Origin of the sequence: Pyramidobacter piscolens W5455, assembly GCF_000177335.1 — a bacterium.
Classification (GTDB): domain Bacteria; phylum Synergistota; class Synergistia; order Synergistales; family Dethiosulfovibrionaceae; genus Pyramidobacter; species Pyramidobacter piscolens.
The window spans coordinates 1-42940 of record NZ_ADFP01000024.1; the positions used below are offsets into that span (position 1 = coordinate 1).

General features: G+C 61.6%; 46 protein-coding genes and 1 riboswitch. Of the genes, 20 read left to right on the top strand and 26 right to left on the bottom strand.

Annotation, left to right across the window (positions count from 1 at the left end; translation table 11 throughout):
• From HMPREF7215_RS01780 to HMPREF7215_RS01795, 4 genes are all read left to right on the top strand, one after another.
• Window positions 1-421, top strand: a 421-nt coding sequence (locus tag HMPREF7215_RS01780) for a metal ABC transporter substrate-binding protein (protein WP_009163871.1), incomplete at its 5' end; no start/stop codon positions are given.
• 1 nt (window position 422) lies between these two features.
• Window positions 423-1178, top strand: a complete 756-nt coding sequence (locus HMPREF7215_RS01785; protein ID WP_009163872.1) for a metal ABC transporter ATP-binding protein — start codon at window positions 423-425, stop codon at window positions 1176-1178.
• On the top strand, window positions 1172-2002 hold the full coding sequence (locus HMPREF7215_RS01790; protein ID WP_009163873.1) for a metal ABC transporter permease: 831 nt from the start codon (window positions 1172-1174) through the stop codon (window positions 2000-2002). Before HMPREF7215_RS01785 ends, HMPREF7215_RS01790 begins: the two co-directional genes overlap by 7 nt.
• A 31-nt stretch (window positions 2003-2033) precedes the next feature.
• A complete protein-coding gene (locus HMPREF7215_RS01795) occupies window positions 2034-2636 on the top strand; it encodes a hypothetical protein (RefSeq protein ID WP_156797390.1) in 603 nt (200 codons plus the stop codon).
• 91 nt (window positions 2637-2727) lie between these two features.
• Here the strand turns inward: HMPREF7215_RS01795 and HMPREF7215_RS01800 are convergent, their stop codons facing one another.
• The 12 genes from HMPREF7215_RS01800 to HMPREF7215_RS01855 all read right to left on the bottom strand — a co-directional run bounded on the left by HMPREF7215_RS01800 (window position 2728) and on the right by HMPREF7215_RS01855 (window position 12907).
• Window positions 2728-3573, bottom strand: a complete 846-nt coding sequence (locus tag HMPREF7215_RS01800) for a DUF6282 family protein (protein WP_009163875.1) — start codon at window positions 3571-3573, stop codon at window positions 2728-2730.
• Window positions 3574-3661: 88 nt separating this feature from the next.
• Complete coding sequence (locus HMPREF7215_RS01805; RefSeq protein ID WP_009163876.1) at window positions 3662-4915, bottom strand: SLC13 family permease; 1254 nt, start codon at window positions 4913-4915, stop codon at window positions 3662-3664.
• 32 nt (window positions 4916-4947) lie between these two features.
• Entirely contained in the window at window positions 4948-5646 is a 699-nt protein-coding gene (locus HMPREF7215_RS01810; protein WP_009163877.1) for an RraA family protein, read from the bottom strand.
• Window positions 5647-5715: 69 nt separating this feature from the next.
• Complete coding sequence (locus HMPREF7215_RS01815; RefSeq protein ID WP_009163878.1) at window positions 5716-7236, bottom strand: tripartite tricarboxylate transporter permease; 1521 nt, start codon at window positions 7234-7236, stop codon at window positions 5716-5718.
• 15 nt (window positions 7237-7251) lie between these two features.
• On the bottom strand, window positions 7252-7686 hold the full coding sequence (locus HMPREF7215_RS12240) for a tripartite tricarboxylate transporter TctB family protein (RefSeq protein WP_009163879.1): 435 nt from the start codon (window positions 7684-7686) through the stop codon (window positions 7252-7254).
• A gap of 75 nt (window positions 7687-7761) precedes the next feature.
• Window positions 7762-8730 carry a Bug family tripartite tricarboxylate transporter substrate binding protein gene (locus HMPREF7215_RS01825; RefSeq protein WP_009163880.1) on the bottom strand — a complete coding sequence of 323 codons (969 nt, stop codon included), beginning with the start codon at window positions 8728-8730 and terminating at the stop codon, window positions 7762-7764.
• A gap of 75 nt (window positions 8731-8805) precedes the next feature.
• Window positions 8806-9705 (bottom strand): NAD(P)-binding domain-containing protein, encoded by a 900-nt coding sequence (locus HMPREF7215_RS01830; RefSeq protein WP_009163881.1) that lies wholly within the window; start codon window positions 9703-9705, stop codon window positions 8806-8808.
• A gap of 252 nt (window positions 9706-9957) precedes the next feature.
• Window positions 9958-10251 (bottom strand): DUF4491 family protein, encoded by a 294-nt coding sequence (locus HMPREF7215_RS13475; protein ID WP_009163883.1) that lies wholly within the window; start codon window positions 10249-10251, stop codon window positions 9958-9960.
• Window positions 10248-10943, bottom strand: coding sequence for a DUF4405 domain-containing protein (locus HMPREF7215_RS01840; protein ID WP_009163884.1), 696 nt, complete (start codon window positions 10941-10943; stop codon window positions 10248-10250). The genes HMPREF7215_RS13475 and HMPREF7215_RS01840 overlap by 4 nt, the downstream gene beginning before the upstream one ends.
• 39 nt (window positions 10944-10982) lie before the next feature.
• Window positions 10983-11513 (bottom strand): Gx transporter family protein, encoded by a 531-nt coding sequence (locus tag HMPREF7215_RS01845; RefSeq protein ID WP_009163885.1) that lies wholly within the window; start codon window positions 11511-11513, stop codon window positions 10983-10985.
• 9 nt (window positions 11514-11522) lie between these two features.
• Complete coding sequence (locus tag HMPREF7215_RS12245; RefSeq protein ID WP_009163886.1) at window positions 11523-11882, bottom strand: NusG domain II-containing protein; 360 nt, start codon at window positions 11880-11882, stop codon at window positions 11523-11525.
• Window positions 11879-12907: an FAD:protein FMN transferase gene (locus tag HMPREF7215_RS01855; RefSeq protein WP_009163887.1), complete on the bottom strand. Its 1029-nt coding sequence runs from the start codon at window positions 12905-12907 to the stop codon at window positions 11879-11881. Before HMPREF7215_RS01855 ends, HMPREF7215_RS12245 begins: the two co-directional genes overlap by 4 nt.
• A gap of 144 nt (window positions 12908-13051) precedes the next feature.
• A riboswitch (THF riboswitch) is annotated at window positions 13052-13153 on the top strand.
• A 66-nt stretch (window positions 13154-13219) separates the two neighbouring features.
• On the opposite strand from HMPREF7215_RS01855, the gene HMPREF7215_RS01860 reads away from it, so the two are divergent.
• Together HMPREF7215_RS01860 and HMPREF7215_RS01865 are read left to right on the top strand one after the other, a co-directional pair.
• Window positions 13220-13816 (top strand): folate family ECF transporter S component, encoded by a 597-nt coding sequence (locus HMPREF7215_RS01860; protein WP_009163888.1) that lies wholly within the window; start codon window positions 13220-13222, stop codon window positions 13814-13816.
• Window positions 13817-14190: 374 nt separating this feature from the next.
• Window positions 14191-15654: a sodium-dependent transporter gene (locus HMPREF7215_RS01865; RefSeq protein ID WP_040550132.1), complete on the top strand. Its 1464-nt coding sequence runs from the start codon at window positions 14191-14193 to the stop codon at window positions 15652-15654.
• Window positions 15655-15754: 100 nt separating this feature from the next.
• Here HMPREF7215_RS01865 and HMPREF7215_RS01870 read toward each other — a convergent pair whose 3' ends face one another.
• On the bottom strand, window positions 15755-16048 hold the full coding sequence (locus HMPREF7215_RS01870) for a DUF4491 family protein (RefSeq protein WP_009163890.1): 294 nt from the start codon (window positions 16046-16048) through the stop codon (window positions 15755-15757).
• Between the two features lie 103 nt (window positions 16049-16151).
• Here HMPREF7215_RS01870 and HMPREF7215_RS01875 point away from each other — a divergent pair, with 103 nt between their 5' ends.
• Entirely contained in the window at window positions 16152-17261 is a 1110-nt protein-coding gene (locus HMPREF7215_RS01875) for an alanine racemase (RefSeq protein WP_009163891.1), read from the top strand.
• 202 nt (window positions 17262-17463) lie between these two features.
• Here HMPREF7215_RS01875 and HMPREF7215_RS01880 read toward each other — a convergent pair whose 3' ends face one another.
• Together HMPREF7215_RS01880 and feoB are read right to left on the bottom strand one after the other, a co-directional pair.
• A complete protein-coding gene (locus HMPREF7215_RS01880; RefSeq protein WP_009163892.1) occupies window positions 17464-18156 on the bottom strand; it encodes a dihydrofolate reductase family protein in 693 nt (230 codons plus the stop codon).
• Window positions 18157-18383: 227 nt separating this feature from the next.
• Window positions 18384-20741: a ferrous iron transport protein B gene (feoB, locus tag HMPREF7215_RS01885; protein ID WP_009163894.1), complete on the bottom strand. Its 2358-nt coding sequence runs from the start codon at window positions 20739-20741 to the stop codon at window positions 18384-18386.
• 300 nt (window positions 20742-21041) lie between these two features.
• On the opposite strand from feoB, the gene HMPREF7215_RS01890 reads away from it, so the two are divergent.
• Complete coding sequence (locus HMPREF7215_RS01890) at window positions 21042-21836, top strand: M15 family metallopeptidase (RefSeq protein WP_009163897.1); 795 nt, start codon at window positions 21042-21044, stop codon at window positions 21834-21836.
• Window positions 21837-22018: 182 nt separating this feature from the next.
• Here the strand turns inward: HMPREF7215_RS01890 and HMPREF7215_RS01895 are convergent, their stop codons facing one another.
• The 3 genes from HMPREF7215_RS01895 to HMPREF7215_RS01910 form a co-directional block, all read right to left on the bottom strand.
• Window positions 22019-23524, bottom strand: coding sequence for an IMP dehydrogenase (locus HMPREF7215_RS01895; RefSeq protein ID WP_009163898.1), 1506 nt, complete (start codon window positions 23522-23524; stop codon window positions 22019-22021).
• 427 nt (window positions 23525-23951) lie between these two features.
• Window positions 23952-24899 (bottom strand): SIR2 family NAD-dependent protein deacylase, encoded by a 948-nt coding sequence (locus HMPREF7215_RS01905; RefSeq protein ID WP_232205501.1) that lies wholly within the window; start codon window positions 24897-24899, stop codon window positions 23952-23954.
• Window positions 24844-25623 (bottom strand): protein-ADP-ribose hydrolase, encoded by a 780-nt coding sequence (locus HMPREF7215_RS01910; RefSeq protein ID WP_040550136.1) that lies wholly within the window; start codon window positions 25621-25623, stop codon window positions 24844-24846. Before HMPREF7215_RS01910 ends, HMPREF7215_RS01905 begins: the two co-directional genes overlap by 56 nt.
• A gap of 434 nt (window positions 25624-26057) precedes the next feature.
• Between HMPREF7215_RS01910 and HMPREF7215_RS01915 the strand changes: the two genes are divergently transcribed.
• From HMPREF7215_RS01915 to HMPREF7215_RS01935, 5 genes are all read left to right on the top strand, one after another.
• Window positions 26058-27149 (top strand): dipeptide epimerase, encoded by a 1092-nt coding sequence (locus HMPREF7215_RS01915; protein WP_009163903.1) that lies wholly within the window; start codon window positions 26058-26060, stop codon window positions 27147-27149.
• Between the two features lie 32 nt (window positions 27150-27181).
• Window positions 27182-27856 (top strand): class I SAM-dependent methyltransferase, encoded by a 675-nt coding sequence (locus tag HMPREF7215_RS01920; protein ID WP_009163904.1) that lies wholly within the window; start codon window positions 27182-27184, stop codon window positions 27854-27856.
• A gap of 74 nt (window positions 27857-27930) precedes the next feature.
• Window positions 27931-29109, top strand: a complete 1179-nt coding sequence (locus HMPREF7215_RS01925; protein WP_009163905.1) for a DUF819 family protein — start codon at window positions 27931-27933, stop codon at window positions 29107-29109.
• 67 nt (window positions 29110-29176) lie between these two features.
• On the top strand, window positions 29177-30568 hold the full coding sequence (locus HMPREF7215_RS01930; protein ID WP_009163906.1) for a transglutaminase-like domain-containing protein: 1392 nt from the start codon (window positions 29177-29179) through the stop codon (window positions 30566-30568).
• 297 nt (window positions 30569-30865) lie between these two features.
• Window positions 30866-32269 carry an SH3 domain-containing C40 family peptidase gene (locus HMPREF7215_RS01935; RefSeq protein ID WP_050768848.1) on the top strand — a complete coding sequence of 468 codons (1404 nt, stop codon included), beginning with the start codon at window positions 30866-30868 and terminating at the stop codon, window positions 32267-32269.
• 151 nt (window positions 32270-32420) lie between these two features.
• Here HMPREF7215_RS01935 and HMPREF7215_RS01940 read toward each other — a convergent pair whose 3' ends face one another.
• From HMPREF7215_RS01940 to HMPREF7215_RS01950, 4 genes are all read right to left on the bottom strand, one after another.
• Window positions 32421-32867 carry a GNAT family N-acetyltransferase gene (locus tag HMPREF7215_RS01940; protein ID WP_009163908.1) on the bottom strand — a complete coding sequence of 149 codons (447 nt, stop codon included), beginning with the start codon at window positions 32865-32867 and terminating at the stop codon, window positions 32421-32423.
• 120 nt (window positions 32868-32987) lie between these two features.
• Entirely contained in the window at window positions 32988-33467 is a 480-nt protein-coding gene (locus HMPREF7215_RS01945) for a flavodoxin (RefSeq protein ID WP_009163909.1), read from the bottom strand.
• A gap of 138 nt (window positions 33468-33605) precedes the next feature.
• Complete coding sequence (locus HMPREF7215_RS13055; protein WP_009163910.1) at window positions 33606-33773, bottom strand: hypothetical protein; 168 nt, start codon at window positions 33771-33773, stop codon at window positions 33606-33608.
• Between the two features lie 64 nt (window positions 33774-33837).
• Window positions 33838-34083 (bottom strand): hypothetical protein, encoded by a 246-nt coding sequence (locus HMPREF7215_RS01950; RefSeq protein ID WP_050768849.1) that lies wholly within the window; start codon window positions 34081-34083, stop codon window positions 33838-33840.
• Window positions 34084-34200: 117 nt separating this feature from the next.
• On the opposite strand from HMPREF7215_RS01950, the gene HMPREF7215_RS01955 reads away from it, so the two are divergent.
• The 3 genes from HMPREF7215_RS01955 (at window position 34201) to HMPREF7215_RS01960 (ending at window position 35804) form a co-directional block, all read left to right on the top strand.
• On the top strand, window positions 34201-35088 hold the full coding sequence (locus tag HMPREF7215_RS01955) for a LysR family transcriptional regulator (RefSeq protein WP_009163912.1): 888 nt from the start codon (window positions 34201-34203) through the stop codon (window positions 35086-35088).
• Window positions 35089-35114: 26 nt separating this feature from the next.
• Entirely contained in the window at window positions 35115-35246 is a 132-nt protein-coding gene (locus HMPREF7215_RS13885) for a hypothetical protein (protein WP_009163913.1), read from the top strand.
• Between the two features lie 270 nt (window positions 35247-35516).
• A complete protein-coding gene (locus tag HMPREF7215_RS01960) occupies window positions 35517-35804 on the top strand; it encodes a helix-turn-helix domain-containing protein (protein ID WP_009163915.1) in 288 nt (95 codons plus the stop codon).
• A gap of 86 nt (window positions 35805-35890) precedes the next feature.
• Here the strand turns inward: HMPREF7215_RS01960 and HMPREF7215_RS01965 are convergent, their stop codons facing one another.
• From HMPREF7215_RS01965 to HMPREF7215_RS01975, 3 genes are read right to left on the bottom strand one after another with little or no spacing between them, the layout of a single operon-like run.
• Window positions 35891-36685, bottom strand: coding sequence for an ABC transporter ATP-binding protein (locus tag HMPREF7215_RS01965; protein WP_009163916.1), 795 nt, complete (start codon window positions 36683-36685; stop codon window positions 35891-35893).
• Window positions 36685-37593, bottom strand: a complete 909-nt coding sequence (locus tag HMPREF7215_RS01970) for an ABC transporter permease (protein WP_009163917.1) — start codon at window positions 37591-37593, stop codon at window positions 36685-36687. The genes HMPREF7215_RS01965 and HMPREF7215_RS01970 overlap by 1 nt, the downstream gene beginning before the upstream one ends.
• Window positions 37594-37615: 22 nt before the next feature.
• Entirely contained in the window at window positions 37616-38551 is a 936-nt protein-coding gene (locus HMPREF7215_RS01975) for an ABC transporter substrate-binding protein (protein WP_156797394.1), read from the bottom strand.
• Between the two features lie 537 nt (window positions 38552-39088).
• Here HMPREF7215_RS01975 and HMPREF7215_RS01980 point away from each other — a divergent pair.
• The 4 genes from HMPREF7215_RS01980 (at window position 39089) to larE (ending at window position 42110) form a co-directional block, all read left to right on the top strand.
• Window positions 39089-39517 carry an RrF2 family transcriptional regulator gene (locus HMPREF7215_RS01980; RefSeq protein WP_009163919.1) on the top strand — a complete coding sequence of 143 codons (429 nt, stop codon included), beginning with the start codon at window positions 39089-39091 and terminating at the stop codon, window positions 39515-39517.
• Window positions 39518-39660: 143 nt separating this feature from the next.
• Window positions 39661-40416, top strand: a complete 756-nt coding sequence (gene larB / locus HMPREF7215_RS01985) for a nickel pincer cofactor biosynthesis protein LarB (protein ID WP_009163920.1) — start codon at window positions 39661-39663, stop codon at window positions 40414-40416.
• The gene (gene larC, locus HMPREF7215_RS01990) at window positions 40413-41279 is read left to right on the top strand and encodes a nickel pincer cofactor biosynthesis protein LarC (protein ID WP_009163921.1); all 867 of its coding nucleotides are present in this window, start codon (window positions 40413-40415) and stop codon (window positions 41277-41279) included. The genes larB and larC overlap by 4 nt, the downstream gene beginning before the upstream one ends.
• A gap of 21 nt (window positions 41280-41300) precedes the next feature.
• Window positions 41301-42110: an ATP-dependent sacrificial sulfur transferase LarE gene (gene larE / locus HMPREF7215_RS01995; protein WP_009163922.1), complete on the top strand. Its 810-nt coding sequence runs from the start codon at window positions 41301-41303 to the stop codon at window positions 42108-42110.
• A gap of 125 nt (window positions 42111-42235) precedes the next feature.
• Here the strand turns inward: larE and HMPREF7215_RS02000 are convergent, their stop codons facing one another.
• The gene (locus HMPREF7215_RS02000) at window positions 42236-42817 is read right to left on the bottom strand and encodes a DUF5662 family protein (protein WP_009163923.1); all 582 of its coding nucleotides are present in this window, start codon (window positions 42815-42817) and stop codon (window positions 42236-42238) included.
• Window positions 42818-42940 lie beyond the last annotated feature (123 nt).

Here is a 42940-nt window from a genome sequence, read left to right on the forward strand (position 1 = left end):
CAGCCGCGCCGCCGTGTATCTTGAGCAGCTGCGCCGGCTTGACGATGATTTCCGCAAATTGATCGAGGGCTCGAAGCGCCGCGAGATCATCGTCGGCGACCGCTTCCCCTTCCTGTATTTCTGCCGCGAGTTCGGCCTGAAATATTATGCGGCGTTCCCCGGCTGCGCCAACCAGACGGAGCCAAATCCCGAGACGGTCGCTTTCCTGATCGACAAGGTGAAGCAGGACGGGATCCCCGTCGTGTTTCACATCGAGCTGTCGAACGGCCAGATGGCCCGCGCCATCGCCGACGCCACGGGCGCCCAGGTGCGGCTGCTGAACGCGGTGCACAACGTCAGCGCCGAGGATTTCGAAAAGGGGATCACTTACCTCGACCTGATGCGCCACAATCTGAACGTCCTCAAAGAGGCGCTGAACTAGCATGAGCCTCCTCGCGTGCCGCAATGCGAGCTTTGCCTACGACGGCAGGAAGGTCCTGGAGGACGTCAGCTTTGAGGTCTCCGCCGGCGGCTACCTTTGCATCGTCGGCGAAAACGGCGCCGGCAAAAGCACGCTGATGCAGGGACTGCTGGGCCTCGTCAAGCCGGTCGGCGGTTCTGTGGAAGTGGGCGCAGAGGCGCGCATGGGAGGCATCGGATATCTTCCCCAACAGACGGCGGTGCAGAAAGACTTTCCCGCCAGCGTCGAGGAAGTGGTGTTGTCGGGCCAGCTGCGGCGCTGCGGCCTGCGTCCCTTTTTCGGCAAGGGCGACCGTCGGGAAGCCGAGGCGAAGCTGCGGCTGGTGCGGATGCAGGATTTCAGAAAGAAATGTTTCCGCGATCTTTCCGGCGGGCAGCAGCGCCGGGTGCTGCTGGCCCGGGCCCTGTGCGCCACGCGTTCGCTCCTGCTGCTGGACGAACCGGCGGCAGGGCTGGATCCCCGCATGCAGGACGAAATGTACCAGATCCTGAACGAGCTGAACCGCGAGCAGGGCATGACGATCGTCATGATCACTCACGACGTGCAGAGCGCCCTGCGCTGCGCCCGACAGATCCTTCATCTCAACGGCCGCCAGCTGTTTTTCGGCTCCGTTGAGAAATACTCGCAAAGCGCGGCCGGCCGCCGTTTTATCGACGGCGGCCCGTTCCGCGTCTTGAGCGGTGCGGCTGCGAAAGAGGGCGGGGCGAAGTTATGCTGAGCGAACTTTTGCAGATGTTGTCCTATCCTTTCGTGATCAACGCGCTGATCGTCGGCTGCCTGGTCTCGCTCTGCGCTTCGCTGCTGGGGACCAGCCTGGTTCTGAAGCGTTATTCGATGATCGGCGACGGGCTGGCTCACGTGGCCTTCGCGGCTCTGGCTCTGGCGAAAGCGCTTGACCTCGCGCCGCTGAGCCTGGCGATCCCGGCCTGTATCGTGGCGGCCTTTCTGTTGCTGCAGATCAAGAGCAGCTCGCGCATCCGCGGCGATTCGGCGACGGCCGTGCTGTGCAGCGGCGCGCTGGCGGTCGGGGTGGCGGCGGTCTCGCTTTCGACGGGAATGAACGTGGACGTGTGCAATTACATGTTCGGCAGCATTCTCGCCATGAGCCGTTCCGACGTGATCCTCTCGGCGGCGCTGAGCTGCGCGGTGCTGTTGCTCTACGTTTTGTTCTACAACCGCATCTTCGCCGTCACCTTCGACGAGACGTTCGCGCAGGCGGCGGGGATCCATACGGGGCGCTACAACATGATCATCGCCCTGCTCACGTCCGTAACGGTCGTTTTGGGAATGCGCATGATGGGAACGCTGCTGATCTCCAGCCTGATCGTTTTCCCGTCGTTGACGGCGATGCGGATCTGCCGCCGTTTCAGGAGCACGGTGCTGCTGTCGGCGGCGATCTCGGTCGGCTGTTTTTTCACGGGCATGTTCCTTTCCTATCTGTATTCGATTCCCACCGGATCGTGCATCGTGATCGTCAATATGGCGCTTTTCGCCGCCGCCGTCGCCGGCTCGCACTTTCACGGGTTCCGGCGGCCGCAGTGACGCAGGCGGGCTGAAAAGGACGATGAAAGAAATGATGAAATTCAGAGGAAAAAGCGCGTTTGGGGCGTTTCTGCTGGCGCTGCTCGCGCCGGCTCTTTTCGCCGCCGTGCCTCTGCCGGAAGAGGAGGCGGAGAAGCTGGAGGACTATCTGGCGGAGATCGACGCCCAGGCGGGGATGCTGATCCTCGAGGGGCCGGACATCTCGCTTTACAACTATCCTCACGACATCGAGAAGGACCGCGCCGCCTTCGATCCGCGTAAAATCGACATCATCGTCGGCAACCGCCTCTACATGACCCAGATCAACGACTGGTTCCTGAACTTCGATAAATACGCGGGCAAGTCGGTGGAGATCGAGGGCTTTTACATGGACTTCGACGGCTTCACCTATGTGGGGCGCAAAGGGCCGATCTGCCCGTTCTGCACGGGCGGATACGTGAACTTCGAGTTCAAGTACGACCGCGACTTGTCGGCGCTCCAGTCCGAAAAGTCATGGGTCAAGGTGCGCGGCATCCTGCGCGAGGGCAGCGTGCCCTCCGTCTTTGAGAAGGGCACGATGGAGCCTTTTTACTACATCGAGGCCATCACGGTCGAAAAGATGCCCAAAGTCGGCAAAGCGACCGTGCGCGACTGAGCGTTGCTGCAAAAGAACGGGAGCCTGAACTCTGCTCAAAGAGCAAGGGACAGGCTCCCGTTTTTCGTGGCGCGTCGCACGCGTTTTCGGCTCAGCGTTCAAAGCCGAGCAGGCGAGCCGGCGTGTCGCGGAACATCATGCTCAGTTCGGCGTCGCTGAAGCCCTGCGCCGCGAGCAGGTCCGCGTATTGTGAAAGTCCCTCGTCGGAGTAGGGCGATTGCGGTTGGCCGAAATCTGTGGAAAGGATCACCCGCTCCACGCCGACGGCCCGGATCTGCGCGGCGATCGTCTCGATGGGCGTGCGTTTGTAATAGGTCGTGAAGTAACAATGTTCGACGATCGCGCCCAGCGCCGCGGCCTCGCGCTGCTGGTCCGTCGTGTAAACGTCGGCAGGATTGTCGGCGTGCGTCAGGATCACCTGACAGCCCGTCTTTGCGCCGGCGCGTGCCAGCGCCAGTCCTTCCGCGGCGCTGACATGCCCCGTGCCGACCAGCATCCCGCAGCGCTTCGCCGTTTCCAGCACCGCGAGCGCTTCGGGAATCAAATTTCCCCGAGCGTCAAGGATGTAAATACACTTGCTCGAATCCACGTCGGGCGTTCCGTTTTGTTTTCGGAATTCCTGGTAGCTGCGCGAATCCATCGTCGGGAACCAGACGATTCGACCGCCCATCTTGCCGCTGACGGCGACCGCTTCGGGATTGAGTCCTCCGACCGAGCTGTTCAGCGTCACGCCGCCAGCGAAATGCAGTTCTTCGAATTGCTCGTTCAGCAGCGCCGCGCGGGCCGCCGTGTCGGCATAGTGGCATTTGATCAAAGCCCCCGCCAGCCCGGCGTCGCGAAAGCGCCGCGCCAGTTCGAGATCGCTGCATTTGCGCGCCGTCACGTCGGGCGAAGTGTGGACGTGCATCTCGTAAGCGCCGCGAAGACAGTCTCTCATGTGTTGTGCCTCCAGTTCGTCGCGAAAAAGCGCGCCCTCACAGCCCGCAGCGGGCGTACCGAGGGCGCGCTTTTCGGAAATCCAGTTTTTAATAGGGTAGATAGAAAGGGATGACGGCGACAATGACCAGATAGGTTACCAGCAGCATCGGCAGTCCTGCTTTGACGTAATCCACGAACCGGTACTGCGTCCAGCCGACGGTCATCATGTTCTGCGGGGCGGCGAAAGGCGTGGCGTAGGACGCGGCGCCGGCCAGCGTGATGATCATGCAGATGGGATAAGGACTGACGTTGATCGCTTTGGCGATGGAAACGCCGATGGGCATGAACAGCATGATCGTGGGAATATTGGACATCACCTGAGTGAGAATTGCGGCGGCGATGAAGATCACCGTCGTGATCATGAACGTGCTGGGATGTTCGCCGAGAATCTGCAAGATCAGTTCAGCCATGGCGGCACCGGCGCCGCTTTTCTGCACGCCTGTGGAAATGGCGGTCAACGAACCGACCAGCAGCATGCAGTTCCAGTCGATGGCGGCGATGGCTTCCCGAACGGTCATACACTTGGTGCCCATGATAACCAGCGAGCCGATCACCGCCGCCACGTGCATGGGCATCTTCTTGGGACTCAGCGCGATGACTACCAACACGGCAGCCATGGTGATGCAGGCGATGGCGGCCTTGTTTTTGTCGAAGGGTTTCTTCTCGACCTTGGCGAACTCGGGGACATATCCCGTGTCGGGCAGGAACTTCATGCCCACGAAAGTGAAGTACAGCGTGCCGAGAACGCAAATGCCGAGACCAAAGGGCGTGATGCCGAAGAATCCAAACGGCGTCAGACCGAGGTCGGCCATGGCGTTGGCCGCGGAAGCGTTGGAACCGACGCCGACCAGCGTCACGAAGCCGCCGAATTGAGCGCCGAAAAGCAGCGCCATCAGCGTGCGTGAAGAGCCGCAGCCGGCGGAGAAACACATGGCCGTGACCAGCGGGGCCATGGCCGTCATCACGCCGATGTTGCTGCACACCGAACTGAGGGCGCAGGAGACGATCAGCGTGGCGAGGACGATGTTGCGCTCGCTCTTTCCCGTGATCTTCACCATCTTTTCGCCGATGATGTCGGTCAGACCGGTGTGGAACAGCGACGATCCGACGATCATCATGCCGGCCAGCAGCACGATGGTGTTGCTGTTGTAGCCCTTGAAGATATCGCCGACGGGAATAATGCCCGCGTAGGCGTAAGCGATCGAAGCGCCGATGGCGGTGACGAGGATGGGCACCGGCTCCCAGATGAACAGAACGATCGTGGCGGCGAGAATGATCAGCGCGATTGCCATTTGGCTCATGATGGAGTCTCCTGTGGCGTTATTCGGCGAGCTTACGCGGGATACGCGTCGTCAATGATCTCGCAGCCTTTTTCTTCCAGCTTCTCGTCGACCCAGTCGCGCGTGGCGTGCCCTTCCTGCGCCGCTTTGAGCTTGCTCTGATCCTGTTCCATGAACTTTCGCGCTGCTTCCAGCACCCTTTCGGCATCCCGACGGGGAATGACGATCACGCCGTCGGGGTCGCCGACGATGATGTCGCCGGGGTTGACCATGATGCCGCCGCAGGCGATGGGAACGTTGATCTCGCCGGGGCCCTCCTTGAAGGGGCCGCCGGGCGTGGTGCCCGTTGCGTAGAACGGCACGCCGCCGTCATAAAGGCTGTCGATGTCGCGCATCGGCCCGTCGAAGACGAAACCGGCCACGCCGCGCGATTTGGCGTAAGCGGCCATAACCTCGCCCATCAGGGACTGGCTGCGGTCACCCTCGTTGGAAACGACGACCACGTCGCCGGGCTCGATCATGTTCAGCGCCTTGTGAAGCATCAGATTGTCGCCGGGACGGGCTTTGACGGTGAGCGCCACGCCGACCATGTTGCCGTCGCCGGGTTTTGTCATCAGATGAATGTCGGAGTGGATGGCGCAGAGGCGGTTCATCGTATCGGCGATGTTGGAGGCGGGAATGTGACGGAACGCCTCGACGAGCTCTTGGGGCGGCAGGTTCCTTTTGGTGTACACGCGAAATCCTACGGACATGTGAAAAACTTCCTTTCTATTAAGCAAGAAACAGATTTTAATCGAGAAAACGCTGCCGAAAAAATATCTCTACAGTTCTTCTTCCTCGGTACGGCTCTCTTCTTCGGCCAGGGCGGAGGCACTGCGGGTTTTGCGCCAGCGGAAGATAAAGGGCGTCACGAAGGAAACGGCGGCGAGGATCAAAAAAACGCAGGAAATCGGCTTGCTGAAGAAGAACGACCATTTGCCGTCGCCGATCAGCATAGCCTGCTCAAAGTTAGCTTCAATCATCGGCCCGAGGATGAACCCCAGCACGACGGGGGCCGTGGGCGTCTTGATCGTTTTCAGGAAATACCCCAGCAGGCCGAATGCCAGAACGACCCAGATGTCGAACGGCTCGTTGCGCAGCGCGTACGCTCCCACCGTGCCGAGAATGAGGATGCCGCCGGAGAGCACCGTGGGCGAAATCTTCAGGATCTTGGGGAAAATTCTTACGCCGCTGAGGCCGATGGCGAGGAAGAAAAAGTGGGCGATGCCGAGGCTGAGGAACAAGCTGTAAATCAGCGGCGCCTGTTCCTGGAACAGGAACGGTCCGGGCTTCAGCCCCTGGATCGTCAGAGCGCCCAGGAAGACGGCCGACACCGCGTTGCCGGGAATACCCAGCGTCAGCAGCGGCACCAACGAGCCGCCGACGACGGCGTTGTTCGAAGTTTCCGTGGCGATGACGCCGTCCATGCAGCCCGTGCCGAACGCCTCTTTGTGCTTGGAAAAGCGCATCGCTTCGTTGTAGGAAAGGAACGTGGCAATGGTCGTTCCGGCGCCGGGGAGGATGCCGATGAACGTGCCGATCACCGACGAACGCAGCAGATTCGCCCAGCGTCTGGCAAACTCGCGCAGCGGCGGTACCTTGCCCGTCAGGGCGTTCATACGCGACTCCTTGACCTTTTTGACTACCATGTCGATCGCTTGCGGGAACGAGAAAAGGCCGATCAGGCAGGGCACGATCTCGATGCCGCCGTACAGGCCGGGAACGCCGTCGGCGAAACGCGGATAGCCCGTCAACGGATCAGTGCCGAAGGTGCCGAGGAACATGCCCAGCAGCCCGGCAAAGAGACCGCGCGACATGGACTTGCCCGAGATGCTGGAGATGATCGTGATGCCGAAAACCATCACCGCGAAGTACTCGGCCGGGCCGAAAGACAGCGCCACCTTGGCCAGCGCCGGCGCGCAGAAACTCAGCACCGCGACGCTGAACAGCCCGCCGATGAACGAACTGATCACCGCGATGCCGAGAGCCTCCACGGCACGCCCCTTTTGCGCCATCGGATAGCCGTCCAGCGTTGTCGCCGCGCCGGCGGGCGTGCCCGGCGTGTTGATGAGGATGGCCGTGATGGCGCCGCCATAGACGGAGCCGCAGTAAATGCCGCAGAGCATGGCGAATCCCGAGGCGGGCGCCATGCCGTAAGTGAGAGGCACCGCCAGCGCCACGCCCATTGTCGAGGTCAGGCCGGGCAGCGCGCCGATCACGATGCCGACCGCCGTGCCGATAAAGTTCGAGAGCAGCACGCTGGGGACCAGGGCGAGTTTCAAAGCTTCGAGCCAATCTAACATGTGCGTCGCTCCTTCCTAATCGGGCAGAACGTTTGCCAGCAGTCCGGCCGGCAGCAGGACCCCGAGAACGTTATGGAACACGTAGTACAGCAACCCGGCAAAGACCGCCGCGATGAGGATGTGGCCGATCTTCAGCCTGCGCTCGATCACCGCCATCCAGATGCTGTAGAAAAGAAATGTCGCCACGATGAAACCGAGAGCGTGAAATGACAACAGATAGCAGAAGAACGAGCCGATGGAAAAGTACTTGTTGAAACGGATCTCGTCGGCGGAAGTCTGCGACGTGTTGCGGAGCTGCCAGGCGTAATACAGCGAGGTCAAGGCGCACAGCCCCATCAGGACCAGCAGCGCCTGCGGATAAGCGCGCACCTCGGCGGGCTCGTACAGAGAGCGCCACAGGAAGAACACGACGAAAACGACCTCGAGGGAAAGAGTTTTGACAAGAAACACGGGATTTTCCTCCTTCGTTGTGAAAAAAGAGGGCCCTGCGGAAACGAGGAGCCCTCTTTGGCATCGGTCGGAGAACTACTTGTTCGTCTTCACGCCGGTCTCGGCGATCACTTCGGCGATGTCGGCCTTCTGCTGCTCGACCAGCGCCGTGAAGTCGGCGCGGTTCATCCACATGTTGGCGGGCAGGCCGGCCTTGCCGTAGGCTTCGACGAACTCGGGATCGGCAAACGCCTTCAGGAAAGCCGCTTCGATCGCGGCCACCACTTCTTCGGGCGTTCCCTTGGGAACGACAAGACCGCGCCAGGGGCCGTCCGCCACGTCGATGCCCTTTTCGGCGGCGATGGGCAGTTCGGGATACTCTTCGAGACGCTTGGGAGCCAGCGTCAGCAGATAGGCGACCTGGCCGCTGCGCACCTGCTCGGAAAGCTCGGAAGGCGAGACGATCGTCAGGTCGACGTGACCGCCAAGCATGGCCGTAATGGCCTGGGAACTGCCGTTCGTGGGCACGCAGACCCATTTCAGTCCGCTCTTCTTGAGCACGCGGAGCACGGCGAGGTGGTCGCTGGCCATGGCGCCGGAGACGCTGATCTTGACGCCGCCGGGGTTGGCCTGCGAGGAGGCGACAAGCTCTTCCCATGTTTTGAAGCGCTCGCTCAGGCAGGCGATCGTTTCCGGTTCGTACACCATGTTGACGATGGGCGTAAAGGAATCGATCGTGAAATTGGTCTTCTTGGTCAGAGGCGCGATGACGACGCTGGGCCCTACCTCGCTGAGCGTATAACCGTCGGGTCGGGATTTGGCGACTTCGGCGTAACCGGTGACGCCGCCTCCTCCGGGGCGATTCTCGACCGCCAGGGGCTGGCCGAGGTATTTTTCGGCGACCTTCGCCGCCAGACGGGTAGTCATGTCGGCGGCGCCACCGGCGGCAAAGGGAACGATGATCTTGACGGGCTTGCCGGGATAGTCGGCGGCGAAACCGCACGCGGGAACCAGGAACGCTGCTGTTGCGACAAGCAGAGCAAAAATGCGACGATTCATTTTCATTGCGGGATCCTTCCTTTCAGTCTCAGATTTTCAGGCGGATCGGAATCATATCCCGTGTCCGCCCCAAGCCGGAATTTATTTGTAGTCCTTTTTCTCCCAAATGGAATAGATCGCTTCCATGGTTTGTGGCGCTACGCCGTTCAGCTCCTTGTTCATGCCAAGCGCCGCCGAACGGGCCAGGCGCTCCTTGACGCCGGCGGCGACCAACGGTTCGACGCCGACTTCTTTCATCAGTTCCATCGACTCGCCCACCTCGAAGGAACGACGTTCCGAGTGGATCAGGTCGGCGCCGGCCATCCGTCGGGCAATGTCCTTGAACGACTCTTTGTCCATCGTGCCGGCGACGGAGTCCATAATGCGCTCCTCGACGCCGCACTTGCGGGCGAACAGGAACGTTTCGACAACCAGAGCTTCGAAGCCTTTCATGAAAACGCTGCGCACCAGCTTGATGCGCGAAGCTTCGCCGGCTTTCGAGCCGGCGCCGACCAATGCGATCTTCATGCCGTAGGGCGTCATCGCCTCTTTCCAGCGTTCTGCGCCGTCGCCGGAGGCGAGCATCGGCACCTTGTGAGCGGAGACGACCAGCGAACCGAGCATGGCCGAGTCCACGTACTGCGCTTTTTTCTCGGCGAACAGAGCCGCTTCCTTTTCTTTGACGTGGGGCAGCGCCGTGGTCACGTCGACGAACAGCTGGCCTTCCTTCGCGAACGGTAGCAGCCCCTCTGCCGTGGAAGCGGTAAAGCGCGCCGGCACGCAGATGACGACGATATCGCAATTTTTCACGATCTCTTCGGCCGACGCCGCCACCGCGACGCCGGCGTCGGCGCAGCGCGCGATCACCGTGTCCTTGTACGCGCCGCCCATACCGAGCGCCACGTCAAAGGCGCGAATGTCCTCGACGCCTTCGCTCTTCAGCCCTTTGCCCATGTGATAGGCCGCTTCGCCGAAACCGATGTAGCCAATTGTGACGCTCATCGCATCGCCCTTCTTTCCTGTATTTGAAAAAAAGATATTTAATAACTGAAATTATACTATCAGCAGATTATAGCTTTGTCAATCAAAAGGATGTTCTTTCGATGATTAATATACAGTATACATTCGAGGCTGCCGTTACTCGCACAGTCTGGCGGAACAAGTTGGAAGAGCATCAAAAAAGAGAAGCGGGACGGCGCGCCGGAGAGAATCTCAGCGTGCCGTCCCGCTTCTTTCGTGCGAGAGTCATGTTTTTCATTCGTATTTCCGTCGCGGATTTTTTGGGAACCAGCCCTTTTTGACGCGTTTCGCCTGAGCTTTCAGCTCGACGACGCTCCACAGGTTGGTGGCGCCGAGGAAGGCGAGGATAGGCGAAACGACGCCGCGCAGGCAGGCGGAAGCGGACAGGCAGATCAGCGCAGCGGCGGCGAATAATGGCCAGACGCGCGTGCCGAACCAGTATTCCGCCTTGATCACGAGCGGATGATAGACGGCGATGATCAGCAACGAAGCGGCGGCGAGAACGACGCCCTCATAGTTCAGATTCACCGCGCGGCGTCCTTTTGCGACGTCGGAAACGCCCGCAGCCCCTTGCCCGCGTAATAGGAAAGGAAGATGAACAGCGCCATGATGGAAAAATAATTGAACAGCACCGCAAAATCGCTCTGCGTCTCGTCGAAGAAGGCGAACTGGTTGCGCAGCGTCAGAAATCCCCATGCGTCCACGCGTCCGAAGGCGCGCGCCCCGCAGACGGCCAGCGCCGCCGCGCCGAAACGCATCAGCCAAGCGGCCGCGCCGCGGTGAGCTCTGATCCCGAAGACGGCGCGCGTCATGCCCATGACCATGCTCCAGTGCAGGCCGATGTGGACGCTCATGAGCACCATGCCCCAGTAGGACGCGGCCAGATGCAACGAGCGGGCGACGCTGACACCGCGGGTGATGTCGAGGAAGGCGAAAACCGTACCCGAGATCATCACGCCCGTGATCATGATCACCGCGGCATCGAGCAGCACCAGCAGGATCGCGAAGTCTTGCAGTGCGCGCAGAGGCGTGTAACGTCCGCTGAAAAAACGCGCGAACCAGTGCCGGTTGAGGACGGCGTGAACGATGAAGAGCACGCCGGTAAGGGTGCCGAGGACCTCGTGGGCAACGTCGCCGACGACCTGATAGGCCATCAGCGCGACCATCAGCGCCGTCATGGCGAAATCCACGGCAAGGCGCGTAAGCGCGTTGGCGTTCATGAAATTTTCTCCTCCTTGAATAAACCAGAAGATCTGCGGTCAAAGATTCTGCGCCGGCAGATCGTCGCGGTCGCGCGTACGGTAATAGCGCAGCCGCGCAGAGGTCTGCTGGGCGATTTGTCCCGTCAGCGAGCCGCAGACGATGCCGCTGACCAGCAGGAACGGCAGGTAGGAAAGCAGCCCCGCGGTTTGCGTCACGGCGATGGCGGCCGCCAGCTGCCCGACGTTGTGCAGCGCGCCGCCGGCGGCGCTGCACAGCCACAGGCGGCGTTCCGGGATGACGCGGCGCAGAGGCAGCGTTCCCGCCAGGCACAGCAGCCCGCCCGAGAGGCTGAAGATCAGAGCCCCGGCGTTGCCGCTCAGCAGCGCGCCGAGCAGGATGCGGGCCAGCAGCACCAGCAGCGTCTCGCGGGCGGTACAGTGGTAGAGCGCCCAGACGGTGACGACGTTGGCCAGCCCCAGCTTGGCGCCGGGCACGGGAATGGGCGCGGGCAGGGCCATTTCGGCGGCGAAGAGAATCAGCGACAGCGCCGTGAGCAGCGCCAGACGGGCGAAATTTTTCGTGTTCAACTTTTCCTCCTATTGCGACAGGCTGTCGAGCTCGCCCTCGCTGCGCGGTGCGTAGCGCACCGTCAGACCGTGCGGCAGGCAGATCAACGGCAGCGACGCCGAGCGCAGCCAGCCCATTCTCACGCAGTCCTGGCCGGGACAGTCGGCGCACAGCACCTTGACGCGCCCCTTTTCGACGAGCAGACGGTTGTAGCCGCCGCCGGGAGCGCGGATGTCGATGGTGCGCGAACCCTTTTCGCGGCTCAAATCGAGGCGGGCGATCACTCTGCCGCGCTGCACGACCTCGACGATCCGGCCGGGCGGCGCGAACCACCGCCACAGGCACCAGCCGGTCAGGAGCAGCAGGACGGCGGGGATGAGTTTTTTCATCGCCGCACCACCGTCACCTTCGCGTCCGTGTAAGCGGGATCGACGGCGAAGCGAGCGTTCAGATCCTCGCTGATCCACAGTTCGCCGTCTTCGGTGAGCAGCACGAAGCCGGGACCGCCGCGTTCTTTCCAAAACGCGGCGGTTTTTTCCGCGCCCATGACGAAGAACGCGGTGGACATCGCGTCGCAGATTTTCCCTTCGGAACCGACGGCGGTGGCGGAGATCACGCCGCTGCGCGCCGGAGCGCCTGTGCGCGGATCGAGGATGTGCCAGTAGATCCGGCCGTCGGGGCCGGTGAAGAAACGCTCGTAGCCGCCGGAGGTGACGACGGCTTCCGCTTCGGCGCGCAGCACGCCGATCAGGCCGCCGTCGGGGGACTTGACGCCGATGCGCCATCTTTGCCCGTCGGGACGAAGCCCCAACGTCTGCACGTTGCCGCCCAGGTTGACCAGCGCCGATTCGACGCCCGCCGCGGCCATAACGGCGAGCGCCTCGTCGCCGGCGAATCCCTTGCCGACGGCGCCGAGGTCGAGCATGCTGCCCTCGTCGAGGCGCAGCATGCGCCCGTCGAGGTGGACATGTTCCGCGCCTGCGAAACGAAGCAGTTTTGCCAGCTCGCCGTCCGAAGGCACGCGGCGTTCTTCTGTCGTGAAGCCCCAGGCGCGCAGTACAGGATAGAGCGTGGGGTCGAACGCTCCGCCCGTCAGGGTGTTCATGCGCAGCGCGAAGGCCGTCAGCGTTGTCGTGTCCTCGCCGACCGGCACCGGCGCGCCGCCGGCGGCGTTGAGGCGGCCGACGTCGCTGCACGGGTCGGTGACGGACAGCTCGCTTTCGATCTGTTTGACGCGCGCGCGGGCCAGCGACAGCGCCCTCTTGCCGCGGGGCCCGTACGCCGTCAGCGTGATGGGCGTGTCCATGGCGTAGAAGCTCACGCTGTGCTTCCGAGTTTTTGCGAATTGGTTCCAGCCGATCCATCCCCCCAGCGCCAACAGGGCGACGGCTGCAAAACTGAGAATTCTTTTCATGACGTTTCCGCCTTTTTGCGCCAGTCCTCGCCCGTAGAAAGTCGGAACTGACGATTTTCTTCCGTGAATATGGTAGCACGCCGGTCGTTTTACGAAAAGAGTCTTGCATTATCTCGAGCAGCGTCTATAATAAAGGCATCTCAAAGCAGAGTAAAAACCGATGCGTCAAGTGCCGGCTGAACGGGGAGTTGACAGCTGGACGAAGAGCCTCCGGGCTTGCGGTGTCGGGTTTTGCATCCCGCTGCTGCATATCGGGCGAATCCCGCCTCCTTATGTAGTAAGAGGAAATTACTGCGAAGGAGGCGTTTTTGTATGGTGACATCAGGCAATCCACGTTCGTTGGGCGCAGGCGAAAACCGCTGGCTCGGTTCGCTGCGCGAGTTCCGCTCCATCCGCGTGGTGGCGTTCTGCGGCGTCATGTGCGCGCTGGCCGTTATCCTCCGCGCCGTGGCTACCATTTCCCTTGGGCCGTATCTGAGGATCGGCCTGTCGGGCTTCCCGAACCAAGTGGTCGACTATCTCTTCGGCCCCGCCGCGGGGGCTTTGTTCTCCGGCGCGCTGGAAGTGATCAAGTTCATGATCAAACCCGAGGGCGTTTACTTTCCGGGTTTCACGCTCAGCGCCGTGCTGGCCGGCGTGATTTACGGCACAATACTGTACCGCCGCCCGCTCACGGTGACGCGCGTGTTCGTCGCCCATCTGCTCGTCAAGCTGATCGTCAACCTCGGCTGCAACACGCTGTGGCTCGTGATCCTCTACAAGAAAGCCGTGTGGGCCATTTTCCCCGCGCGCGCTATGACCAACCTGATCTGCCTGCCCGGCGACGTGCTGGTCACCTATCTGCTGCTGAAAACCGTCGAGCGCACGATCCTGCCGCTTTTCGGCGGCCGCTTCTCGGAGCGCAAATAAGAAATCAGGCCGACCCTGCGGGGCCGGCCTGGTTTCTTGGGGGAGCTTTATCATATTGATTCTTGGTAGAGAGTATTAGCATAGTCTGCTGGGCGCCGCGAGGGAGATTCATAAACGGCTGTTTTAATTCAAAATATGAATTTGAGGTAGAGCAATCTGATGTTTGGCCTCGCTTCCCGGTTTACGCTTAGAGAGAGAATCGTTTTTGTTTTGCGTGGAGATAATATTGATGTAAAATATAATTAATTAAAGTATTTTATTCTGAATGCAATTAAAAGGAAATGGTTGGCCTTTTTATGTTCAGTTTGTATAATATGGTAGGATTTGTCCGTTAAAAAGGGCATCCGTAATTTCTTAAAAGGGAGATGAGAAAAATGTCACGTGAGAAGGATGTTGCAAGAGGGCAGTGGAAGTCCAAGTTCGGCTTCTTGATGGCGGCGATCGGTTCTGCCGTTGGCTTGGGCAACCTCTGGGGGTTCCCCTATAAGATGGGAAAAAGCGGCGGCGGAGCGTTCCTGGTCGTGTACCTGGCAGTGGTTCTGTTGGTCGGCGTCGTCATTATGCTTGGAGAGCTGGCCCTGGGACGAAAGACCGGTAAGGGCGCCGTGGAGGCCTATCAGGCTGTCTCGAAGAAGTTCGCCTGGGTGGGGTATCTGGGCGTGGCTTCGCCGTTTATCATTCTCGCTTTTTACAACGTCTTGGGCGGCATGGTCGTGAAGTATATGGTCGCTTTCGTCGAATCGATGTTCTCGGGGGGCGCGAATTTCGCGAACATCAAGAGCGGCGCTTACTTTGGAGAGTTCATCTGCAACGGCTCCGACATGCTCCTCTATCTGGCGATCTTCGAGCTTCTCAACGTCGTGATCGTCATGAGCGGTGTCGAAAGCGGCATCGAGCGCTTCAACAAGTACGCCATCCCCGCCCTTGCCATCATCCTCGCCGGGCTGGCCGTCTACGTCTACACTTTCCCAGGCGCGGAGAAGGGCCTGGATTTCATGTTCAAGCCCAACTTCGCGGTATTTTCCGATCCTGAGATCGGCTTTTTCAAGGTCTTGAAAACGGCGGCAGGGCAGATGTTCTTCTCGCTGTCGCTTGGCATGGGAGTCATGATCACCTATGGTTCATACCTGTCGAAGGAGCAGGATCTCTCCCGGGAGATGTATATCATCCCGCTGGCCGACACCATCGTGGCGGTTCTGGCCGGTATGGTTGTCATGCCTGCGTGCTTCGCCTTCGGCCTCGCCCCTGCCGGCGGTCCCTCGCTGCTCTTCGTGTCTCTGCACGAGGTCTTCGTGACCGGAATGGGAGGCTTCAGCGGTTCCTTTGTGGGATTCCTCTTCTATTTCCTGGTGTTCCTGGCCGCCATCTCCTCCTCGATGTCCTTGCTTGAAGTCTGCGTGGCCTGCTTGCTTGACCGTCAGATCCGCAAGGGGAAGGCTCCCGCTCGTGCCGCGACGACCATTGTCCTCGCGGTGGTGCTTTTCCTCGTGAGCCTTCCCGTCGCGCTGGACGGGCTTGGCAGCAATGTAGCCGGCGGCGCGGCGATGAACAGCCCCGGCGTGATGATGGGGCTCACGAAGGTTCCAGTGGCCTTCGACTGCTGGCTTGACTTCTACGATATGCTCTCCGAAGGCGTGATGATGCCTCTCGGCTCTCTGCTCATGAGCGTCATGTTCGGCTGGGTTGTGGGCACGAAGGTCATTGCCGACGAAGTGGCCCTCACGCCTGGCAAGAAACTCCGCTTTGAGTGGTTGGTAGATCTCTGCTTCAAGGTCATCGTGCCCGTCATTCTCGTCATGGTGCTTCTGGCTCAGCTGCAGGACTTCGGGCTCATCTAGAAACTCTTCCGAAAAACATCGGAGCCACACTGGGCCGGCATCGCGCGTGGAGTGCGCGATGCCGGCCTTTTCAATGATGCTTTTGAATTGAAAATCAGTATCAGTCATAGCGGCGGCGAGGATTGCGCGGATATTTGCCGTCGCGGACGCGTCGCGCCTGTTCCTTGATCTCGGCGATGGCCCAGAGGTTGACGGCCCCCGTAAAAGCAGCCAGATAACAGCCCGTGCCGCTGAGAAACAGCGAAGCTCCGATCAGCGCCGCGCCGGCGAGTAGAAACAGCGGCCAGACGCGCTCGGAAAACCAGTATTCGCCCCAAATCACCACGGGATAATAGACTCCCATGATGAACAGCGAAGCGATGCCCAACACCGGGCCGGCCAAGTTCAGTTCCATGCCGCGTACCTCCGTGGATTTTCGGCGCTTGAAAAACGCCGGAATTTTTTGTAGATTATGTGCGGAAACGTCATTATTGTATCACCCCAAGGAGGAGAAAAACGTGAAAATCGCCGCACTCGATACGCCGTCGCTGCTGATCGATCGCGAGATCATGCGGGACAACATGCGGTTCATGCTCGATTACGCCGCCCGCCACGGCGCGAAGCTGCGCCCGCACACGAAAACGCACAAGATGCCCGCCGTGGCGCGCCTGCAGGTGGAAATGGGCGCGCGCGGCATCGCCGTGGCCAAAGTCGGCGAAGCCGAAGCCATGGCCGCCGACGGGCTGGACGACATCTTCATCGCCAACGAAATCGTCGGCGTGCAGAAATGGGAGCGCATCCGCGCCCTGGCGCAGCGCGGCGTGACGGTCAGCTTCGGCGTCGACAGCCCCGAAACGCTGCCCGGCATCCAAAAAGTTTTTTCCGGCGCCGACCGCCCCGCCGAAGTGATGATCGAGATCGAAGTGGGCGAGGGACGCTCGGGCGTCGTCGAGGAAAACGATTTCGCCGCTTTGCTGGCGGCGATCCGCCGCTGTCCTGCGGTACGGTTCAAGGGGATCTTTTCGCACGACGGCAACAGCTATAGCGCCAAAGACCGCGAGGATCTGATCCGCATCGCCGTCGGCGCGCAGGAACGCACGCTGCGCTTCGCCCGCCTCGCCGCGGCGGCCGGCATGCCCTGCGAGACCGTCAGTTACGGGGCCACGCCGACTTTCATGAACGAAGTGCCGATCCTCGGCGGCATCACCGAACTGCGCCCCGGCACGTTCATCTTCATGGATGCCTCGCAGGGGCACGCCATCGGCACGCTGGCGCGCTGCGCCGCCACCGTGCTGGCGACCGTGATCAGCCGCCCCACGGCGGAGCGCGTCATTCTCGACGTCGGCGCCAAGGGACTGACCATGCAGCGCCGCAGCGAAGGCGTCTGCGCCACGCCGGGACACGGCACGCTGCTCGAGCATCCCGGCGTGCACATCGACAAAGTCTTCGACGAGCACGCCATCGTCAACGACGCGGCGTTCCGCGAAAAGGTGCGCGTCGGCGACCGCGTGCGCGTCATCCCCGTGCACATTTGTCCTGTGTGCAATCTGTATGAATATGCCTACCTGGTCAGCGGCGACGAGGTGATCGATCGTCTGCCCGTGAGCGCGCGCGGCAAACTGCAATAGAAGCGGAGCGGCGGAGCCGTTCTTCGGCAGAAGTCTTTTTGGAAACGGCAAAAATGAAGAGGCGCTGATGCGCGTCAGAGGCTGGATCGAAGACTGTTTCTTGAGGATAATGTTCCACGTGGAACAATGAAAACGTTCGCCGGTCGATGAGTCGAATCTCATCGATCGGCGAACGCTTTTTCGTCTTTTGGAAAGTCTCCGTTTATTTGCTCCAGCGGATCAGCAGGCCGTCGCAGGGGAGTTTCCGCACGTCCTTGAGGCGGTAGTACTGCGGGAAGCCCGTCAGGTCGTCCGTGCCGGCTATCGTCAGGGCGCCGCGCGTGCCGTCCACGGCGGGAGCGACGACGATGCTGATCTCGTCGGCGAGGCCGCGGCGGATGAACTCGCCGTTGATCTGTGAGCCGCCGCCGATGACGAACGTTTCGACGCCGCAGAGCGACTTGATCTTTTGCAAAAACAGTTCGAGGTCGAGATCGTCTCTGCCGGCGACGATGTAGGGGATCTGCAGATCGTTCAGGTAGGCGAGGAACTCTGGCGCGCACTTCTCGGTGACCGCTTCGACGATGGGCATCCGCCGACCGGCGCAGTCCATGACGTTGTTTTTCCACCGAAGCTTGCCCCAGCGGTCGAAGGCGACGCAGATGATCGTCCCCTCGGGATAACGGCGGGCCGTATCCTCGTACGTCGCCGGCACTCCCTTGTATTTGGAGAGGTCGGTTTCGAGATCGCTCTGGCAGGTCGCGCGTCCCAGCCCGTAAGCCTGGCCGTAGCTGAGCAGCAGACGGTCGTATTCGTCGCCGACCTTGTCGTAGTCGGCGCTCGGCTCGAACTCGACGTCGATCTTGCCGTCGATGGTCGTCATCATGTGGCAGATCACTTTTGCCCGGTCTTTCATCAGTAACAGCTCCTTTGCCGAAAATGTTCAAATCCGAACCGGTTCGATTATAACCGATATTTCGCCGCCGACGGATGTTTTTTATCGCCCGGATCGTTTTTCGTCCCGCTGTCGGCAACCGCCGCAACCGCGGCAGCCGCCGCAATCGCCGGAACGCCGCCGGGCCCGCAGGGCGAGGAAGACGGCCGCGCCGATGACAGCGAGCGTCAGCCAGCTGGCGGCGTTCATCACGCCCACCCCAGCAGCGCGCCGGCCAGCCTGACGACGTAAGCGCACAGCCAGGCCACGACGCACTGGCCGACGACGATGCCGGCCGCCCAGCGTCCGCCCAGCTCACGCCTGATCGCGGCGACGGCGGCCACGCAGGGCGTGTAAAGCAGACAAAACGCCAGCAGCGCCGCGGTCGAGAGCGGCGAGAGCAGCGCCAGCAGATTCTCTGTGCTGCCGAGCATGACCGTCAGCGTGGCGACGACGCTCTCCTTGGCGATGAATCCCGTCACCAGCGCCGCGGACACGCGCCAGTCGCCGAAGCCCAGCGGCGCGAACAGCGGCGAAACGAAGCCGGAGACGACGGCGAGCATGCTGTCTTTCGAATCGGCGACGGCGTTCAGGTGGAAATCAAACGTCTGCAGGAACCAGATCGCGATCGTGGCCATGAAAATGATCGTGAAGGCGCGCTGCAAAAAGTCTTTCGCTTTGTCCCACATCAGCCGCAGCACGTTCTTCAGCCCGGGCAGGCGGTAGTTGGGCAATTCCAGCACGAACGGCACCGCTTCGCCTTTGAAGACCGTGCGCTTGCTCAGCAGAGCGGCGAGGATGGCGATTCCGATGCCGAGCGCGTACAGTCCGGTCGTGATCAGGCCGCTGTACCGCGGGAAGAACGCCGTCGTAAAAAATCCGTAGATCGGCAGCTTGGCCGAGCAGCTCATGAACGGCGTCAGCATGATCGTCATGCGCCGGTCGCGCTCCGACGGCAGCGTGCGGCTGGCCATGACGGCCGGCACCGTGCAGCCGAAGCCGATCAGCATGGGCACGATGCTGCGCCCCGAGAGGCCGATGCGGCGCAGCAGGTGGTCCATCACGAACGCCACGCGCGCCATGTAACCGCTGTCTTCCAGCATGGACAAAAAGAAGAACAGCACGACGATGAGCGGCACGAAACTGACGACGCTGCCCACGCCGCCGAAGACGCCGTCGACCACCAGAGAACGTACGGCCGGATTGACGTCCATCGACGCCAGCAGCGCGGAGACCTGTTCGGTCAGCAGGCCGATGCCCTGTTCGAGAAGGCCCTGCAGCCAGGCGCCGACGACGTTGAACGTCAGCCAGAACACCGCCGCCATGATGGCGGCGAAGGCGGGGATGGCCGTGCAGCGCCCGGTGAGGATGCGGTCGATGCGGCGGCTGCGTTCGCGCTCGCGGCTCTCCTGCGGCTTGATCACCGTGCGCCGGCAGAGCTTCTGGATAAAATCGAAGCGCATGCCGGCCATGGCGGCGGCGCGGTCGAGACCGCGCTCCCGTTCCATCTGCACGATGATGTGCTCGAGCATCTCTTTTTCGTTCTCCGTCAGACGCAGCGCTTCCAGCACAAGCCGGTCGCCTTCGACCACCTTGCTGGCGGCGAAGCGCACGGGGATCCCCGCCGCCGCGGCGTGATCCTCGATCAGGTGCATGATGCCGTGAATGCAGCGATGCACGGCGCCGCCGTCTTCGTCGCGGCCGCAAAAATCCTGGCAGCCGGGGCGCTCGCGATACTTCGCCACGTGGATCGCGTGACTGAGCAGCTCGCCGATGCCCTCGCCTTTGGACGCCGAGATCGGCACCACGGGGATGCCCAGTTCCGCCTCGAGCTCGTTGATGCGGATCGAGCCGCCGTTGCCGCGCACCTCGTCCATCATGTTCAGCGCCAGCACCATGGGTACGTCCAGTTCCAGCAGCTGCATGGTCAGATACAGGCTGCGCTCGATGCTGGTGGCGTCGGCGATATTGATGATGCCGGCGGGGTGTTCGTCAAGGATAAATCGGCGCGAGACGATCTCTTCGCTGGAATAAGGCGAGAGCGAGTAAATTCCCGGCAGATCCGTGACCCGCGTGCCGGGATGGCCTTTGATGACGCCGTCCTTGCGGTCGACGGTGACGCCGGGAAAGTTCCCCACGTGCTGGTTGGCTCCCGTGAGCCGGTTGAACAGCGTCGTCTTGCCGCTGTTCTGGTTGCCTGCCAGAGCGAACGTCAGCGTGGCGCCGTCGGGCAGAGGCTGTTCGCCGGTTGTGACGTGGTAGCGCCCGCCCTCGCCAAGCCCCGGGTGTTCCGGTTCCTTTCGGCTGGGCGCGAGCGCTTCGTCGCCGTTCCGTTCCGCTTCGGTCAGCCCGCGGATCTGGATCCGCGCCGCGTCGGCGAGGCGGAGCGTGAGCTCGTAACCGTGGATCGTCAATTCCATCGGGTCGCCCATGGGCGCAAACTGGACGATATTTACCCGCGCGCCGGGAATGACGCCCATGTCGAGAAAATGCTGGCGCAGCGCCCCCGCGCCGCCCACGGAAACGACGACCGCCGACTGCCCGGCGGTCAGTTCGTCTAAAGTCATAAATGATTCCCCCCTGGTCCTCAAGAGAAAAATCCCCCGTGGCGTGGAAACCGAGAAAGGGGATTTGGCTCGGAGTTCATTATATGATATCGGGAACGATTTACAAGAGCGATCGAAACGGGCTCGTCGCTTTGCGAGCGATCGGAGAGGATCGTTCCATCGAATAAAGATCAATTTTGATCAGTCTCTTTGCGCTCGTTTTTGTGACGTTTTTGCGGCGCTCTGCCGGGCTTCGGAGGGGAGTATAATGAGATCCGGCGCCGCGAGGCGGCGCTGATCACGGAAAAGGAGGCGATCACGATGAACGTGAAAAGACGCGCCGCCGCGTTATTGTGCGCCGCGCTGCTGGCGCTCGCTCCATGGCGGGGCCCCGCGGCCGAGGCGCCTTCGCTGGACGCTTCCGGCTTTGTCGCGCTGGCCGAAGTCGTTCCCGACGTGATTTTGGAGCTCCGCTATTATTCGACCTGTAACTTCGTGGGGCGCCGCATCGACGGCTACGAGCAGCCCTGCGCGCTGCTCACCCGCGAGGCCGCCGCGGCGCTGAAGGAGGTCAGCGCCGATCTGGTCCGCTTGGGGTACCGCCTGAAGATTTACGACGCCTATCGTCCCCGCCGCGCCGTGGAGCATTTCGTGCGCTGGGCGCGGGAGCCCGGAGACGACTCGATGAAGCCGTGGTTCTATCCCGCGCTGGACAAAAGCCGGCTGTTCAAAAAAGGCTACATCAGTTCCCGCTCCGCCCACTGCCGCGGCAGCACGGTCGACGCGACTTTGTTCGACATGAAGTCCGGGCGCGACGCCGACATGGGCGGCCCGTTCGACTATTTCGGCGAGATCTCGCGCTTCGACGGCACGCCGGCGCTGACGAAACAGCAGCGCGCCAACCGCCGCCTGCTGCGCGACGCCATGACGAAACGCGGCTTCCGCGCCATCGACGGCGAATGGTGGCACTTCACGCTGAAAGACGAGCCTTATCCGGAAACCGCCTTCGACTTCCCCGTCAGCGCCGAGAGCCTGCGCGGCGGATCAGCGTCGGACGCGTCGGCGGAGGAGCGCGATGAAAACGTGAAGGAGCCGGAAGAAATCCCCGAAAAATGAAAACGAGCCGCCGTGCGGGAATTTTAAGATCCCCGCGCGGCGGCTTGCCGTTTCATTGTCATACTGATTCTTGATAGAAAGTATCAGCATAGTTTTTGTGAATCTCGTCCGCAGCGCCTCTGTATTCGGCATTTTAATTGAGAAATAGTATGAGTCGTTTGCGCGGGCGTTTTCCGTTGAAGCTATTTTTCCGTGGCGGTCTTCTCCTTGCGGATCACGTCGTGCGCGCCGCCTTCGACGATGCTGGTGGCGCTGACGAGGGTGAGCTTGGCTTTTTTCTGGAGCTCGGCGATGGTGACGGCGCCGCAGTTGCACATCGTGGACTTGATTTTCAGGCAGGTGCGCTCCACATTCTCCTTGAGCGGGCCGGCGTAGGGCACGTAGCTGTCGACGCCTTCCTCGAAGGAGAGCTTGCCGGCGCCGCCGAGGTCGTAGCGCTGCCAGTTGCGGGCGCGGTTGGAACCTTCGCCCCAGTATTCCTTGACGAACGTGCCGCCGACGAGCAGTTTTTCCGAGGGGCTTTCGTCGAAGCGGGCGAAGTAGCGGCCGAGCATGACGAAGTCGGCGCCCATGGCGAGGGCGAGCGTGATGTGGTGGTCGTAGACGATGCCGCCGTCGGAGCAGACGGGGATGTAGACGCCGGTCTTGCGGTAATATTCGTCGCGGGCCTGGCAGACTTCGATGACGGATGTGGCCTGGCCGCGGCCGATGCCCTTGGTCTCGCGGGTGATGCAGATGGAGCCGCCGCCGATGCCGACTTTGACGAAATCCGCGCCGCACTCGGCGAGGAAGTTGAAGCCCTCGCGGTCGACGACGTTGCCGGCGCCGACCTTGACGGTGTCGCCGTACTCTTTGCGGATCCACTCGAGCGTCAGTTTCTGCCACTCGGTGAAACCTTCCGACGAATCGATGCAGAGCACGTCGGCGCCGGCTTTGACGAGCGCTGGCACGCGGTCCTTGTAGTCGCGGGAGTTGATGCCCGCACCGACGACGTAGCGCTTGTGGTCGTCGAGCAGTTCGTTGGGGTTCTCCTTGTGCTCGGAGTAGTCCTTGCGGAACACGAAGGCGGTGAGGCGGCCGTCTTTGGCGACGATGGGCAGCGAGTTGAGTTTTTTGTCCCAGATGATGTCGTTGGCCTCGCTCAGCGAGGTGCCGTCGGGCGCGGTGATGAGTCGGGCGAGAGGGGTCATGAATCCGGACACTTTGTCGGCGGGGTCCATGCGGCTGACGCGGTAGTCGCGGCTGGAAACGATGCCCACGAGTTTGCCGTTGGCGGTGCCGTCGTCGGTGACGGCGACGGTGGAATGTCCGGTCTTCTCTTTCAGGGCGAGGATGTCGGCCAGCGTGGCGTCGGGGCGGACGTTGGAGTCGCTGGGGACGAAGCCGGCCTTGTGGCTCTTGACTTTGGCGACCATGGCGGCTTCGCTCTCGATGGACTGCGAGCCGTAGATGAAGGACACGCCGCCGGCTTTGGCGAGGGCGATGCCCATGGTGTCGTTGGAGACGGACTGCATGATGGCGGAGACCATGGGGATGGAGAGCTCGATGGCGGGAGATTCGCCCTTTTTGAACTTGACCAGCGGGGTGTGCAGCGAGACGTTTTCCGGCCGGCATTCGCTGGACGAGTAGCCGGGGATCAGAAGATATTCGTTGAAAGTATGCGCCGGTTCGTTGATGTAGGTTGCCATTCTAAACCTCCTGAAAGATGGGAATTCGCTCGCCGGGTGTTCCCGTACCGAGTGGAAATTATGCCGCAGTATAAACGCATCGGTATTTTTTTGCAACCGCCGTTTTCGCAAAACGGCGCGCCGTTACGGCGAGAACCGACCGGGCGCGCCCGAATCCGCAAGAATTCCGCGGCGCGGGCGAAAGGATTGTGCTTATTTTTTACATTCTACCAGAAATATGCGAGTTGGGCGCGTCCCGGCGGCATTTTTTGAAAGCCTCCGGAGCGGAGGGCAAAATCCCTCGCGGAGGCGCCAAGACGTGAAGAACATATTGTTCCACGTGGAACATTCCATACGGAAAAAGCCTGACGATCGAGCGACCGTCAGGCTTTTTCGCATGTCTTCGCGTTGTTTTTTCGCGTCTCGGCGGCGGCTTTTGCCCTGCCCTTCAGGCTCCGCGCAGCGCTTCGAGCGTGGCGTCGATGTCGCCGACGACGGCGATGGAACGGGCGCGGATCTCCTCGGGGACGCTCTGCGGCTGCGCGTTGACGAGCGCGTAAACGGCGTCGGGGTTCCGGAACGCGCGGATCTGGAACGGGTATTTGATGATTCCCGGCGTGTTGGAGCCGACGCCGAGCTCGAGGTAAAGCGCTTTCCCCGTTTCGTGTTTTTTCAGGAATTCCTCGCAGCGCCGCGCCGCCGCGTGCCAGCCTTCGTCTTCGACGAACGCGTCGTCGGAGCGCAGGTTCATGGTCATCGGCTTGCCGCATTTCGGGCAAAGAGGGATCAGCTTCGAGGGCACGCGCATCTTCGGCTTCCCCGCCGCGGGCGGTTCGAGGCGGCCGTCGGCGTCGATGGCGAACCCCTGCGCCAGTACCATCCTCCGCACCGTTTCCCGGTTGTCGTAGGTAAGCCGGTGGCACGGCGTGGAGCACTGCCAGAGGCCGTAATCGCCCTGCGTGTAAAACAGGCGCTCCTTGTCGAAGCGCGCTTTCTGGAAGCAATGATCGACGTTCGTGGTGACGACGAAATAATCCTTGCCGCGCACCAGCTCGCGCAGGCGGCGGTACGTCCTTTTGGGAGCGTCCATGTAGCGGTTGACGTAGATGGAGCGGCTCCAGAACGCCCACTGCTCCTCGAACGTCTCGTAGCGGTAGAAGCCGCCCGAATACATGTCGGAAAAGCCGTAACGCGCCGCGAAGTCGCCGAAGTATTTGCGGAACCGTTCGCCCGCGTAGTCGAAGCCCGCCGCCGCGGAAAGCCCCGCGCCCGCGCCGATCACCACCGTCGGGCAATCGCGCAGGGCCGCGCGCAGCTTTTGGATTTCCTCATGGGGAACTCTAACGGGCGCCAAGGAGACGGGAATATATTTTTCGATCCAGTTCTTTGAAGACATCGAAGACGACCTCCATTCCTTCGTGCTCGGCAAGAAAATCCCTGACCGCGGCGACGGCGATGGCCGCCGCTTCCTCGTTGGGGAAACGGAACTCGCCGGTGGAGACGCAGCAGAACGCGACCGAGCGTAGTTTTCTTTTCGCCGCCAGATGCAGGCAGGAGTGGTAGCACGACGCCAGCAGCCGGCGGTCCTCGTCCGTGACCGAACGGCCGACGATCGGGCCGACGGTGTGGATGACATATCGGCAGGGCAGATTGTACGCGCCGGTGATCTGCGCGCGCCCCGGCGGCTCGCCGCCGCCGCGGCGCCTCATGAGCGCCGCGCATTCCTGGCGGAGCTGCACGCCCGCCGCCGAATGAACGGCGTTGTCGATGCAGCCGTGGCACGGCACGAAACATCCCAGCAGTGAGCCGTTGGCGGCGTTGACGATGGCGTCGGCGGCCAGCCGCGTGATGTCGCCCTGCCACAGATAGATCCCCGGCTCGGCGGGGGAGAGCGACTCGACCGTGACCACGCCTTTGAGCCGCGTTTCCTCGCGCAGATATTCGTCCTGGATCCGCAAAAACTCCGCGGCGGCGGGGGCCGGCGGGCGCACGTTCATCAGCGCGCGCAGCAGGCGCTTCCGCTCCGCCGCCGCGGCGGGGATCTTCATGTCGGCATATCCCGACGGGTTTTCGGCGAGCAGTTTCTCGACGAGCCATGCACAGCGTTCCGACTGATTCATGACGACGCCTTCCTTTCGGTTTGTGCGAATCATGTGTCCATTGTAGCGCCGCCGCGTCCTTTTGTCCGAAAACGGCGCTTGAAAAAGTGTCAGGGAATTGACTTTTGCTGATGAAGCGCCGACGCGCCGCCGGAAAGACCGCGGTCGTCCGTTCCCGACGGCGCCATTCTAACCGAAGGGCGCTTCCGGAGGGAAGAAGGCACAATACGGTGCCTTGGTTACCTGCGGGTAACCAAGGCTCCCGCGCCGGGCGGCGCGTTTTTGTTTATTGCGCTCTTGTATTTGAAAAGATATAATCATTGAAGCTATGGTAAGCGAACGAAACCCCGCGGCGCGGATCGGTCCGCCTCCGCGGGGCGGCAAGAGCGGAGCCGCCTGCGCGTCCCCGGCGCGGGGGAGCGGGCGGCGTTTTTTCTTTCGGCGAGGTGAAAGACATGAAGATCGTTTCCATCGAAACAGGGATTCTCAACACGCCTCTGCTCACGCCGTTCAAGACGGCCGTGCGCCGGGTCGACGCCATGACCGACGTGCTGGTGCGGATCACCGACGGCGACGGACGCATGGGCTGGGGATCGGCGCCGCCCACGGGCAAGGTGACGGGCGACACGGCCGGCGCGATCCTCGGCGCGGTCGACGAGCATCTGCGCCCGGCGCTGCTCGGGCGCGACGGCGAGGATCTGAACGGCAATCTCGACGTCGTGGAGGCGGCGCTCGTCGGCAACTCCAGCGCCAAGGCGGCGCTCGACATCGCGCTGCACGACCTGTGGGCGAAAACGCTCGGGCAGCCGGTGTGGAAACTGCTGGGCGGTTCGGGCGCCGACGTGGAAACGGACGTGACCATCAGCGTCAACCCGCCGGAGGAAATGGCCCGCGACGCGCTCGGCGCCGTGAAGCGCGGCTTCAAATGCCTGAAGACGAAAGTCGGCGTGGGGGCGGAAATCGATTTTGCGCGCCTCAAGGCGATCCGCGAGGCCGTCGGTCCCGAGCCGAGGATCCGCATCGACGCCAATCAGGGCTGGGAGCCCGCCGAAGCGGTGCGCGTGCTGAACCGCATGGCCGACGCCGGCTTCGGCATCGAGCTGGTGGAACAGCCGGTCAAGGCCCGCGACCTCAAGGGCATGGCCTACGTCACGGCCAACTCGCCGATCCCCGTCGTGGCCGACGAAGCCTGCTGGTCGCCCGAGCAGGCGCTGAACATCCTGAACCTCGGCGCGGCCAACAGCGTCAACGTCAAGCTGATGAAATGCGGCGGCCTGCGCCAGGCGCGGCGCATCACCGCCGTGGCCGAGTCGCTGGGCGCGCGCGTGATGATCGGCTGTATGCTCGAGGGCAAGGTCTCCTGCGCGGCGGCCGTCCACCTGACCTCGGCCAGCTCGTGCATCGACGCCGTCGATCTGGACGGCCCGGCGCTGTGTTCCGTCGATCCGGTAAGCGGAGGCCCGCAGTTCGACGGCCCCGTGATCCGACTGGGCAGCGGCGCCGGATTCGGCGTCGCCGACGTGCCCGGCGTGAAGTGGAACGGATGACCGCATGGGGAAAAATCGGAAAAGGAGGACCGATGGAAAAGAATTACTACGCCGAGAACCTCAATTCTCAGAAACTGTATCAGGTATATGAGACCTCTCTTCCGCGGATAAAGCGGTATCTTGAAGCGGAGATCGAGTTTGTCCGGGCGCGGCTGTCCGGGCGCGAGCGCGTTCTGGAGCTCGGCGCCGGATATGGGCGAATTGTAAAAGAGCTGGCTCCTTTCTGCGCCTCTATCGTCGGTATGGATATTTCGGAAGAAAACGTGGCTTTGGGAAGGCGGTACTTGAAAGATTTTCCCCATGCGGGCATGGTGGTGATGGACGTACACGACATGAGATTCGACCGTCAGTTTGACGTTGTGCTCTGCCTGCAGAACGGTCTTTCCGCGATGAGAGCCGACGATAGAGTTATTAAGGATATCATAGGTTTGCTGGCTCCCGGAGGCGCGGCCTATTTCAGCAGTTACAGCGCGAAATTCTGGGATTGCCGCCTGAAATGGTTCGAGGCGCAGGCTTCCAAAGGGCTGCTGGGAGCGATCGACCCCGAAAGGACGAAAGACGGCGTTATCGTTTGCACGGACGGATTCAAAGCGACGACGCACACGCCCGATGATTTTGAGAGGATCGGGGCGGCTTCAGGCTATCCCTATCAGGTGACCGAAGTTGATGATTCCAGCGTTTTTCTGATAATTCATAAGACGTCATAAAACCGCTGCGGCAGATGTGAGCGCCGTCGTTTCGCCGTCGTGTATGATCATGGAATTTTAAAGGAGGAAGAAAAATGTTGATAACCAGCGGATTCACCTATGTGGCGTTCCTCGTGTTCTTCGCCGGGCTGCTCGTGTGGTGCCAGAAAGCGACCAACTGGAAGATCTTCGACTTCGTGCCGCCGATCGTCATGGTCTACCTCTTCAACATGCTCTTCTGCACGGTCGGCCTGTGGGACATGAAGGCCACCGCGCCGGCTTACTCGGCGGTGAAGAACAACCTGCTTTACGGCATGATCTTCGTGATGCTGCTGCGTTGCGACATCCGCAAGATGGTCAAGATCGGGCCGCGCATGCTGGCGATCTTTTTCTGCTGCGCCTTCACGATCATGGCGGGATTCGTCGTGGCCTATGTGATGTTCAAGGGCAGGATTGGCGCCGAATCATGGCGCGCCATGGGCGCTCTGTGCGCCTCGTGGATCGGCGGCTCGGCCAACATGGCGGCGCTGCAGGGCGCGCTGAACGTGCCGGAGGGCGATTACGCCTGCGCGCTGATCGTCGATACGATCTATTACTCGGTCTGGATCGCGCTGCTGCTGATGGCGGTGCCGCTCGAGAAGGCGTGGAACCGTTTCTGCAACGCGCGCACGGTGACGTTCGAAGAAGCGGAAGACGCCCAAAAGGCCGCCGAGGAAGGTACGGCGAAGATGAGCGGCGCCACGCTCACGATCCTGCTCGGCCTGTCGCTGATGGTTTCGGCGCTGTCGCAGGTGGCGGGCCGGTACGTAGCCGGGCTGATGCCCTCCGTGCTCAAGGACGTGTTCAACGGTTCCACCTGCACGATGCTGATCGTCACGGCGCTCGGGCTGATCGCGGCGCTATCGCCGGTCGGGCGCATCGCCGGCGCCGACGCGCTGTCGACGATGTACCTTTACGCCGTCATCTCGCTGCTGGCCTCGCGCGCCGGGTTGAACGAGCTGCTCGACGCGCCGATGTGGCTGATGGCGGGGCTGTTCGTGTTCATCGTTCACATCGTGGCCATGGTGATTTTCTCGAAGTTGTTCCACTTCGACCTGTGCATGGTCTCCACGGCGTCGCTGGCCAACATCGGCGGCGCGGCCTCGGCTCCGATCGTGGCGGCGGCCTACAATCCCGGCTACACTGCCATCGGCGTGGTCATGGGCGTGATTGGCGCCGCGGCGGGCAACATCCTCGGCTTTGCGGCCGCGTATCTGATGAGGATGTTCGCGTAACAGCAACGAAAAACGGCGCAGCCCCGCCCCCGCGGCGGGGCTGTTTTTGACGGAACGGAGGAGCTGAATGGAACTGAACGGGAATTTTCGCGCGCTTCACGCCGGACTGCCTGAGGACGTCCGGCGCATGAAGGAACACGGGGATTTCGAAGGCGCTCTGGCGACGATCGAACGGCGGCTGGCTTGCGGGAACACGCCGGCGGCGCTGCGGTACGCCCTGACGGCGCAGGCGGAGATGATCCGCCGCCTGCCGGGAAACTTCCCCTACGGCCGCGGCGAGGCGCTGGATCTGGTGCGGGCACATATCGCCGATTTCAGCGCGGACGAGTTCGACGAAATGGTCCGCGGCGGGCGCGTCGAATGGATCTATGTGAACGGCGAACCGCGTTATTTCGGGCGTTTTTTCGAGACGCTCTGCAAGGTGGACGCGCGTTTTGCCGCGCGGGCGGGCGTCGCCCCCGCCGGAACCGAGCCGCCGGACGAAAACGGCGAGTCGCGGCTTGACCGCGCCGCGCGTTTGATGCGCGAAAAGGGAAGCATGGCGGTGCGTTTCCGCTGCCGCGCTTCGCTGCGCATCAAAGACGAACTGTTCCGCCCTGGCATGAAGGTCGGCGCGGCGCTGCCGCTGCCCTGCGCCTGCCCATCTCAGAGCGGCGTTGCGATCGATCTGGTCTCGCCGCGGGCGTCGCTGCTCGCGCCGGAGGACGCGCCGCAGCGCGTGGTCGTCTGGAACGAGACGATGGAGTGGAATCACGATTTTTCCGTGGAGTTCTCGTTCACGCGCCGGCAAAACTTTGCCGATCTGTCGCGGGCGCCGCGGCGGCCCTGCGGCGAAGCGCCGCGGTTGGACGATACGGCCGAACTGCCGCCGCACGTGCTCTTCTCTCCTTTCATGAAGAGCCTGGCGCGCGAGATCGCCGGCAGCGCCGAGACGGCGCTGGAAAAAGCGCGGCGCTTTTACGACTTCATCACGCTGAACGTGAAGTACCGCTTCATGCCCGATTATTTTTGCCTCGAGGACATCGCCGCCAACTGCGCGCGCAGTCTGACGGGCGACTGCGGCGTGCAGGCGCTGCTGCTGATCGCCCTGTGCCGGGTGTCGGGCATACCGGCGCGTTGGGAAAGCGGCTGGGTGACGCGGCCGAACTTCTGCAGCGGACACGACTGGATGATGTTCTACGCGCCCCCGTTCGGCTGGCTTTACGCCGATCCGTCCTTCGGCGGCGGCGCGGTGCGCGACGGGAACGAGGCGCGTCGGCGATTTTATTTCGGCCATCTCGACCCGTGGCGCATGGCGGCCAACACGGTCTTTCAGGCGGATTTCCCCGTGCCGTGGGAGGGCTGGCGCTGCGATCCGTACGACAACCAGTCGGGCGAAATGATCTGCGACGGGCGCGGCCTGCGCTGGTATGAGTTCACGAGCGCGAAAGAGGTCGTTTCCTGCGAAGAAGTGGAATGAAGCTGTTTTTTTCGGCGGCGAAGCGTCGCTCCGAACGCCGCCTTTCTTTTTCGCGTGGAATGTTCCGTGTGGAACATTTTTTGTGAATGAAGCCGTAGTAACTGTTTGTTTTATATAAGTCAAAAACAATTTATCCGTTTCGTCTGCGGAGAACGAAAACGTTTCCTTGGAAAACGCCGTCGATAAAAAGGGCCTTGAGGTTTTTTAGCGAAAACTGTTATAAAATAAATCGCGCGGACGGCGTATGCGTCCGCGCGATTTATTTACGTGATTTTTTTCAAGAAAAGGAGTCTGATCATGATGAGATTCGAAATGCTGTGCCTTGCCGCGCTGCTTCTGATCCTGCCGGTCGTGCCGGCGGCGGCGCAGCCGGCGCTGAACCTGACCGGCGAACGCGTCGCCGATCTGGACGAGCTTTCGCAGATCCCTTCGTCGTATCTGCGCGGCGCTCTGAACGTGCGCTGGCTTGACGGAAAGAGGCAGAACGAACTGGCCGCGGCCGCCATGGCGAAATTTTTTGCCCCATGGCGCGGCGGCGCCGTGGACGATCCGCTCGTACCCGGTTGGGGCTTCGACGTGCTCGAAAAGCCGCGCTGGGGTGAAAATCTGCGGCCGCTGACGGAAGAGAAAAAAAACGCCCTGCGCGAGCAGGCGGACATGGAGCGCTTCCCCTCCATGGACCGTCGCGCCGTCGCCGTCGTCAACACCAGCGCCCGCGCACTGCCCACGGGACGTCCCGCTTTTGCCGATCCGGCCGCCGCCGGCGAAGGTTTCCCGTTCGATTACATGCAGTGCGGCGCCGTTTGGGCCGGCACGCCGCTGCGTATTATGCATGCCGACCGTACCGGCGCCTGGTACCTGTGCGAGTCTGGTTTGTTTTCCGGCTGGATCAGAGCTGCCGACGTGGCGCTGGCGGGGCGCGCTTTCATGGAACGCTACGACACGGGGCGCTACGGCGTGATCGTGGCCGACGGCACGCCGCTGCGGGACGCCAAAGGGCGCACGCTGGCGGTCGTCCACACCGGGGCGGTCTTTCCCGTGGCGGCGGAACGCGACGGCGCTCTGGTGCTGAACGTGCCCGTGCGCACTTCCGCGGGAACGGCGAAAATCGTTCGCGCCGTCGCCGCCGGCGGAGCGGCGAAACGCTGGCCGTTGCCGATGGACGCCGCCGGCGTCGGCGCGCTCGCCGACCGCTTCATGAGCGTGGACTACGGTTGGGGCGGCCTGTTCGAAGACCGCGACTGTTCGGCCACCATGCACGACCTGTTCCTGCCCTTCGGCATCGGCTTGCCGCACCACAGCTCGTTTCAGGCGAAAAGCGGAGTTTTCGTTGACTTAAGCGGCCTGAGCAACGGGGAAAAACTGGACGTGATCCGCTCGCGCGGCGTCCCTTTCCGCACGCTGGTCGGCATGAAAGGGCACGTGGCCCTGTTCATCGGGCTGTCGCGCAAGGGCGAGCCGGTGATCCTCCACAACCTGTGGGGCGTCAGACTGGCATCGGAAAAAGACCCCGGCCTGAGCGGGCGCATCGTGGTGGGGCGCGTCGTCGTCACCACGCTTCGTCCCGGCGCGGAGCGCCGCAGCTCGGTCGATCCCGGCGGGCTGCTCGGCCGCGTCGTCACGCTGACGTTTCTGCCCGGCTTCGAGCCGGCGGAGAAAGGCTTGGGGGACGATCGTCAGGATGTCGGATTCTATCGATAAAAAAGCAAATACGGCGATACCTTCTTGATACCGTTCCACATTTCTGATCTTCAAAAAAGAAAAACGGCGGCTTTGATCGTTATTTCAAAACCGCCGTGAGGCTGCTGTATTTTGTTCAGACGCATAAACTTGCCGCCGCAACGACGGCTCTTTATAGATCCCTTTTCAAGTAAACCATATCGATCAGCTGTTGACCATTTTCATATATAGGGTGGTCATAATTCTCTACAAAGAAATCTTTGGCGATGTGTGATTTTACAAATCCGCATCTTTCGTAGAAATGAAGCATCATGGGAATGTCTCCTGTTCCTACATATAGCTCGCTGCCACACTTCTTGTAGTGGTCAACGATAAAGGCAATGAGCTTTTGCCCATATCCTTTCCGTTGGTGTTCGGGAACGGTAACGATATTTTTAAGCTCGTATCTACCTGCTTGCTCTTGTGTAACGACACAGATCGCTCTCACGTCGTCATCACATAAAGCGAACATGTCGCCGCGATACAAATATTTCTCTATCATGTGTACCTGTTCATCCGCAATCAGCAGAAGTTCCATATACTTTGTTTTATCGCTATCATCGATCTTTACGATCTTCACTTGCCGTTTTCCCTTCCCGCTTCCCTATTATAGTTGTAAATCCATTATACCATTTGCGCTTTCATGAGAAATCCTCATCTGGCAAACGTCTTTTATCGCCCGCATCTGAGCGCGCTTTGTTTACAGTCCCAGCGCGTCGAGCCACTTTTTCAGGCTGGCGGCGGAGGGATGGCCATTGAGCAGCCTGCCTTCGCGGATGTCGGCGCCGGGGGCGCTGATCTTCAGGTCCTTGGCGGTATTGCCGAAGCCGCTGCCGCCGGATGTGGCGAACAGTACAACCGTCTTGCCGGCGAAATCGTAGGCCTCGAAGAAGGAGTGCACGATCGAAGGCGCCGTGTACCACCAAATCGGAAAACCGAGAAAGACCACGTCGTAAGCGGCGATCTTTGCGTCGGTATCGGCCATGGGGACGCGGAACGTCTTGTCTTGCATCTCTACGGAACTGCGCGATTTTTTGTTCGTCCAGTCGAGGTCGTCATCGGTGTAAGGGACGGCCGGGCGGATCTCGTAGAGGTCGGCCCCGGCGGCTTCGGCCAAGTTCTGGGCGGCGGCACGCGTGACGCCGCTGGCGGAAAAATAAGCGACCAGTTTTTTGCTCATGAAAGAACCCCCTCATTTCGTTAAAGAAAATTATCAAACAAATATCAATTCAGCGTTTTCATTCGCGGAGGCCCACGCCCCATCATCCCCGAGAGCCTGCGCCGGCTCGGCGGGGGCGGCGGCCAGCGCCCGAGCGCCCTAGAAGCTTCTGCCTAAAACGAAAGCCTCGGCCGCAGCCCGACTGCCTTCGAGCTCGCCGGACCGATCGGCGCCGGTCCCGCGTACCACGCCCTTGAGGCGGCATTTCTCGAAACGTTCGACCCAGCCGCCGGGGCCTTTTTGGGCGCCGTCCATGGCGTGCGGCACGCGATTTCGCGGAATTTTCGGCGCGCCTTCGGCGCCCTGAAAAGGGCGAAGAACCTGTGCCCTTTCAACGAAAGCCGGCGGAACGCCTTTTGTGTTTCATCTCGAAGATGAAAAAATCCAAGGTGTCCAGCTTCCTCTGGCTTTCGTGGATTGACTGCAGCAATCGCTTTCGGTGCGCGGCAAGGAACTTCAGACATTCGTCCTCGCCGGCGCAGGCTGTGAACTGCCGGATCACGGCGGGCGTACAGCCCGCGTCCTCCAAATGGCGGATCACGGTCTGTTCCTGGGACAGATCGTCGTACAGCGCCATCACCTCTTTCTCTTTGATGAAGTTATTATAATGGTTTCACTTTACAATATCCAATACTCATGTTAAATTCATGATGATGCTTGGCAGGCATATGCTGAAGAAGGGAGGCGTGAATTTATGGAGTTGCGGGTTTTGCGTTATTTTCTGGCCGTGGCCCGTGAAGAGAGCATCACCCGCGCGGCGGACTATTTGCACCTGACTCAGCCGACGCTGTCGCGCCAGCTTATGGACCTGGAGAAAGAGCTGGGCAAAAAGCTGTTCGTGCGCGGCTCGCGCCGCGTCAGCCTGACCGAGGAAGGAATGCTGCTGCGCAAGCGCGCCGGTGAGATGATCGAACTGGAAGAAAAAACGCTTGCCGAACTGCAGCAGGATAGCGAGGCCGTCAGCGGCGACGTGTTCATCGGCGCCGGCGAGACCGACGCCATGCGCATGGTCGGGCGGGCGGCGTGTCAGCTGCGCCGCGAAGGCGCGCGCGTCTGTTGTCACCTGTACAGCGGCAACTCCATCGACGTCTCCGAGCGGTTGGATCGCGGCCTGTTGGACTTCGGCATTTTGCTCGGCGCCATCGACACGAGAAAATATGATTCGCTGCTGTTGCCGGCGAAGGACATCTGGGGGGTGCTGATGCCCGCCGCCCATCCGCTGGCGAAAAAGAAATCCATTCGCGCCGAGGAGCTTTGGGACGAGCCGCTGATTCTTTCGCGTCAGGGCATGATCGAGTCCGACATCTCGCGCTGGCTGAAAAAGGAAACCGGTCAGCTTCACGTGGCCGCGACCTACAACCTGGTCTTCAACGCCTCGTTGATGGTCAAAGAAGGGGTGGGATTGGCGCTGACCTTTGACCGTCTTGTCGGCACCGGCAGCGACAGCGGACTCGCCTTCCGGCCGCTCTCGCCGAAAGTGGAGTCGGGGATGCAGGTTGTGTGGAAAAAATACCAGGTTCATTCACGCGCCGCGGAGCGATTTCTCGAAGCGCTGCGCGCCCAATGCGAAGCGGCAGAATAACCGCCGTGGATGGAGGAAAATCGGTCATGCGCGATCTTCTGAAGGAGAAAGAAACTTTGGAAAATCCAGTGACGCTGAAAGAGATCTGTCGCTTCGGATTGAAAACCTTGGCGGTCATCATGCTGTTTCTCCTGTTGGTTCGGCTCTTTCCGAAGTGAGAGTCAATGCGCTGGAATCGATCAGAACCGCAGAGCCTATTGACACTATAAGAACGATCCCATATAATAACCATGAAAATAAATATGTGCTCAAATAATTTTGCTGTCAAGGCAGGGATCGTGTAATTCGCTCGGAGCAGAGGCGACGCGGCGCGCGGGGGTGCTCGGTCTTGAGGGGCATGGGGAACTTGGGAGTGTTCGTGTAATGCGGTGGAAAAGATTTCTGTGTAAATAATTTTTTGCCATTTTTAACAGGGGGGAGATTCCGCGATGAATGATTTCAAAAAGAAACTGGAGAAGAAGCTTCGCGATCCCGAGTACAAAGCGAAGTGGGACGCTTATGATCCCGAGTACCAGGTCATCAAGACTCTGATCGAAGCGCGCCGCAAGAAGAACGTCACGCAGAAGCAGCTCGCCGAGATGACGGGCATCACGCAGCCCGACATCAGCCGCCTCGAGAACGGGCGCGGCAACCCGTCGCTGCGGACGCTCAACAACCTTGCCAAGGGATTGGGCATGGCGCTCAAGGTGGAATTTGTCGACGTCAAAAAGAAGTAGTTTTTGCCCGTTCCGTGATTTTACGAAAAAAAATCCGTCGGACGCTTCCGGGAAACGGAACGTCCGACGGATTTTTTTGTCCGTTTTCAGCTGAGCAGCATGCGATCGTTGTCCAGGTTTTTCCGCACCGCCTCTTTGAAACGATCCAGCAGCGCCGGCACGGTCATATGGGCGCGCTCCTCGCCCCGCAGGTCGAAGAGGATGCGCCCGTTGTCCATCATGATCGTGCGCGAGCCGAGCGCCAGCGCCGAACTGATGTTGTGCGTGATCATCATGCAGGTCAGCCTGTTTTCGGCGACGATGCTTTTTGTCAGCGCCAGCACCTTTTCCGCCGTGGCCGGGTCGAGCGCCGCCGTGTGTTCGTCGAGCATCAGCAGCTTGGGCGTCACCAGCGTCGCCATCAACAGCGTCAGCGCCTGGCGCTGGCCGCCCGAAAGCGTGCCGACGCGCGCGTTCATGCGGTTTTCCAGGCCCAGTTCGAGCGTGGCGACGCGGTCGCGCAGATATTTTTTCTCGCGCGCCGACAGGCCGAAGGGGGAGACGTGCTCGTCGTTGCGGATGAAAGCGAGCGAGAGGTTTTCCTCGACCGACATCGACGGCGCCGTGCCCTGCATGGGATCCTGAAACAGGCGGCCGATGAAGTGAGCGCGCCGGTAGTCCTTCATGAAGGTGATGTCCCGCCCGTCGAGCTCGATGCGGCCGCTGTCCACGTAAAAGGCGCCGCTGACGGCGTTGATGATCGTCGATTTGCCGGCGCCGTTGGAGCCGATGACGGTCACGAACTCGCCGCGGTCGAGGTGCAGCGAGAAGTTCTCCAGCACCTTTTTCTCGCCGGCCGTGCCGGGGTCGAATGTCTTGCTGATTCTGTCGAGCGTCAGCATCAGCGGCCCGCTTTCTTCCGCAGCGCGAACCTGACGCGCGACGCGAGCACCGGCCAGGAGATGGCTGCCGCCACGATCAGCGCCGAGAGCAGTTTGAGGTCGTTGGCCGACACCGACGAGGAGATGGCGCCGGCGATGATGATCCAGTACGCCGCGCCGCCCAGCAGCGCCGCGGAAACGCCGCGGCGCACCGACGGCCAGCGCGTGGCGCCGGTAAGCACTTCGCCGATGATCAGCGAAGCGAGGCCGATGACCACCATGCCCGTGCCCATGGTGATGTCGCAGAACTGCTGGTACTGGGCGATCAGCGCGCCGGACAGGGCCGGCATGGCGTTGGCCAGACACAGGCCGACGGTGATCGTATACTGCGGATTGATGGACGAGGCGCTGACCATGCGCGGATTGTCGCCGGTGGCGCGGATCGAGAGCCCCAGCCGCGTGCGCAGGAAAAACGCGAGCATGAATCCCACGGCCACGGCCGCGCCCGCGGCGACCAATAATCGTGTCCACGGCTGCGCGACGCGCGGCAGCGCGGATTTCAGCAGAGAAAATACGGTGTCCAGACGCAGCAGCGTCAGGTTGGCGCGTCCGCCCATGACGCGCAGATTGATCGAGTAGAGCGCCGTCATCGTGACGATGCCGGCGAGGATCGACTGAATCCTCAACTTCGTCTGCAAAAAGGCCGTCGCAAGGCCGGCCCCCGCGCCGGCCAGAGCGGCGCAGAACAGCGCCAAGAACGGATGCCCCGCCGCCGTCAGCGCCGCCGAAACGGCCGCCCCCAGCGTGTAGCTGCCGTCGACGGTCATGTCGGGAATGTTGAGCGTGCGGAAGGAAAGGTACAGTCCCAGCGCCACGAGGCTGTAGATCAGTCCCTGCTCGACCGCGCCGCGGATCAAAAGAAGGCTCATAAGAAACAGCGGCTCCGCCGGGTTACTTGACGTATTTGGAAACGTCGACGCCGAGCGCGGCGGCCGTCTCGCCGTTGACCACGACCGAGGCCTCGCGCAGCACTTCCACGGGCGTATCGGCGATCTTCGCGCCGTTCAGCACGCGGATGATCATCTGTCCCGTCTGGCGTCCCAAGTTCGTGTAGTTGATGCCGCTCGTGGCCAGCCCGCCGTCGTGCACGAGCGAATCGACGGCGGTATAGACGGGCACCTTGTGCTCTATGGCTACCTGCGACAGCAGCGGCATGGCTAACGCGGTGGTGTTGTCGTCGGGCACGTAAATGGCGTCGACCTTGCCCATCAATGAGTTGACGGCGGGGACAACCTCGGCGGCGGTGGAGACGACGGCTTCGCGGAAGGCGATGCCGCGTTTGGACATTTCCGCCTCGGCCTTGCGCACCGTGTTGGTGGAGTTGGCTTCGGCGGTGTTGTAGATGATGCCGTAATTTTTCAGGCCGGGCGTGAGCTCTTCGGCCAGGTCGAGCACGTTGCTGGGATGGATGGCGTCGCTGACGCCGGTGACGTTGCCGTCAGGCCGGGCGAGGTCTTTCACCAGCCCGGCGGCGACGGGGTCGGAGACGGCGGCGAAGACGACGGGGATCGTTTCCGCGGCCGCGGCGGCGCCCTGCGCGGCGGGCGTGGCGATGGGAACGATGACGCTCACCCCGCGGGCGACGAACTTTTGGCAGATGGCGCTGATCAGCGAAGGCGAATTCTGCCCGTTCTGGTAGTCGATCTCCGCCACGTCGGGACCGTAGCCGGACGCTTTGAGCTCGGCGAGGATGGCAAGGCGCACTTCGTCGAGCGAAGGATGCTCGACCAGTTGGACGATGCCGACGCTGAATTTCGGCGCGGCCAGGGACGACGAGGCGCACAGGGCCGACAGGATGCAGGCCGTGAAGAACTTTTTCATTGTCATGACAAAAACCTCTCTTTCGAAAATAATTTTTCCGGGAACGACAAAATCCACAACAGCCGATGCGTGGTGCCGGGGCAGCGCGTTTTTCCTCCTTTCAAAAAACGAGACCTGCCCCTGAACGGATACGTTCAAGGACAGGTCTCGAAAAAGGCCTGCGGTGCCACCTTGATTGCCTTTCGCGAAAAAGGCCGCTCGCGGGATGCCAACACATCCCCGCTCTGTTACGGGAGCTCCCGTCGGGCCCTACTGAGCGAGCTTTCGCGCTGTTGGGGTCCGCCCTCGGCGGTCCATTTGTCCGAGCCGCATTTCTGCCAGGATCTCAGCTGCCCCGGCTCTCTGTGAGCGCGCGCTGCGGTTTTATCTCCGCGTCTTCGGTTTGGCGTCGTGAAGTTGTTGGGATTATTTAAGCACGAAATCCGAAAAAAGCAAGTGTTTTTTTGCGGCCGAACGCGAACGGGCGAGCCCGTATTTATGGGCTGATGTATAATGGCACCGACATTGAACGGCGTTTTGCCGTGAACGAGGGAGAAATATCGCATGCTTGTTTCGACGAAGGGACGTTACGCTCTGCGCGTGCTGATCGATCTGGCCGAGCATCAGAGCGGAGATTATGTGCCGCTGCGGGCGATCGCCGAGCGCCAGCAGATCTCGGAAAAGTACCTGGAAGCCATCCTCAAGTCGCTGGTGCGCGACAAAGTTCTCGCCGGCATGCGCGGCAAAGGCGGCGGCTACAAGCTGGCCGTTGCGCCGGAAGCGCTGACGGTGGGGCGTATTCTGCGGCTGACCGAACCTTCGCTGGCGACGGTGAGCTGTCTGGCGGGGCGCGGCGAAAAGTGCGGCCGCCGCGGAGAATGCCGCACGCTGCCCATGTGGCGGGAACTGGATTCGATGATCCTCGCCTATCTTGACGGGCGCAAGCTGGCGGATCTGATCAAAAAAGACGGTTCCGGCACCGACGGTATTTGAAAGAGAGAAATTTTCAGGCTTCCCGCGGTCGGAGCATTTCGGCGCGGGGAGCTTTTTGACCTTAAACGAACTTCATGAGGTACAATATACCAATCTACGCCGTATTTCTTTGTTCAGGCGGCGGCGAATCGGGGAGTGACGGGATGAAAACTTCAATCAAAAAACTGCTCGAAGACGTGCGCGACGGCGCGGTGCCGGTGGAACAGGCGCTGCTGGCCCTGAAAGAAGCGCCGTTCGAGGACATCGGCTTCGCCAAGGTGGACCTGCACCGCCCGGTGCGGCAGGGCGCGGCGGAAGTGATCTACGGCGCAGGCAAAACGCCGCCGCAGATCGTTGCCATTCTCGGCATCATGGCCCGTCACGGCCAGAAGAACGTGATCATCACGCGCCTGTCGCCGGAAGCGGCGCGAGAAGTGAACGCCGCTTTCCCGATCGAATATCGCGCCGAGGCGCGCCTTGGGATCGCCGGCGGCTTTCCGGAACCGGACGGCATCGGCCGCATCGTCGTCGCCACCGGCGGCACGAGCGACATTCCCGTCGCCGAGGAGGCGGCGCTGACGGCGCAAATGCTGGGCAACGACGTGCTGCGTCTGTACGACGTGGGCGTGGCCGGACTGCACCGCACGCTGTCGCATCTCGACGACCTGATGAGCGCCAGCGTCATCGTCGCCGTGGCCGGTATGGAAGGCGCTTTGGCCAGCGTCGTCGGCGGGCTGGCCGACTGTCCCGTCGTCGCCGTGCCGACGAGCGTGGGGTACGGCGCGTCATTCGGCGGCATTTCCGCGCTGCTTTCCATGCTCAATTCCTGTGCCAGCGGCGTCACGGTCGTGAACATCGACAACGGTTTCGGCGCGGGCTATTTTGCCAGTATGGTCAATCATATGGAGGTCAAAAAATGAAAACGATCTATTTCGACTGCGCCATGGGCGCGGCCGGCGATATGCTGACGGCGGCGCTGCTGGAGCTGGCGCCCGACCGGGAGGCGGCGCTCGCGAAGCTGAACGCGCTCGGCGTGCCCGGCGTGCGTTTTGCCGCGGCGAAGACCGTCAAGTGCGGCATTACCGGCACGCAGATGACCGTCACGGTGGATGGCGAGGAAGAGGATGCCGGCGGGCACGCCCACCATCATGAACACGGCGGCTGCGGGCATCGTCACGATCATGTCCGCGAGGATATGGGCGCTCACGGTCACGAGCATGACAAACATGGACGCTGCCATGACCTCCATCACGATCACGGGCACCGCCATGTCCACCGCGGCATGGCCGACATCGAGGCCGTCGTCGGGGGGCTGAACGCTTCCGAGAGCGTGCGCTCGCAAGTCCTCAAAGTGTACGGGCTCATCGCCGCCGCCGAAAGCGCCGTTCACGGCGTGCCGGTAACGGAGATCCACTTCCACGAGGTGGGCGCTCTCGACGCCGTCGCCGACATCGCCGCCGTCTGCACGCTGATGGAGGATCTGGCGCCGCGGCGCGTGCTCGCTTCGCCCGTCAACGTCGGCGGCGGACATGTGCGCTGCGCCCACGGCGTCATGCCCGTGCCTGCGCCGGCGACCGCTCTGCTCCTGCGCGGCGTGCCCATGTACGGCGGACGCGTGAGCGCTGAGCTGTGCACTCCCACCGGCGCGGCGCTGCTCAAGCACTTCGTCGCCGATTTCTGTCCCATGCCCGTGATGACCGTTTCGTCCATCGGCTACGGCATGGGCAAAAAGGATTTCGAAGCCGCCAACTGCGTGCGCGCCTTCCTCGGCGAAAGCGAGTAGGCGCCCGAAAGGAACTGCTTCATGGACCCGCTTCACGAAAAATACGAACGGCTCAAAGATCTTCTGCGCGGACTCGGCGGCGTCGCCGTGGCCTTTTCCGGCGGCGTCGATTCGACGTTTCTTTTGAAGGCCGCCCGCGAAGCGCTGGGCGACCGAGTCCTTGCGATCACCGCGCAATCCTGCTTCTTTCCCCGGCGCGAGCTCGACGAGGCCGACGAATTCTGCGAGCGCGAGCGCATCCGCCACGAGATCTGCGTCTGCGACGAACTGAGCGTTCCCGGTATTCGCGAAAACCCGCGCAACCGCTGTTATTTATGCAAGCGCGCCCTCTTCGAGAAGATGATCGCGCTGGCCGCCTCGCGCGGTTTCCGCCGCGTCGCCGAGGGCAGCAACATGGACGATATGGGCGACTACCGCCCCGGCCTGCAGGCCGTCGCCGAGCTGGGCGTGAAAAGCCCGCTGCGCGACGCCGGTCTGCGCAAGGACGAGATCCGTGCGCTGTCAAAAGAGCTGGGGCTGCCGACGTGGAACAAGCCGTCCTTCGCCTGTCTCGCTTCGCGCTTCGTCTACGGCGAACCCCTCAGCGAAGAAAAACTGAACATGGTCGAGCGGGCCGAGCAGCTGCTCCTCGACATGGGACTGACGCAGATGCGCGTGCGCGTCCATGGCGACATCGCCCGCATCGAAGCGCTGCCCGAACAGTTCGCTCTGATCATACAAAATCGCGAACGTCTCGCCGCCGAGTTCAAAAAGATCGGTTTCAGCTACACCGCGCTCGATCTGCAGGGCTACCGTACCGGCAGCATGAACGAAACGCTGGCCATAAAATAGTTTGCGAAAAAAAATCTCCGTTCCCGAACGATCGCTTCGGAAACGGAGATTTTTCGATTTTCATGGAGTGTTCCACGTGGAACATGGCCGTTGGCGACGTATGGCCGGCGGTTTCCCGTTTGAATTCATTCGGTCCGCCTTTTTCCGCGGCGGGGCGCGTTTCTCTCGTGCAGAATATGCGTATGTACCCATTCGAACGCGCGCGATTCGCCCTCGTCCTTGAGCACGCGCAACGCTTCTTCGAGCAGCGCCGCCGTGTTGGGATGGATGAGGTAATGGCTCTTGAATTTTTCGTAATATTCCCACGGCGCGGCGTCGGTGTACTTTTCGCCGAGATAGATCATGCTGGCGGCGACGCGGTCGCAGAACATCTCCGCCACGTATTTCCGCGGCATCTCCATGCCGCACATCGGCGGGGCCGCGCCGTCTGCGCCGTCGCCGACGGCGTAGTCGATCCAGTATTCGAAATGATGTTTGTTGCGTCCCTTGTGATGCAGCCACGCCGCGCTGTAGCCCTTGTCGAGGCGCTCGGCGTTGTTGGGGCTGCACGTGCCCTGGTAATACTTGGCCCCCACGAAAAACTCGACGGGCGCGTACTTCGACAGATCGTGCAGCAGGCCCTGCCAGTACAGTCCGAGACGGAAACAGAATTTCATCACCAGCAGCTTGTGCCGCGTGATCGTTTTGAAGTGAAGAAACGGATGCATCGCCGTTCATCCTCTCTGTCGGTTTTGATGATTTTCGCTGAATCCGTCAGCGAACCGCGGCGGATTTTTTTATTATACCCGAAGGAGCTTTTGCGGAGGCGATGATCCATTTCTTCATCAGGT

Coding starts and splice junctions, on each gene's coding strand:
- HMPREF7215_RS01880 (WP_009163892.1), bottom strand. CDS start 18,156: ATGAAAGACCGGGCAAAAGTGATCTGCCACATGATGACGACCATCGAC.
- HMPREF7215_RS01910 (WP_040550136.1), bottom strand. CDS start 25,623: ATGAATCAGTCGGAACGCTGTGCATGGCTCGTCGAGAAACTGCTCGCC.
- HMPREF7215_RS01960 (WP_009163915.1), top strand. CDS start 35,517: ATGAATGATTTCAAAAAGAAACTGGAGAAGAAGCTTCGCGATCCCGAG.
- HMPREF7215_RS01800 (WP_009163875.1), bottom strand. CDS start 3,573: ATGAGAGACTGTCTTCGCGGCGCTTACGAGATGCACGTCCACACTTCG.
- larE (WP_009163922.1), top strand. CDS start 41,301: ATGGACCCGCTTCACGAAAAATACGAACGGCTCAAAGATCTTCTGCGC.
- HMPREF7215_RS01975 (WP_156797394.1), bottom strand. CDS start 38,551: ATGACAATGAAAAAGTTCTTCACGGCCTGCATCCTGTCGGCCCTGTGC.
- HMPREF7215_RS01955 (WP_009163912.1), top strand. CDS start 34,201: ATGGAGTTGCGGGTTTTGCGTTATTTTCTGGCCGTGGCCCGTGAAGAG.
- HMPREF7215_RS01785 (WP_009163872.1), top strand. CDS start 423: ATGAGCCTCCTCGCGTGCCGCAATGCGAGCTTTGCCTACGACGGCAGG.
- HMPREF7215_RS01970 (WP_009163917.1), bottom strand. CDS start 37,593: ATGAGCCTTCTTTTGATCCGCGGCGCGGTCGAGCAGGGACTGATCTAC.
- HMPREF7215_RS01930 (WP_009163906.1), top strand. CDS start 29,177: ATGGAACTGAACGGGAATTTTCGCGCGCTTCACGCCGGACTGCCTGAG.
- HMPREF7215_RS01890 (WP_009163897.1), top strand. CDS start 21,042: ATGAACGTGAAAAGACGCGCCGCCGCGTTATTGTGCGCCGCGCTGCTG.
- HMPREF7215_RS01815 (WP_009163878.1), bottom strand. CDS start 7,236: ATGTTAGATTGGCTCGAAGCTTTGAAACTCGCCCTGGTCCCCAGCGTG.
- HMPREF7215_RS01915 (WP_009163903.1), top strand. CDS start 26,058: ATGAAGATCGTTTCCATCGAAACAGGGATTCTCAACACGCCTCTGCTC.
- HMPREF7215_RS01920 (WP_009163904.1), top strand. CDS start 27,182: ATGGAAAAGAATTACTACGCCGAGAACCTCAATTCTCAGAAACTGTAT.
- HMPREF7215_RS01945 (WP_009163909.1), bottom strand. CDS start 33,467: ATGAGCAAAAAACTGGTCGCTTATTTTTCCGCCAGCGGCGTCACGCGT.
- HMPREF7215_RS01965 (WP_009163916.1), bottom strand. CDS start 36,685: ATGCTGACGCTCGACAGAATCAGCAAGACATTCGACCCCGGCACGGCC.
- HMPREF7215_RS01840 (WP_009163884.1), bottom strand. CDS start 10,943: ATGAACGCCAACGCGCTTACGCGCCTTGCCGTGGATTTCGCCATGACG.
- feoB (WP_009163894.1), bottom strand. CDS start 20,741: ATGACTTTAGACGAACTGACCGCCGGGCAGTCGGCGGTCGTCGTTTCC.
- HMPREF7215_RS01895 (WP_009163898.1), bottom strand. CDS start 23,524: ATGGCAACCTACATCAACGAACCGGCGCATACTTTCAACGAATATCTT.
- HMPREF7215_RS13885 (WP_009163913.1), top strand. CDS start 35,115: ATGCGCGATCTTCTGAAGGAGAAAGAAACTTTGGAAAATCCAGTGACG.
- HMPREF7215_RS01925 (WP_009163905.1), top strand. CDS start 27,931: ATGTTGATAACCAGCGGATTCACCTATGTGGCGTTCCTCGTGTTCTTC.
- HMPREF7215_RS01790 (WP_009163873.1), top strand. CDS start 1,172: ATGCTGAGCGAACTTTTGCAGATGTTGTCCTATCCTTTCGTGATCAAC.
- HMPREF7215_RS01805 (WP_009163876.1), bottom strand. CDS start 4,915: ATGAGCCAAATGGCAATCGCGCTGATCATTCTCGCCGCCACGATCGTT.
- HMPREF7215_RS01825 (WP_009163880.1), bottom strand. CDS start 8,730: ATGAAAATGAATCGTCGCATTTTTGCTCTGCTTGTCGCAACAGCAGCG.
- HMPREF7215_RS01860 (WP_009163888.1), top strand. CDS start 13,220: ATGGTGACATCAGGCAATCCACGTTCGTTGGGCGCAGGCGAAAACCGC.
- HMPREF7215_RS01980 (WP_009163919.1), top strand. CDS start 39,089: ATGCTTGTTTCGACGAAGGGACGTTACGCTCTGCGCGTGCTGATCGAT.
- HMPREF7215_RS01905 (WP_232205501.1), bottom strand. CDS start 24,899: ATGTCTTCAAAGAACTGGATCGAAAAATATATTCCCGTCTCCTTGGCG.
- HMPREF7215_RS01950 (WP_050768849.1), bottom strand. CDS start 34,083: ATGGCGCTGTACGACGATCTGTCCCAGGAACAGACCGTGATCCGCCAT.
- larC (WP_009163921.1), top strand. CDS start 40,413: ATGAAAACGATCTATTTCGACTGCGCCATGGGCGCGGCCGGCGATATG.
- HMPREF7215_RS12245 (WP_009163886.1), bottom strand. CDS start 11,882: ATGAAAAAACTCATCCCCGCCGTCCTGCTGCTCCTGACCGGCTGGTGC.
- HMPREF7215_RS01830 (WP_009163881.1), bottom strand. CDS start 9,705: ATGAGCGTCACAATTGGCTACATCGGTTTCGGCGAAGCGGCCTATCAC.
- HMPREF7215_RS01865 (WP_040550132.1), top strand. CDS start 14,191: ATGTCACGTGAGAAGGATGTTGCAAGAGGGCAGTGGAAGTCCAAGTTC.
- HMPREF7215_RS01810 (WP_009163877.1), bottom strand. CDS start 5,646: ATGTCCGTAGGATTTCGCGTGTACACCAAAAGGAACCTGCCGCCCCAA.
- HMPREF7215_RS01935 (WP_050768848.1), top strand. CDS start 30,866: ATGATGAGATTCGAAATGCTGTGCCTTGCCGCGCTGCTTCTGATCCTG.
- HMPREF7215_RS01855 (WP_009163887.1), bottom strand. CDS start 12,907: ATGAAAAGAATTCTCAGTTTTGCAGCCGTCGCCCTGTTGGCGCTGGGG.
- larB (WP_009163920.1), top strand. CDS start 39,661: ATGAAAACTTCAATCAAAAAACTGCTCGAAGACGTGCGCGACGGCGCG.
- HMPREF7215_RS01870 (WP_009163890.1), bottom strand. CDS start 16,048: ATGGAACTGAACTTGGCCGGCCCGGTGTTGGGCATCGCTTCGCTGTTC.
- HMPREF7215_RS01795 (WP_156797390.1), top strand. CDS start 2,034: ATGATGAAATTCAGAGGAAAAAGCGCGTTTGGGGCGTTTCTGCTGGCG.
- HMPREF7215_RS02000 (WP_009163923.1), bottom strand. CDS start 42,817: ATGCATCCGTTTCTTCACTTCAAAACGATCACGCGGCACAAGCTGCTG.